Raw genomic sequence first — 57,671 nt, 5'->3', positions numbered from 1 at the left:
TGTTGACGCTGTTGGTGCTTGTCGTTAGTTGATTCAGTCATTGTTATGTCCTTGATAAATTTTAATAATTTGTTCAATATTTAAATGCGCTTTACACATATCAGCTAGGCGTTCTAATTGGCGTTCACGATGCTCATTTATACTAATCGCACTAATTGCACTTTCTGGTTTCACCCACTTTAACAGCTGCTCTGTGGCTGCAGGGCTATCAAACAAGCCATGTAAATAGGTACCAGCAATGGCATTATCGTCACTCACAAAACCATCGGTTTTAAAGTCATTGGGGTGTTTATTAAAGCGAATGAGTGACTTGTAGAGCGCCTTACCTTGACTAATACCTGCATGTATTTCGTAGCCATCACATGCAACCTGTTGCTCATTTAAATTAAGCACTGCGCTCACTCGGCTTAACACTTTTTGCTCACCCAATAGGGTATCAAAATCGCTAAGCGCTAAACCCGCCACTTGCCCCAACGATGACTCCACCCTATTTGGATCACTGATAGTATTGCCCAGCATTTGCATACCACCGCAAATACCCAATACTTTGCCACCATAACGTAGATGGCGCTTAATTTGCTGATCCCAGCCTTCATTTTTTAAAAACGCGAGATCGCTGAGTACATTTTTACTGCCAGGTACAATAATTAAATCAACAGCAGGAATTGCTTGTGTATGGCGCACATAGGTTATATTTATATTCGGGTGTAATCGCAGAGCATCAAAATCGGTATGGTTACTAATATGTGGCACTAACAGTACAGCAATATTTATACTGGCATCGGTCACATTATTATCTATGGCCACAGCATCTTCTGCATCAAGTGCTAAATCGTGCAAGTAAGGTAATACCCCTAATACAGGTTTACCAGTGTACTCCTCGAGCCAATCTAGCCCACCTTGTAATAAACTAATATCACCACGAAAACGGTTAATCACAAAGCCTTTTACCCGTGCTTGCTCAGACTCGCTTAATAACGCCAAAGTCCCGACTAAGTGCGCAAATACTCCTCCTTTATCAATATCGGCAATAATAATAACAGGGCAATCCACTTGCTCGGCGTAACCCATATTTGCAATATCGTTTGCGCGTAAATTAATTTCGGCTGGGCTGCCAGCCCCTTCTACCAGTAATAAATCAAAGCGTTTAGCTAAACGCTTATGCGAGGTTAATACTGCATCCATAGCCACTTTTTTGTAGTCATGGTAAGCATCGGCTTCCATATTGCTGATAGCTCTACCATGAATAATAACTTGTGCGCCGGTATCACTATTGGGTTTGAGTAATATAGGGTTAAAGTCGATTTCAGGTTCAACTTTTGCGGCTATGGCTTGTAATGCTTGGGCTCTGCCAATTTCGCCACCATCGTGCGTTACGGCACTATTGAGCGCCATATTTTGTGGTTTAAACGGTGCAACATTAACCCCTTGGTTAGCAAACACTCTGCAAAGTGCTGCCACTAAGGTGCTTTTACCCGCATCGGAGGTGGTACCTTGTACCATTAATGTTTTCATTATTTACCCACCAGCTGGCGCTTACGAAAATACAAGATACTTAAAAAGAATAGACTACCAATGGCCGCCGTGATCACCCCTATTGGCAGCTCTTGGTTAGCGAGTAATGAACGTGCCAGTACATCGACCCATACCATAAATATACCCCCGACTAATCCGGTCATTAACAATCCAACACTACTGCCTTGAGAGATAAAAAAGCGCACTATGTGCGGCACCATTAAGCCAACAAAGCCAATTCCGCCACACATAGCAACCAACACGGCAGTGATCAATGAGCTTAAAATAAGCATTAAAACTCGAAAGCGATGCACCCGAACACCAAGCGTTATTGCGCTTTCATCACCTAACAACATGGCATTAAGTTGACGTCTAAAACCTAACATAATGACTGTACATGTAATGATGACCAAGGCAGGTAATAGCAGTGACGGCCATTGCGCCCTAGCAAAACTTCCCAAAGTCCAAAATAAAATAGCCGCGACGGCCTGCGGATCGCTCCAATAAAGTAACAAACTGGTAAAGGCGCTAAATAAAAATGATAAGGCCACCCCAGCCAATAACATCGACTCAACTTGGGCGTTGCGTTGACTGCCAGCAATTAAAATTAATAACCCCATTGCTACTAAACTGCCAATTAAGGCTGCTGCTGATAGCGCAATGCCTGCGCCTATTCCAACAAAAGCCATTAATACTACGACTCCTAATGATGCTCCCGACGAAATACCAAACAAATAAGGGTCAGCCAATGGATTACGAGTAACTGTTTGTAATATCAATCCAGCAATCGCTAAACCGCTGCCGGCCAAAAAAGCCAGTAACGTACGTGGCATTCTTAATTCAATAATAATGCGGCTGGTAAATGAGGCCTCGCTTGAAAAAGTTAAGCTATGGTATACATCTGCGAGCGAGGTAGGGGCAGCACCAAAGCTCAATGCCACAAATAAACTAAATACAGCGCATAACAGTGCAATAATTAACGCCACACCATGGTTAGACATAATCGTCATGTTATTGGTATCCATAATAATAGGTAATATGGGGAATAGACTCACCATTGGACGCCGTTTGAGGGTGAGTACTAACTTGCGCGCAAACACCAAAAACCTCATCAAGCATTTGCTCGGTAATCACCTTATTAGGCTTTCCCGCGCTAGCGATTTCTCCGTTTTTAATAACCACTAATTCATCGCACATAGCTGCCGCTAAATTTAAATCATGAAATGAAGCAAACACAGTAATGCCCAAAGATTTAGCCAGCTCCATTAATTGAATTTGATATTTAACGTCAAGGTGGCTTGTGGGTTCATCCATAATGAGTAGCTGTGGTTGCTGCACAATCGCTCTGGCAATAAGCGCTCGTTGCTTTTCACCGCCAGATAGTGAGTCAAATGACTGATTGCTATGAGATTCAAGCCCAACACGACTAATAGCCTGCGCTATTTTTTGTTTATCTGCTTGGGTGGTCGAGCTAAATAGCGTTTTATGCGGAGTAAGCCCTAGAGCTACAACATCGAATAACGAGAGATTAAATTGCGACGGTGTTTCTTGTAGCACTACCGCAACTTGCTTGGCATAGTCTTCGCTTTTTAGCTGCCAAATATCGGTATCGTTAAATTTAATGTCGCCTGCTGATGGCTGATTAAATCGATATAAGCACCGCAGTAAACTCGACTTTCCTGCCCCATTAGGGCCAATTAAACCAATAAATTTACCACGCTCAATGCTCACATTAATGTGCTTAAGAATTAATGTATTGTTCACTCGCCAAGAAACGTTGTTAACGGTTAAAAGCGGTAAGTTTAAAGAGGTGTGAGTGTGCAAAAAATTATCCTAGGCAGGGAAACACCCACACTCAGTACTAATACGTACCAAAAAGAAAATGAGTTAACCCGCTCGTTATATGAAGTTTTAAGGCATTTGTATTTGACTTACAGTAAAACTGATCACAATTACGGGAATAGTTGAGGAGTCCCACCTCATTCCAAATGCTTGGCTATTATGCGCAGATACGTAAATAATTTAAAGCAAAAAAACCGCACTCAACTGAGTGCGGTTAAAAGGGAGTGTTTTAACTAAGGTTTAGTTAAAACTTATATTCCATACCTAAACCTAGGTAATCTTGGTCAACGTTGTTGTCCATATCAAAGCTTGAGTAAAAACCAAATATTTTAAGGTTTTTGTTTAGCTTATGGTCAACACCTACCGATATCGCGCTTTTATCATCGCTGTCATCAAAATCCATTGTTTGGTATTGCATCTTGAAAGTGTTGCTACCCATAAGGTAAGCTGCATTCACTAAGTAACCGTCAGCCTCAGCGCTGCCATCTACTTTTTCTTGTGTTTGGTACATAGCGCCAACTCTAAAATCTTCAATTTTACCTTGAACTGTTGCACGCACTACATCGTAACCATTGACTTCGCTATCAGCAGCAATGGCAGCATATACTGCGCTCTTTTTAAGTGCTGAGTCACCGTAGGTCACTGCCATTGAATAACCGTTATCTGCATCTACATCGTCTTCGGCAATAAATGTAGCAAGTACTTTAAAGCCTTCGTAGCTTTTAGATGTATAAGTGATCGAATCACCTAAGCGGTTTTCACCTTTAAAAACATTTTTAATATCGCCTTCAAGGTCATTAAATAAATCTAACTTACCTTGTGATTGTTTAAGCGCTGTATCGTTACGACCCACAACAACTTGACCATAGGCACCTTTTAAACCTACGTACTGGTTACGTGCAGAAATATTGTCGTCATTATCACCTTTCGAGTCAGCATCAGATACATCAACTTGAAACTCAAACTTATAAACTGCTTCTAATCCATCAGTAATCTTTTCAGATCCTTTTAGGCCAAAGCGAGATGCATTACTTTTAATTTCAGTGAAAGACCCTTCACCATCATCAGATGATTGAACGGTTACATTTGCTTTACCGTAAATATCTACCTCTGCAAGTGCATTAAAAGATAAACCACTAAGTAGGGCTAAGCATAAGCTCGATTTTGCAAATTTCATGTTATTTCCTCGATAATCACAAGAGACTAATTTTTAAAACAGCGGCAGTGTGTCACTACTAAATGACAAAAATATTACAAAGGACACATTTTTGTCTTTTTAAGTTAATAAAACTGCATTAAATCTGAAATCAAAATAACATGTAAAATAAACTGCCTACTGACTACCTACTTTGTTTCAATAAACTCGGTGTCATTCGCGACAGCAAATTAACCAAGGTTTCTATCAACTCTTTCTGTTCGTTATCTCTATGATAGGCAACAAATACATCTCTTGAAGTATTTTCTACCCCTTTAACATGAAAAAGTTCGCCTTTTTCTAAATGATCTTTAACTAATACCTGTGGAATAAAAGCACTGCCGCCACATTGCAGTATTAAATCAAGCGCAATTCGTCCTGTACTGGTTCTAAAATAAGGCGGTGTTTTACCGGTAAACTGACGCGCATGCCAAAGAGAAAACGTGGTTCCCCAATCAACATACACATATTGATTATCAAAAAAGTTATCACTGGTTGCCGTATCGTAACCACTCACTGGAATAATAGGCAGTTCACAAATACGTTCAACCACAAGTTCATCAACTTTAGGGGGATCAAACAAAATGGCTAAATCAAGTGTGCGCTCCAACAATAAGCGAGTACTTTCTTGTTGCGCCTTCACTTCTGCCACCAGTGATACACCAGGCATAGCCGATACAATATTTGTAATACCAAACTGTAAAAATGCATCCCAAATATTAGGCGTACCTGCTAAACTAATTTGCTTATGCATATTATCTGCAAGTGCAACATCCACTTTGGCTCTTTGCATCCCGGTAATAATCATTTGCGCATGCGGTAACAAGCGCTCACCTGGTGCGGTGAGTTGAATATTATTACGCTGACGAATAAATAAATTTACGCCTAAGCCCTGCTCTAATTGGCGAATTCTAAAACTCACCGCAGACTGCGTTATGTATAGGTTTTCTGCCGCTTTACCAAAATGGCGAGTACGCACCACTTCAACAAATGTTTTTAATAAATCTATGTCCAATTTTTTATCCTCACGATAAAAATTTTTTGTTTAAAAAAATAGCGATTATGTCCCATACTCCAGCTAATAATTGGTATGAGGGTACAGCTATGAGCAATGATATTTCACTACTTCGTCAAGCATTCGTAAGTCAACGTCAATTTTATGATGACCAAAACTTTCCACGCGGATTTAGCCGCAGCGGACACTTTACCCTGTTAGAGGCAAGTATTTTAGAACAGCACGGTGTTGTTTTAAAAAGCCTGTATAACAAAACAGTTGAGCCACAAAACGAACATCAGCAACAATTTGTAAATGCTGTCAGTGGCATAATAGAGCCAAGTAATCCAATTGAGCGAGCATGGGTTAAATATTTAAAGTTAACAACCTGCAAAACAAAATTCCATACATTATTTGGACGCTCAAAAATTTCAGGGCCAACACCAATAAGCCAAGATTATTATTCTGAGGCAGACAATCTATAAGTCACTACAATAGTTGCTTTTTGGCGTTTTAGCAGTTACAACTTGTATAAGCAAACACTTTTGCAAAATTTAAACAAGGCTGTTACGTGACGCACAGAATACTTATTGTTGAAGACACTCCGACTATTGCGCGAGTGCAAAAGCATATCGCGCAAAAAGTCGGCTACGAGGTTGATATTGCTCAATCCTTGGCTGAGACTAAAGAGCTTATAAGTAAGCACCATTATTTTTGCGCAGTGGTCGACTTTATATTACCTGACGCGTCACAAGGTGAAGCGGTTCCATGTACCATTGCAGCAGATATTCCTACCATAGTGATGACAGGCAATATCGATAAGCATACCCGTGATACCGTTGAAAAATACCCCATTATTGATTACATCATTAAAGGCAATAAACAAGCCTATGAGTATTTAGAGAAGCAGCTTTACCGCCTACCCCGTAATAAGCATGTAAAAGTATTGGTTGTTGATGACTCTGCGTCAACACGCCAATACATATGTAGTTTATTAACACGTCACAAATATCAAATATTACAAGCAGCCGATGGCCTAGAGGCGCTTAAAGAGCTTGAAAGCACCCCCGATATTTCTGTGATTATTACCGACAAAGAAATGCCTAATATGGGCGGTATTGAGCTATGTAATGAAATTAGACGCATTTATAGTAATGACGAAAAAGCCATAATTGGTATTTCAGGTATCACTTCGTCTAATTTATCTGCCTTATTTTTAAAAAATGGAGCAAATGACTATTTATACAAACCATTTAACAGTGAAGAATTTTACTGCCGGTTAAGCCAAAACGTCGATATGCTAGAGCATATCGAAACTATAAAACGACAAGCCAATACAGATTACTTAACTAAACTCCCTAATCGTCGTTACTTTTTTGAAGAGGCTAACAAGTCATTAAAGCAGTTTAAAAAAGCAAAAGCACCAGCCATGTTAGCTATGCTTGATATTGACCATTTTAAAGCTATTAATGATACCTATGGCCATGATGCCGGAGATGAAGTGCTTAAAGGGCTGGCTGTATGCTTTAATAAATATTTTGAAAACCAATTGGTTGCCCGTTTAGGCGGAGAAGAATTTGCGGTATTTTTTACTGAACTGACCGAGCAAGAAGCACTAAAACGACTAGAAAGTTTTCGATTATTTATTGAGCTTAATAGCCATGAGTTTAGCCAAGCACAAATCAAGTTTACGCTGTCGATAGGCTTCAGCCACAGTGAAACCTATCAAATTGACGAACTATTAAAACAAGCCGACTTAAAGCTCTACAAAGCCAAAGAGTCGGGGCGTAATAAAGTGGTTTAGTTTAACTAAACCACACCTGAGGCGACAATGGCTGCTTTTCTGCGTTTACGCGACTGATGATATGAATCCCAACTAAAAATAGCCAGTGCACTCCAAATACACGCAAAGGTAATTACACGCTCAGCATCAAACACTTCACCATAAAACACCACGGCTAAAATAAACATTAAGCTAGGCCCTATGTACTGAAAAAAACCAAGCGTAGTGTATTGCAATCGCTTAGCCGCGCCGGTAAAACACAGCAATGGCAGTGTAGTCACTATACCTGCACTTACTAATAGCGCATTAGTTAGCCAATCATTCGCTGGTAAATTAGACGTTTCAGTCGGCACCATTAACCACCAATAGGTCAGTGCCACCGGTAATAATATTAATGCCTCAATTAAAATCCCAGGCAGGGCATCAACCTGTAGTTTTTTACGTAATAGGCCATATAACGCAAAAGAAGTCGCTAACGAAAATGCCACAACCGGAAATGAACCAAAACTAATTAACTGTAATAAAACACCTGTAAAAGCCAAGGCAACAGCAGCTCCTTGCAACTTACGTAACCGCTCGTTTAAAAACACCATACCAAGTAATACATTTAACAAAGGATTGATATAGTAGCCTAAGCTGGCATCTAGCATGTGGTTGTTATTAATAGCCCATATAAACAACCCCCAGTTAAACCCCAATAAGGTCGAGGTAACAACTAGCATCAGAATTAGTTTAGGTTGGATTAAAATGCGTTTAATTTTATTCCAGTAGTTGAGCACACTCACCACCAAAATAAGAAACATCACTGACCAAATAACACGATGCATTAAAATTTCAAATGCTGATACATGGTGGATCATCTTAAAATAAATGGGTGCTAGGCCCCACATAAAAAAGGCGAGACAGGCAAAAATGGCGCCCTTTCGCTGCTCGGTATCAATCGACATAGTAACCACTTGATGATTTAAAAGGCCGTAAGTTTAACCCCCTCTCACTTTTTAGCCAACTAAATACGTGCCCGTTCCAAACGCTATTTGTACCGACTGCTCGTTATGTAACTCCATTCGGCACACGCACACTTTATTTCCTGAGCGAATAAGTGTGGCGCTGGCAATAAATACCTCCCCTTTACCTGGGCGTAAATAATCAGTACGTAAATCTATAGTGCCCAGTGTGGCTAACTTTTTATGCACACTAGGTAAGTCGGCATCGTCTAGTTTTCCTATTACACTTGCTGCAGCAAGCATTCCGCCTACATTGTCGAGCACCGCAGAAATCACTCCACCGTGAAGAATCTTTTGCGCCGGATTACCAATTAATACGTCTTGCCAAGGAAATGATATTTTAGCTTGTTCAGTACTAAGTGACTCTACTGCTATTTTTAAAAACTGGTTAAAGGGCATGTTATTAACAAACAGCGCCCCTACTTGATCGATCAACATTTCTTTATTCATTATTATTCTCTATGTTTTCAGTGGTACGATGAGTAAAGCACAGCTTGAGGCTATTGTAACCCCCTGCAGATTTTAGTTTATCACTACAGATGTGTGTACCAAGTAATGAAAGCTAAAGACATCCTGATAAAAAACCACTAAAATAGCGCCGATGAATACACTAACTCCTTCTCCTAATACGCTTGTGCGTAAACCCGAAACTGTACTCAAACAAGTGTTTGGTTACAGTGAATTTCGCGACGGTCAAAGTGCAGTAATTGATGCCGCCATTAATGGCCAAGATTCATTAGTATTACTGCCCACCGGTGGTGGTAAATCGGTGTGTTACCAAATACCCGCGTTGGTATTAGAGGGAGTCACCATTGTTATTTCTCCACTGATCTCTTTAATGCAAGATCAAGTCACCCAGTTACAAGCACTGGGAGTTAAGGCCGCTTATGTCAATAACAGCCTAGCTCGCGAAGAACAACAATTAGTGTATCAGCAATTGCATCAAGGGCTGATAAAGCTACTTTATGTAGCTCCTGAAAAAGTGCTACAACGCGACTTTTTAGAGCGGCTCTCTCATTTGAATGTTAGCTTGTTTGCTATTGATGAAGCACACTGTGTTTCTCATTGGGGTCACGATTTTAGACCGCATTATTTTCGTTTAAATGAGCTTAAACAACGCTTTGCACATGTGCCTATGATGGCACTCACTGCCACTGCCGATAAAGCGACTCGCTTTGATATTGTTGAGCAACTCAAGCTACAACAGCCCTACATACATACCGGCAGTTTTGATCGCCCTAATATTCGTTACACCATAGAAGAAAAATTTAAACCTATGGTGCAATTACTGCGTTATTTAAAAGAGCAAAAAAATCAAAGTGGTATTATTTATTGCACCAGTCGTAAACGTGTTGATGATATAGCTGAAAAGCTTGCTGATGCAGGCCTTAATGCTGCCGCTTACCATGCGGGAATGAGTAACGAGCAACGTCAGTTTGTGCAAACCGGGTTTGCCCGTGACGATATTCAAATTGTGGTTGCCACCGTTGCCTTTGGTATGGGAATTAACAAGCCTAACGTACGCTTTGTTCTGCATTACGACATTCCAAAAAGTATTGAAGCTTATTACCAAGAAACAGGCCGAGCTGGACGAGATGGGCTTGCTGCAGAGGCCATCATGTATTTTGACCCTGCCGATATAGGTCGGGTTAGACGCTTTTTTGAAGATATTGACGATGAACAGCGCCGCCGCGTAGAAAAGCAGCGCTTTAATGCCATGGCCAGCTTTGCCGAAGCACAAACGTGTCGCCGTCAAATATTATTGAACTACTTTAGTGAGTACCAACGCGAGCCCTGTGGTAACTGTGACATTTGCTTAAATCCACCTAAAAGTTTTGATGGCACATTGGTCGCACAGCAAGCACTTTCGTGTGTGTATCGCGCACAGCAACGATTTGGGTTAGGTTACATTGTAGAATTATTACGTGGCGCGAATACTAGCCGCATTCGTGATAACAACCACCATGAACTCAGCACCTATGGCATAGGTAAAGATAAAAGCAGTGAGTTTTGGCTCAGTATTTTACGCCAACTTATTCATCAAGGGCTATTAAGCCAAGATATAACCCAAGGCGCTTCATTGCGTTTAACTGAAGCTGCACGCGCTATTTTAAAAGGTGAATATGCACTGCAATTGGCCGAGCCTCGCTTACAAGCTAAACACGTTTATCAGGATAAGTTAGCGCAGTTTAATTACGATAAAAAACTATTCGCTCGCCTGCGTGCATTGCGTAAAGAGTTAGCCGATGCCGATGATGTGCCGCCTTATGTAGTCTTTAACGATAAAACGCTAGCCGAAATGGCGCAGCTTATGCCCACTAACGACAGTGAATTTTTAAAAGTGTCGGGGGTTGGTTTTACTAAATTAAACAAGTATGGCGGTGAGTTTTTAACCGCAATTCGACATTACCTAGCAACGCAATAAGCCCCTTATGACCGAACTTGAATACGATCACACACATCAATGTATTATTGTTAAACCGACAGAGCTGCCGCACGATGAAGACTTTGAATTGTGGGGAACGTTATTTTTGCACAGCGATGAAATTAGCATTAATGAGTATGCCGCTGGGGCAGATCGTCATCAACTGCGTTTTAACTATGCTAACCACACGTTTAATTTAAATTTTGAGCATTATAGCCAAAGTGTGTGGATTAATGGTGAAGGGCAAGATGCCGACAACCTATTGGCAGCGTTAACATTTTATTTAACTTAAATGCATAGCTAATACCTTATAATCGCTATAAAAATAAAACTAAATCTGTCTTTTACTTACATATCAATAACAATGATGTAAGCTAAGAGTAAGTGTTTTATTTTGCAAAATAGCGCTAAAGAGGGTCAATGTTAAATAGAAAATGGATTGCACGTAGTTGTTTTAGCCTTTCTATTTCGAGTATGTTTATGCTCAGCGTTTGTGCGCAAGAAGCGCCACTAGCCCAAAGCTGCCCTAGTGACGACTCATCACAAGCTCATGAAAATAATTTGCGTCGTCAAATTACATCTCAAACTCCAACACTCACAGCACAAAGTAACACTAAAATTGCCTCCATCACTTTGCAACAGCTTAATGTATTTAATACTGAACTAGAGGCTGAAAACAATGCATTATTTCGTTTCGCCAATCGGGCACACATACAAACCGAGCCTGAGGTAATTAAGAGTATTTTACTGTTTAAGTCAGGCGATACCTTTAATCCAAAAGCACTGGCCGAATCTGAGCGGTTACTGAGAAAACAAAGTTATTTATATGATGCACAAATTATTGCTGACGAAAATTGTGATGGAAATATTGATGTAACAGTAATTACTCGAGACTTATGGACTTTACTGCCCGAACTTAGTTTTAGCCGTAGTGGTGGTGAAAATAAATCAAGTATTGGTTTTCGCGAATCTAACTTATTTGGTTGGGGCAAACGGTTATCTTTTGCACGTAAAACAAACAGTGACCGAAATGGTTATTTATTTGTTTACGATGATCCTAATATCTTATCAACTCGCTACCGAGGGCGTTTAGAGTATGCCGACAACAGCGACGGCAAAAGTCATTTAGTTGAACTAACCTACCCGTTTTATGCCATCCATACGCCCTATAGTTATGGCGCCCTGAGTTACTCAACCCAACGAGAAGAAGCCTTATACATCAGAGGTGAAAAGTTTAGTGAGTTTGAACAAAAAACCGACCTAAACCAGGTATTTTTTGGCCATTCTAAAGCCCTTAGTCATAACTGGACCCAGCGCTTGAGCCTTGGTTATATTGATGAGCAACACACTTTCAAAGCGATTGATTCTACCACTACAGCAGTGGCTGAAAACAGAAGCTTAAGTTACCCCTACATCAGCGGCCATTGGTTTGAAGATAACTTTATAAAAGTACGTAACTTTGACAGTATTTATCGTACTGAGGATTTAAATTTAGGTTGGAATATCAAAGCCACCCTGGGCTACTCCGATGAATCAATAAGTAACGACGATAGCCGCGCTGTGTACTCGTTTAATTTTAACAAAGCCCATTTTAGCACTAACCATACCCTTTGGCGTTTTCATGCAGATATTCAAGGCTATTGGAATAACGAGAAAAAACAGCTCGAAAACTTGCTCACTACTAGCCAAATTCAATATTATTTAAATACCAGTATTGATCAATCTTGGTATGTAAAAGCAAGGCTGCAATACGCAAAAAACCTCACTAATGATAAACAGCTCACCCTAGGGGGCGAAACTGGACTTCGTGGCTATCCTATGGAATTTCAACATGGGGATCGGAGTTTTTTAGTCAGTTTAGAAAAGCGCTATTACTGGGAATATGACTTACTACAGCTGTTTAAAGTGGGAGGGGCGGCCTTTTTAGATATTGGTCGAGCTTGGTATAACAACGACTTGAACACTCAGTATCAAGTTGAGAACACCCCAGTGCTAAAAAATGTGGGCTTAGGTTTGCGCCTTGCGCCAAGTCGCGCCAATGCGGGTACCATGATCCACCTTGATATAGCCGCGCCGCTAAATAAATATGATGATGTTGACTCGGTACAATGGCTGCTCAGCGTCAAAAATTCTTTTTAAAATCACTACTGCGCGCCTACGTTAAACGTTACACTTTGCGCCTATCATTATTGTGAGAATACATTTTGGAATTAATCACCCTTTTAAAGCTTTTGGGCACACAATATAAACTTATCGTGACCGTGATTGCCCTTTTGAGCTTTCCGCTACTATTAAAAGTAACTAAAAAATTACTCGAAAAAGCTATCAGAGGTAAAATAGATTTACACCGAAAGTACCGTGCAGAGCTACTACTAAAAATAATACTCGCCTTTGTGATGCTGTGTTTAGTATTAGTTTTTTGGGGAATAGAACTGCGTGGTTTACTGGTATTAGGCTCTTCTTTATTTGCCATGCTAGGCGTTGCATTATTTGCGGCGTGGTCATTACTGAGTAACTTAACCGCGTTTTTACTGATGTTTATTCAAAATGACTGCCGTGTAGGCTATTGGGTAAGAATTGTGGATGGAGCCAACGCCATTGAAGGGCGTATTATTGAAATGGGGCTGATGAATGTCTTACTCGAACACGTTGATGGCCACAGAGTGATTTACCCTAATAACTTATTTGTTACCCGCCCGGTGTTAGTGCTTAATACGGAGCCTAAACCAACAAAAGCGCCTAAAATTAAACGCATTATTGGCCCTAAACCGCGTAGCTAAACAACACCTATTAAAAAACCGCGTTAGCTTAAAACTAAGGCGGTTTTTTATATCGACAGATAGAGTCATACCAATTCACTTAATTGAGCAAATTGGTATTAATTGTTTAGTTCAGCCGTTTTCAGCTCATCATCTAAATCATTTATCTCATCAATAAACGTTTCTAACTGCTGCTCTACCAAGCTATTTGCATGTGCAAAATAAGCAATATGGAATACGGCATCGCCTTCATTTACCAGTGGCATGGTTTGCTGGCCAATAATAATACCGCTTCGAGGAGCAAGGAGTTCAAGTTCTGAATCGCCAAGCGGACTGCTAATATAAGCAAGCACTTGACCTTTCATTACTCGCTCACCTAACGATACTTGCGCTCTTACTATGCCGTCTACTTCTGCACGTACCCAACTAGTGGAACTTGCAATTACAGGATCAGGCAGTTTTTTAGGACGTTTACCACGTATCATTTTTAAATGTCGCATAACATAATCAACCCCTTGCACGCCTGCAGCAATCGCTATAGGGTCAAAGCGCAGTGCTTCACCCGCCTCATAAGTAATAACAGGTATACCTAAATTAGCGGCTTCACTGCGTAATGAACCATTACGTAATGACGCATCTATAACCGCAGGCGTACCAAAGGCTTTAGCCATTTGCGCTGTTGCTTCATCGGCTAAATTAGCGCGAATTTGCGGTAAGTTAGTACGGTGAATCGCCCCCGTATGCAAATCAATAATATGCGTACAATGCACAGCTACTTGGTTAAAAAACATATACGCCATACGACCTGCTAATGAACCACGCTCAGACCCCGGAAAACTTCGGTTCATATCACGGCGATCGGGCAGATAACGCGATTTATGAATAAAACCAAATACATTCACAATCGGGACCGCTATTAATGTACCACGCAGCTGATTAGGGTCGATTTTAGCCAGTAACTGGCGCACAACCTCAACCCCATTTAGTTCGTCGCCGTGTATAGCCGCACACACCATCAATACAGGGCCTTCCATTACACCGTTAACCACTTCAATAGGAATATTAAGCGGTGAATGGGTGTAAAGCTTTGCAGCTTCTAGCGCGAGTGTTTTACGTTCACCTACACCAATACTTTCACCTAATAGGGTGAAAGGTCGGTTAATTTTAACCTTTGCCACGAGTTGCCGTTCCTTTACTTGCAGCATTTTTCTCGATGAAATCAATCACCATGCCCGCAATATCTTTACCTGTTGCCACTTCAATCCCTTCAAGACCTGGCGATGAATTTACTTCCATAACCAAAGGACCACGAGATGAGCGAAGTAAGTCAACGCCAGCAACGTTTAAGCCCATTGCTTTTGCCGCTGCTACCGCTGTTTTACGCTCTTCTGGCGTAATACGCACCAGTGTAGCGCTACCACCACGGTGAAGGTTTGAGCGGAACTCGCCTTCCTGTGCTTGGCGTTTCATTGCAGCAATCACTTTATCTCCGAGTACAAAGCAACGAATATCCGCACCACCCGCTTCTTTAATATATTCTTGTACCATGATATTGGCTTTTAAACCCATAAACGCTTCAATAACACTTTCAGCCGCTTTACGTGTTTCAGCAAGTACCACACCAATACCTTGAGTACCCTCAAGTAGCTTAATAACGACCGGTGCGCCACCTACCATTTCGAGTAAGTCTTTTACGTCATCTGGCTTGCTAGCAAAGCCTGTTACCGGCATGCCTACGCCTTTGCGTGATAATAATTGTAGAGAACGTAATTTATCGCGCGAACGAGAAATAGCCACAGACTCATTGACCGGATAAACACCCATCATTTCAAACTGGCGTAATACAGAACAGCCATAAAAAGTAACTGATGCGCCAATACGCGGAACAATGGCATCAAAATCTTTTAGGTTTTCGCCGCGGTAATGGATTTCAGGTTGATCTGAGTTTATATTCATATAACAACGTAGCGCGTTAATCACTTTTACTTCATGACCACGTTGCTCAGCCGCTTCAATTAAACGACGCGTTGAATATAAATTTTTGTTGCGAGATAAAATACCAATTTTCATAGTTAAAACCTTAACTAAATTATGTTGAGCAAGCACATATAAGTATGTTGCTACTCAACGAATTCTTATAATAAATGTGATAAAGCCGGATCAACGACTATACGATTTTCCATAGCTGTGCGCCCTAATAACATTCTAAACTTCATTGACGCACGACTTGTTAATGTAATTTCTATTGGCCAACTAAATTCGCCAGCATGTAGTGTAGTTTCAATAAAGTAACGCAGTTCTTTTTGGCCACTAGAGCTGGTAACGTACTTCATTTTTTTAACTTTGGCATTGCAGGTAATTTGCGTTTGCTCGTCTTCTTGCAATGGTTGGGCTATAAATTTAACCCATTTTTCGCCTTCCACTTCATATTCTTCAATATTAATTGCATGAATACAGGAAGTACGTGCACCGGTATCTATTTTTGCTTTAATTTGCTCGATGCCCAGCTCGGGTAAACTCAACCACTCACGCCAACCAACTGTTATTTTTGTCGTCATAAATGTGCCCTTAGTAAAAAAAGTGTTTTATACGCTACAGCAAATAAAACACCAACAAAATAAATTCATCTACTCGATAAGCCGATTTGATTGACCTTTTAAGCTAACTCGTTTAACAATGCAGTTCTTACGTATGCATTTAACCATAGGCTAAAACATAAGTTTTTGTTGCTAAACTCAGTTTAACATATACAAAGTAAAGCTAAATTTTAATTATTTAACTAGGGTCTGTGGACCTTTACGAATTAATATTTGTTCAAACTAGGGGCAATTTAATCGCGGCGCGAGGTTTGTAACCTAGTGGGCTAAGTAAAAATCGAGCAAAGCTTCCGCGTCCTGCTCACGCCCCTTACCTACATCCATGTAGGCAACAAAGAGTTAATTGCCCCTAGGCAGAACCCTTCGGGCAGCGCTTATTTGGCATTGATGCTGTGTTATCACCTATTTATGGGGAATAACCACACTCTGCCTTGCCTAAATATCAAATAGATTGCTGAAAATTTAACCTTGAAAGATAAACAGATCCTAAATACATTACAGTTAACTGTATTAAAAACATACTATCGATGAGAAATTATTATGATTAATGGCTTACTTCATGCACTTATTCTTGATGAAAAAGGCGGTGCACGCCCCATAGAAAACAGCAAGCAATTACACCAATGGCAACCTACTGATGGAAAACTGTGGGTGCATATGGACTACAGCCAAACAGATGCGGTGGATTGGTTAAAAAACTGCGGGCTGTTAAACGACTATGAACTGGAATCACTCACTGCTGATGAACCGCGTCCACGAATAACGCCAACAACTAATGGCCATATGTTATTTTTACGCGGGATCAACTTAAACCCAGCACAAAGCCCTGAAGACATGGTATCTATTCGGTTATTTATAAATAACGATGTGGTGATCACCACGCGTAAGCGCCGATTATTATCAGTGCAAGATATTCTAGCCTCGTTGAATAATAATGAGGGGCCATGCAGTATTTCTGAATTGGTGTGTACATTAGCGCACAAGCTCACTTCACGTATGCAAACAGTAATTGATGAGCTAGATGAAAGCTTAGATGATTTTGAAGAGGAAATTGATGAGCCCAGTAAAAAGTTTGATAACCAAGGCTTGTCGCAACTTCGCCGTCAAACCATCGCGCTAAAACGTTACTTAAAACCACAAAAAGAAGCACTCAGTAGCATGGTTAATAATCATTACCCATGGCTTTTTGACGATGATAAAGCCAAGTTAAATGAAACCACCAATTTACTTATTCGCTATTTAGAAGAGCTCGATAGTTCAATAGAGCGCGCACTTGTTATCCAACAAACCATTACAAATCAGGTCTCTGAGCAATTAAATCAGCGGATGTATGTAATGTCGGTGGTGGCTGCTTTATTTTTACCGCTGGGCTTTCTAACGGGATTATTGGGGGTCAATGTCGGCGGTATACCTGGAACAGAAAGCCCTTATGCATTCACTGCATTTGTGGTGTTTTTAATTGTTTTGACTGGTGGGATTGGTATTTACTTTAAAAATAAAAAGTGGCTGTAATTACAATACAGCTCCAACAAGGCACAAAAAAGGCGAACATGATTGTTCGCCTTTTGCATTGGTAACCCTTACTCTTGAAAGTAAGTGCCCCAACCATCGTATTCAACATCGCATTCAACAGCAAGTTGCGCGAGTTTATCAACGTCTTCCATTATCACGTCGACATCTAATTCGGCTTCAACAACAATGTCAAAACTCCAAATTTTTTCACCGTCTTCAAGCTCAAGTTCTGCTGGCTCTTCTACATCGTAACCTAGTTTAAACGCAGCCAATGCCGCTTGTTCTAACTTAGTAAAGTCTTCACATACAAAGTGGTGTTCTACTTCATAAAGAATTTCTGGATCAGACCCATCTTCAAGTAGTGAAGTTACGATGTCTTCACTTATTTCACGCCAGTTTTCCATTATTTCTCTCTCACTTGAGCATCTAATTCTGTTATTTTAGCAGCCATAATACTGTGCACACTTTTAGCATGTTCACGGGCACTGATACTGTTATCAAGTGCTATGGGGGCTAACATTTCAATGTAAATTGTACCATTATCCCAGCGATTTAGTTTAATGGTTTTATCGGTTGTGTTCATACATACTGGCACAACAGGCACCTCTGCACTCATTGCGGTATGAAATGCACCGGTTTTAAAGGGGAGTAAACCACGACCATAACTACGCGTCCCCTCAGGGAACATCCACACCGATAAGCCTTTTTGTTTTATTTTAGCCGCTGCTTTTGAGATTGTGCCAGCAGCTTTTGAACGATTTGATCGGTCGATTAAAATATTACCCGACAACCAATAAAGCTGACCAAAAAATGGGATCCATTTAAGACTTTTTTTGCCAACGCTCACACAATTTTTTGGTACCATAGCTGGAATAGTAAATAAATCGTAGCTATTTTGATGATTCGCTACATACACAGCAGGCCCCACCTTAAGCGCATCAGGATGATATTTTAGTTCTAATTTAACCCCAAGCATTTTAGCCATTGAGCCAAACCAACTTGCAATAACGTGCACATTACTAGGATGAAATGGTCTAAAAATTGATAACAACAAACCAAAAAAACAACTTAATAATATAAACAACAGCATTATTAAAATACGTATAACAGCTAGCAAGTGCGCCTCTCCAATATAACCACAATCATATATTGCTTTATTATAACGTTATTTTGTTGCGCAGACGAGAAAATAGCGCACAAGCGTGCGCTGAAATAAAACAGTCATAAAAAAACGGCTTACCTGAGTAAGCCGTTTTCTAATTTTATCTAATTTGATCTCAAGATTAACTTGGCTCTGCGTCTGAGCTTGGCTCATCAACTTGCTGCGGCGTCAACTCTACCACGGCTTCATCAACGCGCTGTAAACCACGAGGTAACTTGTTCCCTCTGCGGCCTCGCTCGCCATGGTAATGCTCAAGGTCGCTTGGTTTAAGGGTCAGCTTACGCTTACCTGCATGCAGCGTTACACTGCTGCCTTGCGGCACAACAGCTAATACTTTTACAAACTCTTCGCGGGCTTGTACTTTCGCACCCGGAATAGAAATAATTTTATTACCCTTACCTTTACCTAACTTAGGTAGGTCACGCAGTGGGAATAACAACATCCGCCCTTCGTTAGAAATCGCCATACAGTAGTCAGTAGCCACGTCGTTAACGCGAATTGGCGAAAGTAACACACCACCTTTTGGCACACTCACTAACGCTTTACCATTTTTGTTTTTGCTGACTAAATCTTTAAAGTCAGTAATAAAGCCATAACCGGCATCAGAAGCCATTAGCAATACTTGAGCGTCTTCACCCATAACTACGTGCTCAAAGCTTGCGCCTGAGGTTAGATTAAAGCGCCCTGTCATAGGCTCGCCTTGGCTTCTTGCAGAAGGAAGGCTGTGGGCATCGGTCGCAAATGCACGTCCAGCTGAATCTAAAAATACCGCAGGCTGATTACTTTTACCTCGCGCTGATGCTCTATAACCATCACCAGCTCGGTAATTTAATCCTTCTACATCTAAGTCATGACCCTTACCAACCCGTGCCCAACCTTTATCAGATAAAACAACAGTCACAGACTCTGAAGGGATTAAATCTTTTTCGCTCAGAGCTTTGGCTTCCACACGCTCAATAACAGGTGAGCGACGATCGTCGCCATACATTTCTGCGGCTTCTTGAATTTCTTTTTTAAGCAACGTCGACATGCGACGGTCTGAGCCCAATGTTTGCTCTAATTTGTCACGCTCTTTTGCCAATTCGTCTTGCTCACCACGAATTTTAAACTCTTCAAGTTTTGCCAAATGGCGAAGTTTTAATTCTAAAATGGCTTCTGCTTGAATATCGGTTAAATCAAAGCGCTCCATCAATATTGGTTTGGGCTTATCTTCAGAGCGGATAATTTCTATAACTTCATCAATATTTAAAAAGGCAGCCAGTAAACCTTCTAAAATATGTAATCGAGCCAGTACTTTATCAAGTCGATATTGCAAGCGACGACGTACTGTTTCGCGTCTAAAGGTTAACCATTCAGTTAAAATACTACGTAAATCTTTAACCTGTGGACGGCCATCTAAGCCCAGCATGTTTAAGTTTACGCGGTAATTTTTTTCAAGATCGGTGGTGGCAAATAAGTGCGCCATTAATGGCTCAGCTTTAATTCGGTTTGAACGCGGAACAATTACAATACGGGTTGGATTTTCGTGATCAGACTCATCACGTAAGTCAGCCACCATTGGTAACTTTTTAGCGTTCATTTGCGCTGCAATTTGCTCAAGTACTTTTGCACCCGAACATTGGTGCGGTAACGCAGTAATAACGATATCGCCCTGCTCTTCACAATACACAGCGCGCATTTTAATTGAGCCACGACCGGTTTTATAAATTTTGTGAATATCAGCTTTAGGCGTAATTATTTCAGCATCAGTTGGATAATCAGGCGCATGCACTAAATCCAATAACTCTTCGAGTTCTGTTTTTGGTTTATCAAGTAATAAACAACAGGCACTGGCTACTTCACGCACATTATGCGGCGGTATATCGGTTGCCATACCCACAGCAATACCGGTGACACCATTAAGTAATATATGCGGTAAGCGCGATGGCAATACTAATGGTTCATCCATGGTGCCGTCGAAGTTTGGCGTCCAATCAACAGTCCCTTGGCCTAACTCTTTAAGTAATACTTCAGAGAATTTAGATAAACGCGCTTCGGTATAACGCATTGCCGCAAATGACTTAGGATCATCAGCTGCACCCCAGTTACCTTGACCATCCACCAAGGGATAGCGATAAGAGAACGGCTGCGCCATAAGTACCATGGCTTCATAACAGGCACTATCACCATGAGGATGGTATTTACCTAATACGTCACCCACGGTACGGGCTGATTTTTTGTATTTTGCATTTGCCGATAATCCCAACTCACTCATCGCATAAATAATACGACGTTGCACTGGTTTTAGGCCGTCACCAACGTGCGGTAAGGCACGATCCATGATCACGTACATTGAATAATTTAAATAAGCGTCTTCGGTAAAACGCCCCATTGTTTGTTGTTCAATTCCTTGCATTAGCAAGGTATCTGTATCACTCATTAAAGCTTACCTAGTTTTTCTTATAGCTTACGCGGTAAATTACGTTTGCGTAATCATCGCTTACCAATAGACTGCCATCATTTAATTGTGCAAATGCAACAGGGCGTCCAAATGTCGTTTCGTCTTGCATAAAGCCGGTGATCAGTGGCGTATACTTTGTTACCTTGGCATTTTCTATAGTTGCCACTGCCACTTTATAACCGACCTTTTTAGAGCGGTTCCATGAACCGTGCTCAGCTACAAATAACTGTTGTTTATAGCTATCAGGAAACTGCTTGCCGGTATAAAAATGAATACCTAATGGCGCAACATGCGCACCTAATGCCAATGCAGGATGAGTGTAGTCAGCAATGTTTTTGCCTTCACCAAACTCCGGATCAACAATAACGCCGCCATGCACGTATGGAAAACCAAAATGTTCTTCTTCTTTAGTGATGCGGTTTAGCTCATCGGGTGGAATATCATCCCCCATCATGTCGCGGCCATTATCGCTAAACCATAGCATTTGCGTGCTAGGGTGAAAGTCAAAGCCTACAGTATTGCGCACACCTTTGGCTAAAGTGGTTATTTCTTTGGTGTCGGTGTTTAACGAAAAAATACGACCAAACCGAGGATCTTCTTCGCAAATATTACAGGGAACACCCACCGGAATAATCAGCTCGCCGTTTGGCGCAAAGCGTAAAAACTTCCAGCCATGGTGGCGCTCTGACGGTAAATCGCTATAAAACACTTCATACTCAGGGTTTTTGAGGTGTTTATCGATATTTTTAAAACGAATAATACGGTGCACTTCACCGACATATAAGTCACCGTCTTTAATCGCTAAACCCGAGGGCATATTCAGTCCCTCTGCAATCACTATTTTTTTATCTGCAACGCCGTCGCTGTTATGATCAATCAATGCATACACATTACCCGCATTACGCGAACCTGCATACACTACACCTCGGCTTGATACTGCAATTTGCCGAGCATTTTCAACATCATCAGCAAATAAGCTGATTTCAAACCCTGGGGCAGCCGTCAGCTTGTCGAGAATATTTTTCGCCATCACTGGCGATGACATAAAGCAGAGTAACAACAGTGTGCTAAATAGTCTTTTCATTTGCCTCTCCTGTAGCCCAAAGGCTTATTAAACTTGTGCTTTGTTACCGTGATCTTCAAGCCATTGGCGGCGATCTGATGAACGCTTTTTAGCAAGTAACATATCCATCATTTCCATTGTTTGTTCTTCTTCATCAAGTGTTAGCTGCACTAAACGACGGGTATTTGGATCCATGGTTGTTTCACGCAATTGTAGCGGGTTCATTTCACCCAAGCCTTTAAAGCGTTGCACGTTTACCTTACCGCGTTTTTTCTCTGCTTCTATACGCGCTAAAATGCCCGTTTTTTCATCTTCATCAAGCGCGTAATAAACATCTTTACCAATATCAATTCTAAACAGCGGTGGCATAGCAACATACACATGCCCAGTTTTTACCAATTGTGGGAAGTGGCGCACAAATAAGGCACACAATAAAGTGGCAATGTGCAGTCCATCCGAGTCAGCATCCGCTAATATACATATTTTATTGTAACGCAGCCCTGATAAATCACTTGAATCGGGGTCAATACCCAATGCCACTGAAATATCATGCACTTCTTGAGAGGCCAAAATTTGCCCTGATTCTACTTCCCAAGTATTTAAAATTTTACCTCTTAGTGGCATGATTGCTTGGAACTCACGATCTCGCGCTTGTTTAGCTGAGCCACCCGCTGAATCACCCTCTACTAAAAACAATTCCGTGCGGTCATTATCAGCAGCACTACAATCGGTCAGTTTGCCTGGTAATGCAGGGCCTGAAGTAACACGTTTACGAACTACTTTTTTAGCCGCGCGTAAGCGACGCTGTGCATTTGAAATACACAATTCAGAAAGTAACTCTGCAGTGTCAGTGTGCTCATTTAGCCATAAGCTAAAAGCATCTTTTACAACACCCGATACAAACGCAGCACATGAACGTGATGAGAGTTTTTCTTTGGTTTGCCCTGCAAATTGTGGGTCTTGCATTTTTACCGACAATACATAACTACAACGTTCCCAAATATCATCTGGGGTGAGCTTTACACCACGTGGTAATAAGTTTCTAAATTCACAAAATTCACGCATCGCCTCTAAAAGCCCTTGGCGCAGGCCATTTACGTGGGTGCCACCTTGTGCGGTAGGAATTAAGTTTACATAACTTTCGGCTGTTGACTCACCGCCTTCAGGCATCCATACAACGGCCCAATCAGCGCCTTCAATAGAACTTGAAAACTCACCTACAAATGGGTCTTTAGGCAGTATTTCATAGCCTTTAACTGCTTCTACTAAGTAATCTTTTAAGCCGGTTTCATAAAACCACTCTTGGGTTTCTTTCGTTTGTTTATTTACAAACTTAATACGCAAACCTGGGCATAGTACCGCTTTGGCTTTTAATAAATGGTTAAGCTTAGTCAGTGAAAAGTTAGCAGAATCAAAATAGCTGGTATCTGGCCAAAAGCGCACGGTAGTACCGGTATTGCGTTTACCCACTGAGCCAATAACATTTAAATCTTCAACTTTATCGCCATGCTCAAAAGCCATTCTAAATTGCTGTGCGTCACGGCGAACCGTTACTTCCACGCGGGTAGATAGCGCATTAACGACCGAGATACCTACCCCATGCAAACCACCAGAGAACTGGTAATTTTTATTTGAAAATTTACCACCTGCGTGTAATTTGGTGAATATTAGTTCAACCCCAGGAATACCTTCTTCAGGGTGAATATCTATCGGCATCCCCCGACCATCATCGCTCACTTCAAGTGAGTTATCTTCATGCAAAATGACATCAATACGCGTCGCATGCCCGGCCATTGCTTCATCAACACTGTTATCAATAACCTCTTGACCTAAGTGATTGGGGCGCGATGTGTCTGTATACATGCCTGGGCGGCGTTTTACCGGCTCTAATCCATTAAGTACTTCAATGGCTTCGGCGTTATAATTTTGTTGAGTCATAGTTTTTATCTTTATATACGCTAATATCTGATTTTAAGAAAATCGACAATGCTTGAAAAAGCTCGCTCAAAGCCATTAAAGCTATGATCGCCGCCAAATTCAATTAACTGTTTACATTGTGAGTAATACTTTATTGCGTGCTGAAAATTTAACACTTCATCCCCTGTTTGCTGTAATAAATACAACAGCTCAGGGTGTTTTAACTCTGTCACCGTTAATGCTTTTAACGCATCTATATGACGAGATTGTAATTGGTAATTATAATCTTGATACGGATTATAATTAGGCCCAAGTATAGGCTCTAATAATGTATATGGGGCAACGGCAGGATTAATTACCACCGCAGGAATTTGATAACGCTGCGATAAATACGTGGCAAAAAAGCCACCTAAGGAGCTGCCCAATAATACGGTATTCGGTGTTAATAGTTGTTCAAGCGCTATAATCGCCTCTATAGGTTCATGATTTAAGCGTGGCACACAATAATCAACATCATAGTGTGCCATAAGCTCACGAAAGCGCACAGCTTTATATGATTTTTCAGAGCTATTAAAACCGTGAATATAGATTACTCGTTTAACCATACCACGTCCGTGCGTATATGCACCTTTTGTTGCTCAGCATTTAAGTGCAGCATACGATAAGCCGCCCCTTTATCTTCTTGCTGCCAAGTAGCACTGTGCTTTGTAAACTGCACGGAACTGGCCGGTGTCGCGTAAATATCAAGCTCTCTAAATTGCTGTTGGTAGTCATTGTGAACATGCCCATGAAACAGCGCATCAACGCGGCCATTATTAACTAATAAATTTAATAGCTGCGGCCCATTTTCTAGCATGTGTTTGTCTAGGTAGCCATTAATAGGCAATGGGTTGTGATGACAAAATGCAATATGACGATTATCTGAATCGACTAAACACGCCATAATTTCCTCTAAATGCGAGGGCGTCACCCACCCAGCAGGGGTATTTCCTTTAGAATTAATTAATATCAGTTCAAACCCTTGCGCCACAATATGTTTAGCGCGTTGTATTTGCCCGCCACTAATTAAATTGAGCTGTTCAATTTCATCATGATTACCAGGCACCCAAAATACGGGGCAATCAAGGTCACTATTATGAATCAGTTCAGCAAATAATAAATAGGAATCAAAGCTGTGATCTTGGGTTAAATCGCCACCAAATATCAAGGCATCAGGCTGCTGTTTTGCTATATCTGTAAGTGCCCTAGTAAAATGTTCTGCGGTGTTAACCCCAAAATACTCGCCCTGCTTATCGCTAAAAAGGTGACAATCCGTTATATGGGCTATACGAAGCTGGGCTTGCTCAAAATAATACGTATCATCAAACCAAGCCATTATTTACATCCCAATTAAGTGTTGATTGACCTCGCTCTACACAGGCAACCAACCAATCACATAAAAAAGCATTCAACTGATACTTTTCATCTTTTTGATGCATCTTAGGATTAGGGTAGCCATAGGAAGGTTTGATTCGTTGGTGGTAATCATGATGGACAATTTCGGCTACTTTAGCATCATTATATAAGCGCACTGTTAAATACAAAGGCGAAATACCACTTACCATTCCTGATAACTGTTTAATAGATACATCAAGGGTGTACTTGGCAATGTCATCTATGTTGATGGCAAATTTACTGTGGCCCAGTTTGATTTCTCTAACACTGCCAATCGCTCGTTCACTAGGTAGTAATTTTAAAAGGCGTACGTAATTATGCTCACAAAGTGTTAAATACTTTGGAAGGCTTTGAATGTATCGATTAGTCGTTAAAAGTGCTGTCAAAATACCGCCATTACTATTAAAAAATTAAAAACTATGCCCACTTCTTACGTATTCTGTCGCGATTTAGTGCTAACCATTGCAAGCAAATTACCGTAGCCGCATTATCTATCTCGCCACGATTGAGTCGCTCAAGTGCTTCGTCTAAGTGCATAATATGGGTTTTAATATCTTCACCTTCGGTGTCTAAGCCGTATATACCAGTAGTCATTTGGCTTAAATCGGCGTGAGCTAAATATAAATATAAACGCTCTGTAGTACCGCCGGGGCTTGAAAGGTAAGACAACATAAACTCAAGTTCTGTTAAATTAAGCCCGGCTTCTTCAAACGCTTCTTTTTTAACAACCGACTCGTAATCTTCACTGCCATCGGTCATGCCCGCTATACATTCTAACAGCCAAGGCGTGTGTTTGCTTTTAATTGCGCCAATTCGAATTTGTTCAATTAGCAGCACTTGCTCAGTTACTGGGTCATAAGGTAAAACTGCGACCGCATCTCCGCGTTCAAGAATTTCTCGACGAATTACCTCAGACTCTCCACCCGCAAATAAGGCATGCTTAAATTGATAAAGGTTTATTTTAAAAAAACCATCATACAAATTTTCAATTGGTTTTAATCTCACATCGTCATGGGTAAATTTAATACGACTTTTATTCGCCATCTATTCTTTCCTTTTTGAGGGTGCAAATACATCAACGTCATTTAGGTATATATTCTGTTACACTTGAGAACGTTGTTTTACTAATTTTTTTTTTAGTTATTAAGTAAAACAGGTTAACATGCTACTAGTACAAAAATTGTCTAAGGACCGAACATCACATGAAAAAGAACATCCTTGCAGCACTGGTTAGTTTATCATGCGCATTGGGCTCAACCGTAGCCAATGCTGAAGATTTACTTCAAGTTTTTGAAATCGCAACAGCCAACGATCCTACCGTTTTAAAAGCAAAAGCCCAAGCTGATGCTCAATCATACCAAAGCGATCGCGCTATGAGCGCACTATTACCGCAAATTGGCTTGACTATGAGTTACACAAAGTCTGACTCAACTTCCTTCAGACAATCTGAGGATTTATCTTCTCTTGATAAAATTAATGCTGAAAACGACGAGTTTTCTCGTGGTATTAGCTTAAGCCAAACGTTATTTGATTTAGGCGCATGGAATTCATTAGGTATAGCCGACAAACAAGCACTTCAAGCTAGTGGCCAGTACGATTTTGCTAAACAAAATTTAATAGTACGTGTGGCTGAAGGCTATTTTAACGTATTAAGCGCTATTGATAACCTTGAATTTGTACAAGCTGAAAAACGTGCCATTGAGCGCCAACTTGAACAAACTAAACAACGTTACGCTGTAGGTTTAACGGCTATTACCGATGTACATGAAGCACAAGCACAATTTGATAACTCAGTAGCGCAAGAGATCATTGCTAATAATGCGGTAGAAACAGCCCGTGAGCAGCTACGTGAGATCACTGGTAAGTACCACGCAAAGCTGGATATGTTAAACACCGAAACATTTTCTACTGTTAAGCCAAGTACGCCTGCAACGGATTTAGTTAAAATAGCGAAAGACAAAAACTTAAATCTGCAAGTATCAAAAATAACGGTTGATATCGCTAAAGAGCAAATTGAACTTGCTAAAGCAGGGCATTATCCAAAACTAACTTTAAATGCTAGTTACGGCGACTCATTAACAGATAGTGAGTTAAATGGCGACCAGCCTCGTTCAGATTCAACATCTGTTGGACTTAACTTTAGCGTACCACTTTACTCTGGTGGCGCAACGGTTGCTGCAACAGATCAAGCACGTGCATTTTACGTTGCTGCGAGCCAAGATTTTGAAACGGATTATCGCGCAGTAACTCGCTCTGTTATTACTTCTTATAACCAAGTGGTATCTGATATTGCGACCTATAAAGCGCTTGAACAAGCGGTTATTTCAGCACAAAGCGCATTAAAAGCCACGGAAGCGGGTTTTGAAGTGGGTACACGTACCATTGTTGATGTGCTCGTCAGTACGCAAAATTTATACAACGCAAAGCGTAATCTTGCTGATGTGCGTTATCGCTATGTTGTGTCAACGCTTCGTCTAAAACAAGCAACAGGCACATTAAGCCGCGAAGACTTAGTGGGTATAAACCAAGGTTTAAATACCGTTAACTAAACACACGACTTCATTATAAATAATTACTAAAGCCAGCTTTTTGCTGGCTTTTTGTATTTTTTAACACATAGCGTTAAACTAGGGTCTGTTGACCTTTCAAGGTTAAATTTGCAGCAGCCTGTTTGGTATTTAGGCAAGGCAGAGCCTATGTGGTGTGGTTATTCCCCATAAATAGGCGATAACGCAGCATCAATGCCAAACAGGCGCTGCCCGAAGGGTTCTGCCTAGGGGCAATTAACTCTTTGTTGCTCGGTTTTTACTTAGTCCACTAGGTTACAAACCTCGCGCCGCGATTAAACCGCCCCTAGTTTGAACAAATATTAATCCGCAAAGGTCAACAGACCCTTGCCTTTTATTTTTAGAGAAATTTTTGTGGTCAACTCATCCCCTTTTAAAGCCTCTTTTTTAGGTCCTCGTTATTGGCTAACTTGGATTGGTGTCTTATTTTTATATCTCATTTCATGGTTACCGCAAAAAATACAATTAGCTATGGGTAAGCAGCTAGGACGCTTGGTTTATAAATATATGAAGCGCAGAAGGCATATTGCTGAAGTTAATATTAAACACTGTTTCCCCACGATGAGCGAAGCCGAGCAACAACAGCTGGTACTTAAAAATATGGAAAATACCGGTATTGCTATGGTTGAAACCGGTATGGCTTGGTGGTGGCCACAATGGCGGGTCAAAAAAGTATTGGGATCAATAAAAGGGCTTGAGCACTTTGAGCGCGTACAACAATCAGGAAAAGGCGTTTTATTACTTGTTCCACATATACTTCACCTTGAAATGACAAGTCGTGTAATGGGTTTGAAGTGCCAAGGTATTGGCTTTTACCGCCCACATAATAATCCGCTTATGGAATACTTTACCACCAATGGGCGTCTTCGCTCTAATGAATACATGGTTGGAAAAAAAGACGTAAAAGGATTATTAAAATCATTAAAAAATAAAAAACTGTGTTATTACTTACCCGATCAGGATTATGGCCGTAACCGCTGTGAGTTTGTGCCTTTTTACGCAGTACCCGATACAGCAACCACCACTGGTACACTAATGTTTGCAGGTAGTAAAAACTGCGAAACAATGAGCTTAATTGCTTATAGGGATAACAACGGAAAGTACCACTTAGAAATCGTGCCTGAGCTTGAAAACTTCCCGAGCGGCGATGATAAAGCCGATGTAACACGTGTTAATCAGCGCATGGAACAATCAATAAATGCCGCCCCTGAACAATATATGTGGCTACATAGACGCTTTAAAACACGACCCGATAAAGACGCCCCCTCTTTTTATTAAAGATGGGTTATTAAAATAACAAAGATGAGTGACAGCCATGTGGTTTTGGATTAGATATATACTTTTAGCTTTATTGTTAATTGGTGCAGCCATTTATTTTTTACTAAATGGTACGTCGTCACTTAATTATCAACAAACCACCAACGCTGCTGCTGAAGGGTTATCACGGTTTTATGCATCAATTCGAGATAGAATTACTGTCAATAAAGACAATCACAAATTTGTCATTGAACTCGAAAAACCCGATCTTAGCCTCGACAGAGCGCTAAACCAGCGTTCTTTTGTAGTAGAGCCTATGCCTTTAAATTGGAGTGGAGAAGTAGGCCCGCGTCGCTTTCAACGTGACTCAACCTTGCGTACTGTACTGACCCAATATGCTAATAACGAAGGTATTACTTTAATGTGGTACTTAAACAAAGATTACGTAATAAAAGATCACTTTCGTATAGATAGCAGTTTTAACTCCGCTTTATACCGCGTTAGCCGCTCTATTAATGATGACTTTTCAAATGAAGTGTATGCGTTTTTCTGCCCTAAACAACGTGCAGCGGTGATTACCGAGCTACCGTCTGAATTTGTACGCTCAAACTGTTTAAAGCTAAGCAATTAACTACATTCGGTTTAATTTTGTTGATATGCGCTCAAATATTGCTGAGCGCATAACATTAAATTGCTCAATCTAGCCTAAATATTGCCTTCCAAACCGTGCTAACATTATTGATATTTTCACTAAACTCTTCTCGTTTAACGCAGCGACCTTGCTGGTCTAAGCTCAACACATGATAGCGTGAGCGATAGTCTATATACGCTTGAATAAGCTGCTGTTTTTGAATATAGCTGATACAGCCAATTTTAGCCGCATCAGTTAAAATTCTCACATTGTCAGAATTATCGCATAAGTGGGTAAACTCATGGGCATGTTTTAATACCAAGTATTGCGTTATAAACTCAATATCGGTCATGGCACCTACATCTTGTTTTAAGTCAAATTGCTGCGCATTGCCTTTAGCCAAATGGGCACGCATTTTTTCGCGCATTTTAATCACGTCTGCCTTTAAAGTATCTTCATCACGTTGTTGGCACAATATCTCGGCGCGAATTTGTGCAAACCGTGTTACTAATTCAGCTTGGCCTAAAATCAGCCTGGCTCTAACCAGGGCTTGATGCTCCCATGTCCATGCTTGCGTTTGCTGATAATGATTAAAGCTTTCTAGGTTAATAGCTAATAGCCCTGATGCACCTTCTGGACGCAGACGAGTATCTAACTCATATAAAATACCTGAGGCGGTACGGGTATTAAATAAATGCATTAATCGTTGTGCGAGTTTTAAATAAAACTGCCTTGAGTCAATCGCTTTATCACCATTGGTGTAGCTTGTACCATCATGGTTGTGCACAAAGACTAAATCGAGATCAGAGTCATAACCCACCTCAAAACCGCCAGTTTTACCATACGCAATAACCGCAAACCCCTTGTTTTCATCATCGGTGTTAGGTGGCATACCAAAGCGTTTTACGCAGTGGTACCACGCAATATTTACAGCCTGATCGACTATAGCTTCAGCCAATGCTGTTAAGTGATCGCTTACTTTCATTACATCAATAACGCCCGTCGCATCAGCTGCGGCAATGCGTAATTGATGGGTTTGCTTAAACTGACGCAGCGCTTCCATTTGCTGCTCTAAATCGTCATGTTCAATGCGTAAAAAATACTGCCTTATTTCATCTTTATACGCAGTTAATGGGGTTGGCTTGTAAAGCACAGCTGGGTCGATAAGTTCATCGAGCAAAATGGGGTATAATGAAATATGCTCGCCAATCCATTTACTGTGGCAACAAAGTAAAACCAATTGTTTTAGCGTTCCTGGATTTTCATACAGCAACTCTAGATAAGCGGTGCGCGAAATAATTTTATTTAATATTTGGCATACCGTTGCAAAGGCGCTAGCACTGGCATTAAAGTCGTTTAACTGTTTAAGTAATGCTGGCATTAATTTATCAAGAATATCGCGCCCACGATTGCCGACTTTAGCTTTAGAAACTCGTTGTTTAAAGTCGTGTAATGGTGTTTGCCATTCATCTCTGAGCTCATTTAAAAAGCTAACATCGCCGTGATCCCAAGCACTAATAAACGCCCCTTCACAGGTATCAAGTGGTTCAGTTTCTTCGCCTATAACCTGTGTAAATTCATTATGTATTTGGCTCATCACATGTTCTATTTTCACAAGCGTTGCAGCAAAATCGGCCTGAGCGAGCAACACATTGAGTCGCTGTTGATTTAGCTCATCATCGGGCAGTGTTTGTGTTTGTTGATCATCAAATATTTGTAGGTATTGCTCTACTTTGCGTAAGTATAAGTAATTGCTTTTTAAATCTTTAGCTTCAAGCTCATCAATAACTTGGCTTAGTGTTAACTCTTTTAAGGCCATTAATAAAGATTGCGTTTGTAAGTTTGCCTCTCTGCCACCTCGCACCATTTGCAAAGCCTGAACAATAAACTCCACTTCGCGAATGCCACCACCACCTAACTTAATATTATTGGTTAAGCGCTTACGACGCACCTCTTGGGCAATCATAAGCTTCATTTTTCTTAGCGACTCAATAACCGAAAAATCAATATAACGGCGATACACAAAAGGCTTTAATAACGTATTAAACTCCTGCCAATAAATGTTAGGCGTGCCAATTAAGCGCCCTTTTAACATAGCGTAGCGCTCCCAATCACGCCCTTGCTCTTGGTAGTAATCTTCAATGGCATTAAAGCTCATTACCAACGGACCACTTTCCCCAAATGGTCGCAAACGCATATCTACACGAAAAACTTGGCCATCAACCGTACATTGATTAAGTGCTGTAATTAGCTTTTGGGCAACTTTAGTATAAAAGACAGGTGCTTCAAGCGAGCGACGCCCACCTTGGGTTTTAACATTGCGAGGATATGCAAAAATAAGATCGATATCAGATGAGTAATTGAGTTCTTGTCCACCTAGTTTACCCATTCCTAATACCATTAACGGTAACGGGTTGTTGTGCTCATCTAACGGCTCACCATTGGTTTTAGCGACATTTTTATAAGCCCATTGATTAGCACTGTCGATCAGTTTATCAGCAAGTTCACTAATATATTCAATACTATTTTCAATTGGGTTTTTGCAGCATAAATCTAAAAAAGCCACCTTTAACCAGTATTTTTCTCGGTATTGGCGCAGTAACTTATGGCACTCACTCTCTTCTATTTTAGTTATATCTAGCTGTGCAAAAGGGTCTAAAATTTCTCTATTTTTAATTTCGTGCTCACACAGTAACCAAGACAGTAGCGCAGGTTGAGAGCTTAAGCTGCGCCAAGCAAAATCACTTAACGCCAATAGCCGTATTATCTGCTGCTGGTTTTGTTGCTCTGGGAACAGCGCGGCAAAGCGTGTTTCACCGAGTTTTTGTAATTCAATAGGAAGCTGCGTGTCGTTACTCATCAATACCCTCTTTTATCTCACCAATAACCATACTAGAATGGTTAAAAACCTATCAAGGTAAATCTATTTAGGAACACCATGTCATATTTGTCATTATCTAACACTAGTTTAGTTGCGATTGCTATTAGTTTTGTGGTTATTTGTGTCATCATCATCAGTTTAAGAATTGTTACTCAAATAAAAGCAAAACAAGCACTTAAAGAAGAGTTGGCGCAGCATGATAACTTTGCAATGGGGATTAGTTTTGCCTCTGAAATATCTGTTGTTATAGCCACCATGGCGTTTTTATTTGATGAAATTAGTATTAGCACCGCACAATCAAATCCATTAAAAGTGATTTTGTTAATTGTGCTGCTCTTTTCATTTATAAAAATGGGGCATTTAATCCATCGTAAATGGATATTACGCCGCTTTAATGAGGAAGCCGCAATACTAAAGCAAAACGTCTGTGCTGCGCTGGTTGACTCGGGGATGCTTATTGCCAATTGTATTTTAGCGCTGGGTTTATATACATGGACACATACTCAGGGGTTTAGTAATTTATTAATTGCCTCAGTAAGCTTTTTTGTGTTGCAAGGAATGTTTGCTTTGGACAGTAAAATACGTGAATACCGCTTTGCTGAAGCAAATCAGGGCGCCTCATTGCAAAGTAATTTTGGCTTAGAAAATACCTCTATTGGTATTCGCTATGCGGGTAAGTCAATTGGATTAGCACTTGCGGCGTATGCTGGTTTATCTAGTGCGGCATTTCAAAATGGTAAAATGGTAGAAAACTTATTTACCTTGGTAATGCATTGCGGTGTGATGTGGCTGTTACTATACTGCCTAACGTATATTATAAAAATTATTTCAATGCCTAATATCGACACCGCACTTGAGGTTGATCATCAAGATAATATTGGTATTGCGTGTATTGAATTTGCTGTATTTTGTGCTATTGGTTACTTACTTATAAGTATGTTTTCAATTTAGTACCAAACTGGTTAAATTAAGCCGTTACTAAACGTCCCTATTTAATAGTCTGGTAAATTAACAGGGACTTTAGGCATATGGAAATAAAAACAGCGAGTTATCTCTTAATTGATATAGGCAACGAATTTAGCCATTCATTAAACACTATATAAATACAAATGTTCCAGCTAAAAAAGACATCGTTATCACTGGGGCTAATACCCAAAAACTGGTTAAAATGATGTTTGATGAACTCGTTAAAGGTTATTGCTATTGCGATATTGAAAACGAAATAAGCATTTCTGAGCTGGCCAGCTATCTACACGAACACCACAATATTCTGAGGGTACTGTTTAACCAAACAGACTACTTGCTCGCCGATGATACACAGCGCTTTATTTATAACTCACGGCATGAAAAACGCTATATGGTTATTCAAACAGATCAAGGCTATGAAATTAAGCCCATAAAAGATGAATGCCATTCAAACCATTTATCGTGTGATACAGACACAGCTCAAACTGCACAAGAGTTAACAGCGCTTTTAACTCCCGAATATGAAAAATAAATAATTGCACCCAAGCCTTTGCTTACTTACCATAGAGGGATATAACTTCTTATGTAAAAAAGTGATTTGCCATGCGAGTGCCCCATATTTATCAATCATCACCGATTGCTCTCAACACCCCTTTAAATCTTGACGATGACGCTGCAGGCCATGTAGGTCGTGTGCTACGTATGAAAGTGGGCGAACAGGTTTCTATGTTTAATGGTGAAGGGGGTGAATTTCTCAGTGAAATTATTGAAGTGAGTAAAAAAACCGTGGTTGTTATGCCCCTCGAATTTAATCCTCATGACGTTGAATCGCCATTAAAGATTCATTTAGGCCAGTGTGTATCTCGTGGTGATAAAATGGATTTTACCATTCAAAAGTCGGTTGAATTAGGGATCACTGAAATAACACCTATTTTTAGCCAGCGATGCGGCGTAAAACTCAGCGGCGACCGCCTAGAAAAAAAACACCAGCAATGGCAAAAAATAGCCATTGCTGCTGCAGAGCAGTCCGGGCGCAACTTTGTACCAACCATTAATCCTCCCGTAGATTTAAAACACTGGCTTGAACAGCAAACCGATGCAATTAAATTAACCTTACACCCGCGCGCCGAGCACAGCATTAAAACCATTACTGTTCCTGATGGTGGCGTGCGATTTTTAGTGGGCCCTGAAGGGGGATTTACCGATGATGAAATGGCGCAAACTAAACAACAAGAATTTGTAGATATTCGCTTAGGTCCGCGAGTACTTCGCACAGAAACAGCAGCGTTAACCGTTTTAAGTGCACTGCAATTACAATTTGGCGATTTAGCTAATTGAAATAACTAAAAGCACCCACATATCAAGATTACAGTTGTAAAAAACACATAAATTAAGGCACAGCGCATGGCAATTAAGTTAGGTATTATTTCAGATCCTATTAGTGGATTTAATATTAAAAAAGACACCGGTTTTGCAATGATGATGCAAGCACAAACCCGTGGCTACGAAATTTACTACATGGAAATGGATGATTTATCGCTGCGTCAAGGCAATGCCTACGCCACTGCAGCCAAAGCTCAAGTTTTTGATAACGCTCAAAAGTGGTACCAACTTGAAGAAAAAGAAACCATAGCGCTGGCTGATTTAGACGTTATTTTAATGCGTAAAGATCCGCCTTTTGATACTGAATATATTTACGCAACGTATATTTTAGAGCGTGCAGAGCAAGCAGGCACATTAGTGATTAATAAACCACAAAGCTTGCGCGACGCCAATGAAAAACTCTTTACAGCTTGGTTTAGTGAACACACGCCAGATACATTAGTAACGCGCAGCCAAAAACAAATCCGTGAGTTTTTAGCCCAGCATAAAGATATTATTTTAAAACCGCTTGATGGCATGGGTGGCGCCTCTATTTTTAGAGTAAAAGCCGATGATGCTAATATAGGCGTAATATGCGAAACCTTAACCGAGCATGGTAGCCGCTTTGCCATGGCGCAAAATTATATCCCAGAGATCACTCAAGGCGATAAGCGCGTATTGGTTGTTGATGGTGAAGTGATTCCTTATTGCTTAGCGCGTATTCCACAAAATGGCGAAACACGCGGTAATTTAGCCGCAGGCGGTCGTGGCGAAGCACGCCCAATTAGCGAATCAGATCTTAAGATTGCAAAGGCGGTCGCCCCTACTTTGAAAGAAAAAGGCTTAATATTTGTAGGTTTAGATATTATTGGTGATAAGTTAACTGAGATTAACGTAACAGCGCCAACCTGCGTAAAAGAAATTGAAGCCGCTTACGATATTTCAATTACCGGCATTTTATTTGACGCCATAGAGAAAAAGCTTAATAAATAAATTATCACTGAACCAGCTCTAAGATATAAAGCGATGACGCTTATTGTGTCATCGCTGAAAACTCGAATAAATTTTTAGTGTTAAAACATGGGACTATGCCATACTCAAGATTCAATAACTAAAAGGGTAAAACTTATGCAGTCATTAGAAAATCACTTTTTAATCGCAATGCCATCAATGCAAGACCCTTTTTTTAAACGTGCCGTCACTTATATTTGTGAACACAACGAAGAAGGCGCTATGGGATTGGTGATCAATCAGCCGATTGATGTCACCGTAGGTGAGTTACTCGACAAAATTGATATTGATAACGATAAATCTCAACATGCCGCGCAAGTGACTGTGTTTGCTGGCGGGCCGGTAAAAACAGACCGTGGCTTTGTGCTACATTCACCTAAACCTGGGTACTCGGCAAGCCAAAAGTTGAGCAGTGATATTATGATCACCACCTCAAAAGATGTGTTAGCCACGTTAACCACAGCCCAAGCACCCGAACAATTTATTATTACTTTAGGCTACTCCGGTTGGGAACAAGGTCAATTAGAGCAAGAGCTACTAGATAATAGCTGGCTGATCATTAAAGCCGATCCTAAGATAATTTTTGATACTCCAGTAGAAAAACGCTGGGAAATGGCAGTCTCTATGCTTGGTTTTGATATTGGCCAATTAAGCCCCGAAGCTGGACATGCTTAGGGTCTGTTGACCTTTGCGGATTAAAATTTGTTCAAACTAGGGGCGGTTTAATCGCGGCGCGAAGTTTGTAACCTAGTGGGCTAAGTAAAAACCGAGCAACAAAGAGTAAATCGCCCCTAGGCAGAACCCTTCGGGCAGCGCCTGTTTGGCATTGATGCTGCGTTATCGCCTATTTATGGGGAATAACCACACCACAAAGGCTCTGCCTTGCCCAAATACCAAACAGACTGCTGCAAATTCAACCTTGAAAGGTTAACAGACCCTAATAACATAAAAGATAAACATGACTAAAAAAACAGTAAAGCCGCAAGGTGAGCGTACAGTTATGGGATTTGACTTTGGTACCAAGAGTATTGGTATAGCTATTGGTCAAGAGCTCACAGGCAGCGCTACCAGCTTAAAAGCGGTGAAAGCCCAAGATGGCATCCCTAATTGGGATGACATTGCTGTACAAGTAAAAGAATGGCAACCCGATTTAATGGTTGTCGGGTTACCGCTAAACATGGATGGCACCTCGCAAGAGGTTACCTTTAAAGCTAAAAAGTTTGCTAATCGTTTGCACAACCATTACGGCATTGCAGTTCATACTCAAGATGAGCGCTTAACGACTGCAGATGCAAAAGCACGATTGTTTGAACGTGGTGGCTATAAAAATTTAGGTAAAGGTAACGTAGATAATATGTCTGCGGTGATCATTCTAGAGAGTTTTTTTGAAGCCAGTTATGGTGAATAAAGCACTTAACCCACATAAAAAAAGCGCCTAAGGCGCTTTTTTTGTATCTAGGTCATATGCCTTTGTCATCAAGGCCATCAATGGTCACACCTTGCAAAAAGCCTGCGCCTTGCTGCTCGTTATTACGTAGTTTAATCATCAAGCGTAAGTCATTTGGCGAATCCGCATGATGCAGCGCATCGGCATAATTAATACGTTGCTGCCTGTAAAGCTCAAACAGCGCTTGGTCAAAGGTTTGCATGCCCATCTCTGTTGATTTAGCCATGGTTTCTTTAATGCCACCAATATTACCGTTTTTAATTAGCTCACTGACCATTGGCGTATTAAGTAATACCTCAATGGCAGCAACACGCCCTTCCCCATCAGAGGTCGGAATAAGTTGCTGAGCAATGATAGCGCGTAAATTTAATGCTAAGTCATATTTAAGCTTATCGTGCTTTTCTTTTGGTACCAAATGCATAATGCGGTCAATCGCTTGGTTAGCATTGTTAGCATGCAGGGTGGCAACACATAAATGACCCGTTTCTGCAAAGCTCAACGCATATTCCATGGTTTCTTGCGAACGAATTTCACCAATTAAAATAACATCAGGCGCTTGGCGCAAAGAGCTTTTAAGTGCTGATTCAAAGCTTTCAGTATCTAAACCCACTTCACGTTGGGTAATAATACTTTTTTGATGCTCATGCACAAATTCAATCGGATCTTCTATGGTTAAAATATGTCCACGTTGATTGCGATTTCTATACCCAATAAGTGCCGCCAAAGACGTTGATTTACCGGTTCCCGTACCACCCACAAATAACACGAGTCCGCGCTTTGACATAATCACATCGGTCAATGCAGAAGGTAATCCAAGCTCTTTAACGTCGGGAATTTTAGTGACGATTCGGCGAATAACCATGCCCGCTCTGTCGCGTTGCCAAAAAGCCGAAATACGAAAGCGCCCTTCGCTAGTTGCAACCGCAAAGTTACATTCTTTAGTGTTATGAAACTCTGCTTTTTGTTTTTCACTCATCGCTGATTCGACTAATTCCAGCGCTTGCTCATCTGTTAATTTATCGTCATTAAGAGGAGTTAACTCGCCGTTAATTTTAGCGCTAATAGGAAGTTGGCTCGATACAAATAAATCAGAGCCTTTTTTGTCGATCATTATTTGTAAAAAGTGATTTAAAGATAAAGTCATAATAATTCCTTAAGCGCTAAACTGTGTCTTATCTTGCGCTTTTGTATATGCCGCTGAATGAGTGATAATGCCACGGTTAACTAGGCTTGTTAAACATTGATCCATGGTTTGCATGCCTTGCGACGCACCGGTTTGAATTGATGAGTACATTTGTGCAATTTTATCTTCACGGATTAAGTTACGAATAGCAGGCGTTGCCAACATAATTTCATGTGCAGCCACTCGCCCTCCCCCTACTTTTTTTATCAGTGTTTGCGAAATAACTGCACGTAATGACTCAGAGAGCATAGAGCGGATCATATCTTTTTCTTCGCCAGGGAATACATCAATAATACGGTCAATGGTTTTAGGTGCAGAGGTCGTATGCAAAGTACCAAACACCAAGTGACCCGTTTCCGCAGCGGTCATAGCAAGGCGAATAGTTTCTAAGTCTCGTAGCTCACCAACCAAAATAACATCAGGGTCTTCACGAAGTGCGCTGCGTAGTGCATTAGAAAAGCTATGTGTATCACGATGAACTTCCCGCTGATTAATTAAGCTGAGTTTATTATCATGAACAAATTCGATAGGATCTTCAATAGTCAGCACATGATGATGCTTAGTTTGGTTAATGTAATCGACCATCGCCGCAAGCGTGGTCGACTTACCTGAACCTGTAGGGCCTGTGACTAACACTAGGCCTCGTGGGTTATCTGAAATTTGTTTAAATATTTCAGGTGCGCCTAAATCTTCAAGAGTGAGTACGTCACTCGGGATAGTACGAAACACAGCAGCAGGGCCACGATTAGAGTTAAAGGCATTTACACGAAAACGTGCTAAATTAGGGACTTCAAAAGAAAAATCCACTTCGAGATTTTGCTCATAGTCCTTACGCTGGTTATCGTTCATAATGTCATAAACCAGACTGCTGACTTCTTTATCTCCAAGTGCTGGTATATTAATACGTCGCACATCGCCATCAACACGTATCATAGGTGATACCCCTGATGATAAGTGCAAATCTGATGCTTTATGTTGCACACTAAATGCCAATAATTCGGTGATATCCATTTATGACTCCACAACTAACTGATAAATATATGGTTACAATAGCAGAACGACTCACATCCGCCTACGCTAGAATTGCAGAGGCAGCGCACAAAGCACAACGTAATAGTAACGATATTACGTTACTTGCAGTATCTAAAACCAAACCCGCTACTGATATTATGGCAGCTTATGATCAAGGGCAACGTCAATTTGGTGAATCTTATGTTCAAGAGGCTGTAGATAAAATAGCGCAACTAAACACATTTAGCGATATTGTTTGGCATTTCATTGGCCCTATTCAGTCAAATAAAAGTGCTTTAGTCGCTGCCAATTTTGCTTGGGTGCAAAGTGTAGACAGACTTAAAATAGCCAAGCGCTTAAACAGTCAACGCCCTGAGACAATGCCGCCACTGAATGTACTTATTCAAGTCAATATTAGCGAAGAAGAAGCAAAGTCTGGTTGTCACCCCAATGAAATCACTGAGCTGGCGCAATATATAGACCAATGTGCCCATTTACAGTTGCGCGGACTGATGGCTATTCCCGCTAAAAGTGACGATGCAAACACGCAAATTCAATATTTTGAGCAATTACAAACTTGCTTTGATAAACTACAGACCCAATATCCTCATATAGATACGTTGTCGATGGGGATGAGTAACGATGTAGAAGCTGCCATAGCGGCAGGTTCAACCATGGTGAGGATCGGCACAGATATTTTTGGAACACGAACTTAAAAGGTGATAACAGACATATGTCAGATAAAAAAATCGCATTTATAGGCACAGGTAATATGAGCTACGCCATCATTGGTGGCATGGTAAAAAACGGCTTTAACGCAAATAATATTATTGCGACTAACCGCAACCAAGAAAAACTAGCTAAGGTAGCTGCCGATTTCAAAGTGCAAACCACCAGTGACAATAACGAAGCTATGCGCGATGCCGATGTCATTGTTTTGTCTGTTAAACCACAAATGATGGGCGATTTATGTCAATCATTTCAAGATTCAGGTGTCGACTTTAGCGATAAATTATTTATCTCAGTCGCGGCAGGGTTAACCGTTAAGCGCTTACGTGAAATGCTTGGTCAAGATGTAAAAATGGTACGTTGTATGCCAAATACGCCATCATTACTTGGCCGTGGTGTATCTGGCTTATATGGTGCAGGCGAAACCCAAAGCGAGCATGAGTTTGTACAGCAAGTATTTGAATGTACCGGTATTGTTGTATGGGTAGAGCAAGAATCACAAATTAACGATGTGATAGCTGTTACCGGCTCTTCACCGGCTTACTTTTTCTTATTTATGGAAGCCATTGAAGAAAAAGCCAAAGCGCTTGGGTTTAGTGATGAAGACGCACGCCGCTTAGTGCAGCAAACCGCCCTTGGCGCAGCTGAAATGGCACTTAGCCAAACTGATATTAGCATTTCACAATTACGTTCAAATGTGACATCAAAAGGCGGTACCACGCATGCAGCTGTTGAGCATTTAAAAGCACAAGGTTTAACTAAAACCGTAGGCGATGCAATGGATGCGTGTATTGCGCGTGCAGTGCAAATGGAACAAGAACTTTAAAACCATTTTTTATTGAAGGTTATACTATGAATGCCATGCAATTTTTAATTAGCACCTTGTTTGATCTATTTTTAATGGTGGTACTACTGCGTTTTTGGCTACAGTGGGCAAAAGCCGACTTTTACAATCCGATGAGCCAATTTGTGGTGAAAGCCACTTCGTTTGCAGTTAACCCGCTGCGAAAAATCGTTCCGGGGCTAGGCGGGCTTGATTTAGCCTCTTTGTTGCTGGCATTTATAGTGGCTGCGGCAAAAATAAGTACCCTAATGTGGCTTATTTATAGCTCTTGGGCTATTCAACCTGTGCTTATACAGGCGCTAATAACTGTTTTAAAAGAAGGTTTAAATTTAGTCTTTTGGGTGTTAATTATCCGCGCTATTTTAAGCTGGGTAAGCCAAGGCTATAACCCAATTGAAGCGGTATTCCATCAGCTTACTGAGCCAATGTTAAAGCCTATCCGTAAAGTTTTACCGCCACTAGGAGGCTTAGATTTATCGGTACTGGTACTAATCATCGGCATTCAGTTTTTACAAATGCTGCTAATGGACCTTTTAGCTTAAGCATAACGTAATATAAAAGAGGCCTAGTGCCTCTTTTTACATACTCAGGAGTTAACTATGCAACGTTTAATGAAGTTTTGTTTTATTGCTTGTCTCGCTTTAGCATTTAATGCGCACAGCGCACAAGAACAAGGCGCTCAATATAAAGAACTAGGCCCTTGGCAAGTTCATTATATAGCCTTTCCATCAACGTTTATTCAGCCACAAATAGCCAAAACGTACGGCCTAGAACGCAGTGGCTATAAAGGCATTGTTAATATTTCTATCTTAAAAAATGATGCTAATAAAACAGCGCAAAAAGCGACATTACAAGGCACCGCTAAAAACTTATTAGGTAACAAGCAAACCCTTAACTTTAAAGAAGTGGTTGAAGGCGATTCTGTTTATTACCTAGCACAAGTAGATTACACCAACGAAGAGATTTTACGTTTTGAAATTGAAATCCAACAAGGTAACCAGTTCCAAACATTAAAATTTCAGCAAAAATTTTACGTAGATTAAATATGACCAACACCTTAGTACTTGCAACCGGCAATCCCGGCAAAGTAAATGAGCTGGCTAACATGCTCAGCTCGCTTAACATTAATGTAGTACCACAAAGCGACTTTAATGTCAGTGACGTGGCCGAAACAGGCACCACGTTTGTAGAAAACGCGATAATTAAAGCGCGTCATGCAGCTAAAATAACTGGATTACCGGCTATTGCTGATGATTCGGGATTAGAAGTTGATAGCTTAAATGGCGCACCCGGTGTTTACTCAGCTCGCTTTGCCGGAGCGGGTGCCAGTGATCAAGATAATATCGATAAATTACTGGCTGATTTAGGCGATAACCCTAACCGACGCGCTCGTTTTTGGTGTGTGTTAGTACTGATGCGTCACGCCGACGACCCCACCCCACTTATTTGCAGTGCTAGCTGGGAGGGCGAAATTACCCTTAGCCAACACGGTGAAGGTGGCTTTGGCTACGATCCTATCTTTTTTGTGCCATCAGAAAACTGTACCAGTGCAGAGCTGACAAAAGCGCAAAAAAATGCCCTAAGTCATCGTGGGCAAGCACTTAAAATGTTACTGCAAGAGCTACAACACAAAGGCGGCCTGTGAACCTTCCTCCACTGAGTTTATATGTGCATGTGCCATGGTGCGTGCAAAAATGCCCTTATTGCGATTTTAATAGCCACGGGCAAAAAGGTGACATCCCTGAAACTGAGTATGTACAGCATTTAATCGACGATTTAAAAGCTGATTTACACTTAGTACAAGGGCGTAAGATTCACAGTATTTTTATTGGCGGCGGTACACCAAGTCTATTAACCGGCGCGGCATACACCCGTTTACTCAAGGAAGTAGATAGCCTAATTGGCTTAAGCGATAACTGTGAAATTACCCTTGAAGCAAATCCCGGCACAGTCGAAACTGGCCGTTTCAAAGATTATGTAAAAGCAGGCATTAACCGTATCTCTATCGGTGTGCAAAGCATGCAGAACGATAAGTTAAAAGCTCTAGGTCGAATTCATGGTGCCGATGAAGCCAGTTATGCAGCACAACAAGCCAATGAAGCGGGGTTAAATAGCTTTAATCTTGATTTAATGCATGGCTTACCAGGGCAGTCTCTTGATGATGCACTGAGTGATTTAAAACAAATTATTGCGCTCAATCCACCGCATATTTCTTGGTATCAGCTCACGATTGAGCCCAATACGCAATTTGCTTCAAAACCGCCGACTTTGCCACAAGATGAAACCTTATGGGATATTCAAGAGCAAGGCCAAGCATTATTAGCACAAGCTGGCTATCAGCAATATGAAATATCAGGGTATGCAAAACCTGGCTATCAATGCCAACATAACTTGAATTATTGGCGGTTTGGCGATTATCTTGGCATTGGCTGCGGCGCTCATGGTAAGGTCACTGATGCGAAAACGGGGGTGATAACACGCACTGAAAAGGTAAAACACCCTCGGGGCTACATGGATATTATTAAACCCTACCTGTACAAAAGCTGGCAAGTAGAGCAAGACGACTTAGCGTTTGAATTTTTTATGAATCGCTTTCGTTTAATAGAGCCATGCCCTATAAATGATTTTAATGCGCTGACGCAGCAACCACTGCAAAGCCAACAGCATGCACTAGATAAAGCCATTAATGCCGGTTTACTAACAAAAACAGACAGCCACTGGCACGTTACACTCCAAGGCCAACGTTTTTTAAATGATCTACTTGCGTTATTTGTTTAGTGACAATAATAGGTTTCTAACAACAAAAGGGAAACGAATGCGTAAACTTACTTTAATTGCTGCCACCATCAGCGTGGCACTGCTTGCCGGTTGCCAACAAGCAACACAACAATCAACGTCTGCACCGGCGGTTCAAGCTCAACCTGTACAAAGTGAAATTGATAAAGCGAATGCTTTTTTTGAAGACACTTTTAATCGTGATGTAATGAGTAGCCCAGTTTATCAAACCTATATGGGCATCAAAAAAGATTACGATAAATGGGATGACAACAGCGAAGAAAAAGCGCTAAAAGACTTGGCACAAACTAAAGCCGATTTAGTCACGCTCAACAACATTGACCGTGCGCAATTAGATACAGCTACTCAAGTAAGTTATGATTTAAAAAAACAAGATTTAGAAGCCAGCATTGCTGATTTCAAATGGCGTTACCATAACTACCCAGTAAACCAAATGTTTGGTACACATTCTATGGTGCCGGCTTTTTTAATTAACCAGCATCAAATTAGCAACGTAAAAGAAGCCAACGATTACATTGCCCGTTTAAACGGGGTTCCGGGTGTATTCGATCAACTGATTACCGACTTAGAAATTCGCGCCGATAAAAACATCATCGCCCCTAAATTTGTATTTCCACACGTGATTGATTCAAGCAAAAACATCATTAAAGGTGCGCCGTTTGAACAAGGTGAAGATTCAACTCTTTTGGCTGACTTTAAACGTAAAGTAAATGCATTAGAAATCGACCAAGCTGAAAAAGATGCACTTATTAGTAAAGCGACTGATGCATTAAAATCGGCAGTTAAACCTGCTTACTCTAAGTTAATCAACTACATTGCACAGTTAGAAAAACGTGCTGATGACCGTGACGGTGCTTGGAAATTCCCTGATGGCGAAGCGTTTTACAATAACGCACTGAAACGCACCACCACCACAGACCTTACAGCAAAAGAAATTCATGCCATTGGCCTTGCCGAGGTGTCACGTATTCATGATGAAATGCGTGCCATTAAAGATAAAGTCGGCTTTGAGGGCGACTTAAACGCCTTTATGCAGTTTATGAAAACAGACAAGCAATTTTATTTAGCTAACACTGAAGCCGGTAAAGCGCAGTACCTAAGCGAAGCTAAAGGCTTAATTGATAACATGAAAACACGCTTAGATGAGCTGTTTATTGTAAAACCAAAAGCCGACATGATTGTAAAACGTGTTGAAGCATTCCGTGAAAAAGCGGCAGGTAAAGCGTTTTATCAGCAACCTGCGCCAGATGGTTCTCGCCCAGGTATTTACTACGCCAACCTATACGACATGGAAGCAATGCCTACTTACCAAATGGAAGCCTTGGCTTATCATGAGGGGATTCCGGGTCACCATATGCAAATTGCCATTTCACAAGAACTTGAAGGGGTACCTAAGTTCCGTAAATTTGGTGGTTACACAGCCTACATTGAAGGCTGGGGGTTATACTCAGAATTACTACCAAAAGAAATGGGCCTTTACGAAGACCCATATTCAGACTTTGGTCGCTTAGCCATGGAATTATGGCGTGCATGTCGTTTAGTGGTTGATACCGGTATTCACGCAATGAAGTGGACTCGTCAAGAAGGTATTGATTACTACGTTAACAACACTCCTAACGCGACTTCTGACGGTGTGAAAATGGTTGAGCGTCACATTGTAATGCCATCTCAAGCAACGGCTTACAAAGTAGGTATGCTGAAAATTTTAGAACTACGTGAAGATGCTAAAATGCAACTTGGCGATAAGTTTGATATCCGCCAGTTCCACGATGTAGTGCTTAAAAATGGCCCTGTACCATTAAACGTACTAGAAAACTTCGTTAATGAGTGGATTGCCAGCAAACAAGCTTAATTTTTAAGTATTTACTTAAAGGTATAAAAGGTCGCAATTGCGGCCTTTTGTTTTATAAAGCAAAAAATTAAGCTAGGATAAAGTTGGAACTCAAGGAGAACAGAATGGATCTAAGCATACAGCTACTCAATGCGCGTATTAAACAACAGCAGTTTGATGAACTAGATAACGATTTTAAAAAGCTCACTGAGGCACAGCAAGTAATACAGCTTAATTACCTGTTTGAAAGTGCGCTACGCATGAGTATTAAATACGATTTTATGCAAAACATCGCCATGCGTATTTTAACCACCAATACGCCACCAGCGCCGTTTATTGAAAAACTAACCAGTTTAGATGCGCTGAGCTTTTTTACGCCTGCACTTAAATTAAATAAGGGGTTTATTAGTACAGACGACACTGGCAATAACGCCCTGCATAATGTATTTAAACAAGCAATGCCCACACAACTGCCTTTTAATTATGTTCGCTCGTTGATGTTATTTGAATCTAATGAAGAGTTACTACATGCGTTAGCACATACAAATAAGCAAGGGCTCACTCCGGTTGCCAGTTACATTGCCTATGCACATAAGCCAAACTTCCCGATAAAACATGAATTTTCGGCCTTGCTCGCATTAATGGAAATAGAGCAAAAACAAAACCCTGCAGCAAAATTACAAATACTTGAGGCATTAAAAAATAACCCCCCAAGCGAGATAACCTTGCTACTAAGCGCCGCTTATTTACAGCGCTCTACTGAACAAGTGGCGCTCTAATCTGATAAGTAATATTCTACGCTGGTAACAACACGTACGTTTTTAATTTGCGGCGTGTTTGAATCCCGATCGCTAATGCTAAACTGCCCTTGGCGAGCTGTTTTAATTTTACCTAAGCGTGAATTTGAATCTTTAGCAAACTTATCTGCCACTTCACGAGCTTTTTCTGTGGCTTCTTGCACCATGGCTGGTTTTATATCGTTAAGCCCAGTAAAAATATACTCAATACGGGTTTGATAGTTGTCTTGCACAATAGCTATATTTTGTTTAGCTAACTGACTCACTTTGCTCAGTGCGTTTTTAACTTTATCAGGAGCATTTGAATACACAATAATATTTGAGCTAATAACATACCTAAACTTTTGATTATCATTCGCGTATTCACGGGCTTGCTTATCTATAATAGATTGAGTACCTGTCGATATTTCTTGATCATCAAAGCCGTGTAACTTTAAAAAAGCAATCACCGCATCATTTTTTTGCTCAACTCGCTCAACAAGCTTTTCAAGATTGTTGTCGGCATCGTTAAACTGTAAAGGCCAAATAACGGTATCTGCCACAACTTCTCGTTCAGCTAACCCTTTTACCTGCACCGTGCGCTCCATCCCTTTAATATCAAGCGCAGCCCCTTTTACAATAAAACCCAATGCAATTAGGCCAATGCTTAAACACGCCGCTGCCATAACAACGCTTAAATTCGATATTTTATTCACCTTAATCTCCTTGATTAGGGTCTGTTGACCTTTGCGGATTAAAACTTGTTCAAACTAGGGGCGATTTAATCGCGGCGCGAGGTTTGTAACCTAGTGGGCTAAGTAAAAACCGAGCAACAAAGAGTAAATCGCCCCTAGGCAGAACCCTTCGGGCAGCGCCTGTTTGGCATTGATGCTGCGTTATCGCCTATTTATGGGGAATAACCACACCACATAGGCTCTGCCTTGCCTAAATACCAAACAGACTGCTGCAAGTTTAACCTTGAAAGGTCAACAGACCCTAATATCAATAATAAGCACGTTCACGCTCGAAAAAACATAATAAACAGGTTACATTGAAAGGGTATAGATAGCAAAACTTAATCAGCCAAGGAAACGCAATGAGTCTAAAACGTATTAGCCAGTTTTTTAATCCAAGCTCAGTCGCTGTTATTGGGGCATCAAACACCCCTACTCGGGCTGGTAATGTGGTAATGCGTAATTTATTACAAGGCGGGTTTAAAGGGCCCATCATGCCCGTTACCCCCAATCATACTGCAGTGCATGGCGTATTAGCTTACCCAAGTATTGAGGCTCTCCCCAAAGTACCTGATTTAGCCGTTATTTGTACCAATAAAAACACCTTAATGAAAATTATTGAGCAGCTAGGTACGCTGGGGTGTCATAGCGCTATTATTATTGCTGATGGCCTAACAAGCGCACAAAAACAAGAACTTAAAGATAATGCTGTGAAGCATAAGGTAACGCTGCTTGGCTCAAATTGCTTAGGGTTACTTATTCCGCATATAGGTTTAAACGCGAGTTTTTCGCACACTGTTGCCACGCCAGGTAAACTGGCTTTTGTGTCACAATCAGCGGCTGTTTGTTCAACGATTCTTGATTGGGCTAAAAATAAAGAAATTGGCTTTTCATACTTTATATCTATGGGAGATTGTTTAGATATTGAGTTTGACGAAATACTCGACTTTTTAGGCCGCGATGCTAAAACCAAAGCTATCCTACTTTACATAGATAACATTAATGATATTCGCAGCTTTATTTCTGCCGCGCGTGCGGCGGCATTTTCTAAGCCCGTTATTGCTATTAAAACGGGCAGAACCAGTGCAGGCGCTCTTGCTGCTGAAATACACACCGGCGGAAAACAAAGCTCAGATGCAGTATATGATGCCATGTTTCAACGCGCAGGGATGTTAAGAGTAAATGATTTGCGCGAGCTTTTTGCCGCCACTCAAACCTTAGCAATGCACCCCAAATTATTGCAAGTAGAGCAGCTAACTATATTAACTAATGGCGGCGGCCCTGGAGTGATGGCCGTTGATGAACTTATTCAAAGCTCAGGTAAACTTGCTCAGCTTAGTGATAAAACGCGCGAAGCACTCAATAAAGTGATCCCACATTCAGACACAACATCCAACCCTGTCGATATATTTGGCGATTCTGCGCCAGTGCGTTACAAACACGCATTAGAAATACTGCTTAATGCTAAAGAAGTTAAAAACTTACTGATCATTCATACTCCATCGGCATTGGCCCCGAGTGAAAATTACGCTCAGGTTATTGTTGAGGCACTAAACAAATTACCAAAAATGGCACGCCCGTATGTGATCACTAATTTCATGGGAGAAGATGCCGCCTTCGCAGCCAGACGCATCTGCGCAAATAACGCCATCCCGACCTATCGTACCCCAGAAGGCGCAGTAGGTGCCTTTATGCACTTAGTGAGCTATCGTCGTAACCAAAAACATTTAACCCAAACGCCAGAATCAAACACCGATGATGCGACTATTAATAAAGCAGCAGCGAAAGCAGCTATTAAAGAGTTTTTAAATGATGAGCAACATTACTTATCAACCCATCAAGCGAGTCAAATTTTAAGTAGCTACGGTATAGACTGTATCCAAACTGAAGTAGCCTACACCCCTACTGAGGCAAAAGAGCAAGCAATAGAGCTAGGTTTTCCGGTCGCATTAAAGTTGATGAGCCCCAGCATTCCCTCTAAGTCTGAAGTCGGTGGCGTAGTACTCAACCTCAATGATGCGCAAGAGGTAGAACAAACGGCATTTGCCATGCTGTTAAGAATAAAAAACACCTACCCTGATGCTATTATTGATGGCTTTTCGTTACAAAAAATGGCGCCTAGAGCAGGTGCCAATGAGCTGCGCATAGCCATTAAAACAGAGCCTAATTTTGGGCCAGTTATTTTATTAGGTGAAGCTGGCACAGGGCTTGAGTACGCTCAAGCGGCGGTGGCCTTGCCACCACTGAATATGAACCTAGCTAAATATTTAATTGCCGCCGCCCATGATAAGGGAGTCCTTAAAGATCGCATTCTGCCAGAAAAAGTAGATAAATATCGTTTATGTGCGCTACTGACCCGAATTTCTCAACTCGTTGTTGATCAACCTGATATCACCTCATTAGAGCTTAATCCTATTTTAGCCAGTAATGGGCAGTTTTTAGTCCTTGATGCCACCATGAACCTAAATCAGTATCAGGTTCAGGCGCACCGAAAACGTTTATCAATCCGCCCTTATCCTATTGAGTTGGTTGAAACGGTGACCCTAAAAAATAAGACCTTAGCAACGCTCAGACCAATCAAACCAGAAGATGAGCAAGCACATCAAGAGTTTGACCGCTCCTTAAGCAAAGAAGATAGGTACAAGCGCTTTTTTGGTGAATTGCCACAATTTAACCATGATCAACTCGCTAAAATGACGCAAATTGATTACGACCGCGAAATGGCATTTATTGTTACCCAAACACAAGACGAGCAACAACACACATTAGGGGTTTCGCGAGTGATTATGGATCCCGATAATTTACAAGCAGAGTTTGCCATTGTGGTACGTTCTGATTGCCAAGGGCTTGGGTTAGGGCGTATTTTAATGAACGCGGCTATTTCTCACTGCAGACGCCAAGGCGTGAAAACGGTTGAAGGTATCACACTGCCAGAAAATACCGGCATGATTGAGTTAGCTCGTAAACTCGGATTTAAAATAAGTCGTGATTTTGAAGAAGGCAGTATCAATATGCTGCTCACATTATAATAGGTACTATGCGTAAACTAAGACAAACCATAAACCAAGTATTTGAAGCGTCAGGTAAGTATCAGCGAGCGGGACACATTTTAGATATCATACTGATCAGTATCATTATGATTAATGTGGTGGCGATTGTACTTGAGTCGGTGCGCAGCATCGCAACCGAGTACTATAGCGAGTTTTTAATCTTGGAGCTGGTATCAGTGGCTATATTTAGTGCTGAATACCTAATACGTGCTTGGACCTGTGTCGATCGCGTAAAGTACGCCTCCATGAATTGCTCAAACACACAAAAACGGATTCGATATATTTTATCACCTCTGGCAATTATCGATTTAATTGCCATTTTGCCTAGTTTATTAATGTTTTTCTTTGCTATCGATTTGCGTTTTTTACGGGTACTGCGGTTGTTGCGGGTATTTAAGCTCACTCGTTATTCACGAGCAATGCAATTGTTATTGCAGGCGTTTATTGATGAGTCGAGTTCATTACTGGCGGCATTTTTTATTATGTCTGTGTTACTTATTTTAGCCTCTTGCGGTATTTATTTATTAGAGCACGACATTCAACCAGACAAGTTCGGCTCTATTCCTGCTGCCATGTGGTGGGCAATGGCAACCCTTACCACGGTTGGTTATGGTGATGTTGTGCCTATAACGCCTATTGGTAAACTATTTGGTGGCGTAATCACGTTGGTGAGTATGGGGATGGTTGCCATACCAACCGGTTTATTAGCGTCGAGTTTCTCAGAGCAAATACGCAAACGTCGCCAGCTCTTTGAAGATGCCACCCACGAGAAAATAACCGATGGTAAGCTCACTGATGAGCAGATGCATCACCTTGAGGAGTTACGCTACAAACTAGGGCTAAGTAAGCTAGAGGCCAATAAAGCAATAAAAGCGGAGCTAAATAAACGCAGCTCACACTTATTTTGCCGTCACTGTGGTAAACGTCCTTAATAAAATAATGTATTAAGCGGCGCTTTAAGCTTGTGAGAATACAGGATGCCAATCGTGCTCAATAAGCTCAAGCACCTGCTCTTTAGGCACCGCTTTACTAAACAAGTAACCTTGAAAGTAGCTACAACCTTGCGCTTTTAAAAAAGCCAACTGATGTGCGCTTTCAACCCCTTCAGCAATGCACTCTTTACTTAAACTGCTTGCTAAAGCTAGTGTAGATTGAATAATCGCTTCGTTATCCGAATCAATACCAATATCTTGCACAAAGCTACGATCTATTTTTAATACATCAATCGGAAAGCGCTTCAAATAAGTTAACGAGGCATACCCTGTTCCAAAATCATCCATGTACAACTTACAGCCTAGTTGCTTTAGTAAGTCCATATTTTTAAGCGCATGTTCTGAGTCTCGCATTAAAATAGACTCTGTTATTTCAAATACAATAGCCTCGGGCGGCAGTGCTGCATTGTTTAGTGCTTGGCGAATTTCAGGGACGAGTCCGATAAATTCAAAATCCAGTGCTGAGAGGTTAATTGATAGGTATAGATCAGGACACACTTTACGCCAACGAGCTAACTGCACCAAAGCACGCTTAAATGTTTGTAGCATTATTTTAGTGATTAAACCTATATTTTCAGCTACGTTTGCAAACTCTTGTGTACTCGCTAACTGATTATCAGGCCAGCGTAGTAACACCTCAAAGCCCACTGTTTTTTGCGTAGACGCATTAATAATGGGTTGATAATAATTACAAAATTCATGTTCATGATAAGCTTTGATCAACTGTGATTCTAAATGCATCGCCTTTTCAACACGTTGATTCATTTCTTGTTTGTAAAACTTATAACACCCTTCCAAGCCATCTTTAGCATAATAAAGCGCCACATTTGATGCTTTCAACAGTGCTTTATAATGCGCGGCATCATCAGGGAAAATAGCCACACCAATACTTAGGTGCACATTGACGCTTTGCTGATTCATAACAATGTCTTTACTCACGCAATCCATTAGTTTGGTGCATATAAGTAATACTTCTTCTATTTGCTGAATATCTTCAACTAGAATTACAAATTCATCACCGCCTAAACGCGCGACGCTATCACAAGGGCGTAATGCTGTTTTCAAGCGGTTTGCCACCAGCTTTATTATCTCATCGGCGTTTTCTGTGCCAAATGAATCATTAAAATACTTAAACCGTTTTATATTAACGTGTAACAAAGCCACTTTACACTGATGGCGGCGCGCCTGATCGATGGCATGTATAGCTCTGTCGTTAAACAAGGTTCTATTTGGCAGCCCTGTAAGTGAATCGTAATTAGCTAGTATGTGCAGTTCGCTCTCAGCTAACTTTTGTGCATGAATATCCGTTAAAATAATCACGAAACTACTCAGCCTTTGGCTTTCATCAGCTACGGCGCTTATTTTAACCAGTACATGGCGTTGCTCTTTGTTTGCCAGAACGACAGTGTCTTCACATGAAAAATGTTCGCCCACTTCAAGCTTTTGCATAATTCGTAAATAATCAAAATAGCTACTGCGGGACATTCCCAAATTAAGCGCACGGGTTGAACGAGGCTCTGCTGATAAGCCAAAAGCGCTTTGCAGCGATTTATTTGAGGCACGTATATTAAAGTTTTTATCTAAGATAAACACCCAATCTCGGGTTTGTTCAAACGCGGCGGTAAATAACCGTGCATGCTCTTCAAACACCCTTTCACGTGTCATATTGGTATACGTACCGGCTACTTTTTGCGGCGTTTTTTTGTCCCATTCAACCACCTTGCCAAAGTCTTTGTACCAGCGCCAATGACCTTTGGCGTGGCGTAATCGGTAGGTACAATTAAAATACCCTTTATCTGTTGATAAAAATTCTAACCACTCCAACCTAAAAATAGCACGCTCTTGAGGGTGAATTTTTTCTAGGTAGTCATCTAAACTCACCGAGTCATCTTCGTAGCCTAATTCGTTGACTAATCTAGGCTGATAAATATTTAACTGGCTCGCCTGCCAATCCCATACCCCGGACTCACTTCCCTCTAGTGCAAGCTTTAAACGCGCTTCACTGTCTTGGCTTTCTTTGTGTGCTGCCAATAAGATACGCTGTATTTTGTTGCGCCTCATTACCCATACAGTCACTATGGTGATCAATAAAATGGCATAAAGCGCTAAAAAGTATGGAGCACGCCATAGCGGATATTTCACTTTAATATTTAACGTTGCTGGCGCAGTATAGTCGCCGGTCAATGGATCTTTTGCCCAGACTTTTAACTGGTAACTGCCTGGGTTTAATTTAGGAAACACCACCCGATTATTTCGGGTATAACTTTTTTTACCTTTATCGAGCTGATATTCATAAATAATGCGCTCTTGGAAGCTGAATGACATCGCTGAAAATGCAATCTCAAGCCCGATATCATCATGGTTTAAAGTGATATTTTTTAATGGCTGCTGTAAATTTATAGACAAGTCCCGAGACATTAAGTTGATGCGCGTGATATTGACCTGATCTAATAAACCTTGGCTATTTTTATTGTCTTTAGGATCAAAGTAGGTAAAACCTTTGAGGCTACCGAAGGCAATTCGACCATCCGCTAACTTAGCCATAGCGCCATTATTAAACTCAGCAGAGAGCACCCCATCTGATGTTGTAAATTGCTGAAAATGAATTGTTTCAGGATTTAGTCGCCATATTCCTTTATGGCTACTCATCCAAATCATTCCCTCTTCATCAAGAACCATATCGTACAACAAGGTGCCTAGTTTATTTTTATCTAAATCAATTGTGTGCACTAACTCATAGGTCGTTGCATCTATACCAATCAGCCCAAAATTAGATAACGATAGCCAAAGTATGCCTTGCCCATCTACCACGTAGGAAAGAATACTAACGGCTACATTTTCATGGTGTTTAGGCACTTTATAAATGGTGTTTAAACTTAAATCATTGGGGTTAAATTGATATAAAACGCCACCACTAAAAAATAATGGCTTCTCGGGTTGGTGCGGTAATGGGGGTAAAAAGCCATGCGCTAAAAAAGGGTCAAATTGTGCTAATTCGCCTTTTAAGTGAACTAATTGTCGGCTATCAATATTATATTTAAACATACCATGATCTGGGTGTACAAAATACAAATCCCCGTTTGGTAGCAATGTCAGGCCATGCATCCAATCATTTAAAAAAACCTGATTGGTAGGACTGTTAGTTTTTGGTTGGGTAAGTTGCTGAGTTTGCGGGTCAAAAATGAATAATCCTCGGTTTGAGTGCAGCCAGAGTTTATCTTTGTAAGGCATAATTTTGAAAATAGTAAACTCTGTGGTCAGTAAATCGACTTTATAATCTTTTAAATACACCTTTGAGCGATTACTTTTTAAATCAACCGCAGTTAAACCATTGTGTGTGCCTAACCATAGCTTTTCTTGGAACTCCTTAATTGACCATACCGAATGATGTGATAAACCATCCCCAATCAGTGCATTTCCCTCTACATTATAAAACTTGTAATTGTCGCCCGATAAATAAAACGCACCATCGGTTTTAGTGGCTAGCCACATTCCGCCCGATTTATCTTTCACCATATCAATAATACTGTTATCGGCGAGGGTGTACTTACTCTGTTGGATACGTTTATTTTTTACCACTTTTTTAGTAGTTAAATTAAAACAAAGCAGGCCTTTATCTGTTGCTAAATCGAGCACTCCTTGCTGATTATCAATATCCCAAACATTCAAATCGGCCAGTAATTTTTGGCTTGTAAATGATTGTTCGCGGTTGTTAAACATTACCTCTAAATTACTAATATCAACAGCGTATAAGCCCTTAACCGCACCTACAAGCAACTGATTGTTATTACCTAGCGCAAATGATTTCACATTATTTTGATAAATATGTACATCCGTTTCACTCAAGTGCTCGAGTGGCCTTACCTGCTGTGTTGCGATGTTAAAAACATACGCACCGTCTGTGCTACCTATAAAAATATAACCGTTATAATGAAACAAAGTACGCACAAACGCATTTTCAAATTGCTCAGGAAGTGTAAATAAGGAGGTAATAGAGCCGTTGTCTATATCGAGTTTTGCAAACTCTCGGCCTTGTCCAATCCATAAGGTTTTATCATCGGTGGCTAACATAGTAAAAACGGACTGCTGTAGTATTTGCTCTTCTGTGACAGGTTTTTCTATGTATTGTTGGTAGGTATCCGTTTTCGGATCGTATCTGAACAAGCCTGCTAATAAGGAGGCAATCCAGATATGCCCTTGCTGATCTTGATATATGCGATCAATGTTCGCCTCTTCTAACTCACCATTAGGGCCATTGATTGTAATAACTTGATAGCCATCGTAACGGTTAAGGCCCCCTTCAGTAGAGAGCCATAAATACCCATTGTTATCGATCAGCATGGTATTAACGTAACTTTGAGATAAGCCTTCGCTTGGGGATAATCGTTTTACTTGCGCTGTTACTTCAACGCTTATGAGCATAAACAGCACAAATATGGCTGTGATAAACCCATTAATACTCATACCCATGCTTGCCCTATTACTAATTTATGTTTTATTGATATTTCAATGCGGTAATATTTCGGTGCTTATAAGCATCAAATAGCGTTAATAATGCAGGAGTATATGTTAACACTTGGTTAAAACCAAGTGCTTGATAAAAATCAGTAAGGCGTTGATAAGCAAAGGTGTAAACAGGTTCTGTTTGCGCATTTAAAAGGGCAACTAATAACTGGGTTGCCACCCCCTTTGAACGATAAGAAGGAGCCACGAACACCGTTGATAAAAATAAAAATGTGGGCTTATTCTGTAACCGGCAGGCGGCAATAATCGTATTATTATCGTAAGCGACCCAGACCTGATCCTGTTTATTAGCACGGCCGCGGACGTTATATAACGTATAAAACTTATTAACTAAGGGCGTTTTAATTGATTCTAATTGTTTAATTACAAGCATAGTAGGCAAACCCTAGCTAAGCATAATGGCCAAATACTGCTCAAATTTTTGTTTTAAAACACCTTGCTCTGCAACAGGACGACTATGCAGAGTGTCGTACACTTGCTCACGCGTTTTTTTACCGCGCTTAATTTGATAAGCCCAAAATGAGGCCTCGTAATCTAACTGAATTTGATACTTTTGCTCTCGCGGCAAGTTACACAGATTAAAACTCATATTCACTCCAATTATTAGGGGCTATAAACTTATTGTTGCCTGCATGAATACAGGTAAATGGCGTGAGCAGCATACGGAGGCTTTGCTCGGCTTTTACTAGCCCACTAGGTTAAACAACTCGCTCGAGCGCCCCTAGTTTGAACAAATTTCCATCCGCAAAGGTCAACAGCCCCTCGCTCAATAAAACATAGATTATACGTTTAAGCTTATAAAAAACTAACTCTATAACTAATAAAAATAAGCGACTGTAAATAATTCAACGTAATCAATAATTGTTGGTGGTAACTTTTGCAAGATTACTAATGCAAACTGTGCAAAAGACAAGCAATTTGTTACTATGGCTGCTTATTATCTTGCCGCAATTAATTGGAAATACTGACGTGCTTAAACGCTTTAACGGATTGCTGGTATTACTGTGCTTAGTTTTTAGTAATATGTCTTTTGCGCACAGTTATAGCTACACATTTAATCGCCCGCAAAACACTCAACAAGCAAACTATACCATTGAGCTATTACAATTGGCCTATACAGATATGGGCTTTAAACTAAATATTGTCGATTTTAATCGTCAAAATGCACTATTTGCAGCAGATAATGGCATGTTAGATGGGCAGCTTGCTCGCGATATCAGTATTGAAAGTGCCTATAAAAATTTAATTCGAGTTAACTATCCACTCTTTAAATTTAACCTTGAACTTTATAAACGCTGTGAGCCCAGCTCCACTAAAACCATAGATAGCGTTGCTATTATTTCCAGTTACCCTGTACAACAGCGATATTTAGACAGTATTGATTTTCAAGGTAAGGTAATTGAAGTTAAAAATAATAATACGCAGCTTAACTTACTG

Annotated in this window: 53 protein-coding genes and 1 pseudogene (2 of these 54 cut by a window edge); 27 read left to right on the top strand and 27 right to left on the bottom strand. The window is 40.8% G+C overall.

Features of this window, described 5'->3' with window-relative positions; translation table 11 throughout:
- The 6 genes from cobO to MTN97_RS04545 all read right to left on the bottom strand — a co-directional run.
- Window positions 1-41, bottom strand: partial view of a cob(I)yrinic acid a,c-diamide adenosyltransferase gene (gene cobO, locus MTN97_RS04570; RefSeq protein WP_248473784.1) — the 5' portion only. The gene continues 559 nt to the left of window position 1, outside the view; only the first 41 of its 600 coding nucleotides appear in the window; its start codon is at window positions 39-41; the stop codon falls past the left edge of the window.
- Window positions 34-1,515, bottom strand: coding sequence for a cobyric acid synthase (locus MTN97_RS04565; RefSeq protein WP_248473783.1), 1,482 nt, complete (start codon window positions 1,513-1,515; stop codon window positions 34-36). Before MTN97_RS04565 ends, cobO begins: the two co-directional genes overlap by 8 nt.
- Window positions 1,515-2,525 carry an iron ABC transporter permease gene (locus tag MTN97_RS04560; protein WP_248473810.1) on the bottom strand — a complete coding sequence of 337 codons (1,011 nt, stop codon included), beginning with the start codon at window positions 2,523-2,525 and terminating at the stop codon, window positions 1,515-1,517. Before MTN97_RS04560 ends, MTN97_RS04565 begins: the two co-directional genes overlap by 1 nt.
- Window position 2,526: 1 nt before the next feature.
- Window positions 2,527-3,339: an ABC transporter ATP-binding protein gene (locus tag MTN97_RS04555; protein WP_036980149.1), complete on the bottom strand. Its 813-nt coding sequence runs from the start codon at window positions 3,337-3,339 to the stop codon at window positions 2,527-2,529.
- Window positions 3,340-3,601: 262 nt separating this feature from the next.
- Window positions 3,602-4,534 (bottom strand): porin, encoded by a 933-nt coding sequence (locus tag MTN97_RS04550; RefSeq protein WP_036980150.1) that lies wholly within the window; start codon window positions 4,532-4,534, stop codon window positions 3,602-3,604.
- 163 nt (window positions 4,535-4,697) lie between these two features.
- On the bottom strand, window positions 4,698-5,567 hold the full coding sequence (locus tag MTN97_RS04545; RefSeq protein ID WP_214552242.1) for a LysR family transcriptional regulator: 870 nt from the start codon (window positions 5,565-5,567) through the stop codon (window positions 4,698-4,700).
- An 89-nt stretch (window positions 5,568-5,656) separates the two neighbouring features.
- Here MTN97_RS04545 and MTN97_RS04540 point away from each other — a divergent pair, with 89 nt between their 5' ends.
- Complete coding sequence (locus tag MTN97_RS04540; RefSeq protein ID WP_008110628.1) at window positions 5,657-6,031, top strand: DUF413 domain-containing protein; 375 nt, start codon at window positions 5,657-5,659, stop codon at window positions 6,029-6,031.
- Between the two features lie 86 nt (window positions 6,032-6,117).
- Window positions 6,118-7,350, top strand: a complete 1,233-nt coding sequence (locus MTN97_RS04535; protein ID WP_248473782.1) for a response regulator — start codon at window positions 6,118-6,120, stop codon at window positions 7,348-7,350.
- A 5-nt stretch (window positions 7,351-7,355) separates the two neighbouring features.
- Here the strand turns inward: MTN97_RS04535 and rarD are convergent, their stop codons facing one another.
- Both rarD and MTN97_RS04525 read right to left on the bottom strand, forming a co-directional pair.
- Window positions 7,356-8,276, bottom strand: a complete 921-nt coding sequence (gene rarD / locus MTN97_RS04530) for an EamA family transporter RarD (RefSeq protein WP_248473781.1) — start codon at window positions 8,274-8,276, stop codon at window positions 7,356-7,358.
- Between the two features lie 51 nt (window positions 8,277-8,327).
- Window positions 8,328-8,783 carry a thioesterase family protein gene (locus MTN97_RS04525; RefSeq protein ID WP_028835656.1) on the bottom strand — a complete coding sequence of 152 codons (456 nt, stop codon included), beginning with the start codon at window positions 8,781-8,783 and terminating at the stop codon, window positions 8,328-8,330.
- A 151-nt stretch (window positions 8,784-8,934) separates the two neighbouring features.
- On the opposite strand from MTN97_RS04525, the gene recQ reads away from it, so the two are divergent.
- The 4 genes from recQ to MTN97_RS04505 all read left to right on the top strand — a co-directional run bounded on the left by recQ (window position 8,935) and on the right by MTN97_RS04505 (window position 13,538).
- Entirely contained in the window at window positions 8,935-10,758 is a 1,824-nt protein-coding gene (recQ, locus tag MTN97_RS04520) for a DNA helicase RecQ (protein ID WP_248473780.1), read from the top strand.
- Between the two features lie 7 nt (window positions 10,759-10,765).
- Complete coding sequence (locus MTN97_RS04515; RefSeq protein ID WP_013465829.1) at window positions 10,766-11,050, top strand: DUF3630 family protein; 285 nt, start codon at window positions 10,766-10,768, stop codon at window positions 11,048-11,050.
- 128 nt (window positions 11,051-11,178) lie between these two features.
- Window positions 11,179-12,897, top strand: coding sequence for a hypothetical protein (locus tag MTN97_RS04510; protein WP_248473779.1), 1,719 nt, complete (start codon window positions 11,179-11,181; stop codon window positions 12,895-12,897).
- Window positions 12,898-12,962: 65 nt separating this feature from the next.
- Window positions 12,963-13,538, top strand: a complete 576-nt coding sequence (locus MTN97_RS04505; protein WP_036980154.1) for a mechanosensitive ion channel domain-containing protein — start codon at window positions 12,963-12,965, stop codon at window positions 13,536-13,538.
- Between the two features lie 98 nt (window positions 13,539-13,636).
- Here the strand turns inward: MTN97_RS04505 and MTN97_RS04500 are convergent, their stop codons facing one another.
- The 3 genes from MTN97_RS04500 to MTN97_RS04490 all read right to left on the bottom strand — a co-directional run bounded on the left by MTN97_RS04500 (window position 13,637) and on the right by MTN97_RS04490 (window position 16,075).
- Window positions 13,637-14,695: a succinylglutamate desuccinylase/aspartoacylase family protein gene (locus MTN97_RS04500; protein ID WP_008110612.1), complete on the bottom strand. Its 1,059-nt coding sequence runs from the start codon at window positions 14,693-14,695 to the stop codon at window positions 13,637-13,639.
- Window positions 14,682-15,587 (bottom strand): 30S ribosomal protein S6--L-glutamate ligase, encoded by a 906-nt coding sequence (gene rimK, locus MTN97_RS04495; protein ID WP_008110610.1) that lies wholly within the window; start codon window positions 15,585-15,587, stop codon window positions 14,682-14,684. The genes MTN97_RS04500 and rimK overlap by 14 nt, the downstream gene beginning before the upstream one ends.
- A gap of 65 nt (window positions 15,588-15,652) precedes the next feature.
- Window positions 15,653-16,075 (bottom strand): ATP-dependent zinc protease, encoded by a 423-nt coding sequence (locus MTN97_RS04490; RefSeq protein WP_008110607.1) that lies wholly within the window; start codon window positions 16,073-16,075, stop codon window positions 15,653-15,655.
- 579 nt (window positions 16,076-16,654) lie between these two features.
- Here MTN97_RS04490 and MTN97_RS04485 point away from each other — a divergent pair.
- On the top strand, window positions 16,655-17,626 hold the full coding sequence (locus MTN97_RS04485; protein ID WP_069439870.1) for a zinc transporter ZntB: 972 nt from the start codon (window positions 16,655-16,657) through the stop codon (window positions 17,624-17,626).
- A 68-nt stretch (window positions 17,627-17,694) separates the two neighbouring features.
- On the opposite strand, the gene rraB is transcribed toward MTN97_RS04485, so the two are convergent.
- The 9 genes from rraB to MTN97_RS04440 all read right to left on the bottom strand — a co-directional run bounded on the left by rraB (window position 17,695) and on the right by MTN97_RS04440 (window position 26,686).
- Window positions 17,695-18,030, bottom strand: a complete 336-nt coding sequence (rraB, locus tag MTN97_RS04480; RefSeq protein ID WP_008110603.1) for a ribonuclease E inhibitor RraB — start codon at window positions 18,028-18,030, stop codon at window positions 17,695-17,697.
- Window positions 18,030-18,743, bottom strand: coding sequence for a 1-acylglycerol-3-phosphate O-acyltransferase (locus MTN97_RS04475; RefSeq protein ID WP_036980160.1), 714 nt, complete (start codon window positions 18,741-18,743; stop codon window positions 18,030-18,032). Before MTN97_RS04475 ends, rraB begins: the two co-directional genes overlap by 1 nt.
- Before the next feature lie 166 nt (window positions 18,744-18,909).
- The gene (parC, locus tag MTN97_RS04470) at window positions 18,910-21,207 is read right to left on the bottom strand and encodes a DNA topoisomerase IV subunit A (RefSeq protein WP_248473778.1); all 2,298 of its coding nucleotides are present in this window, start codon (window positions 21,205-21,207) and stop codon (window positions 18,910-18,912) included.
- 10 nt (window positions 21,208-21,217) lie between these two features.
- Window positions 21,218-22,312: a PQQ-dependent sugar dehydrogenase gene (locus MTN97_RS04465; RefSeq protein WP_248473777.1), complete on the bottom strand. Its 1,095-nt coding sequence runs from the start codon at window positions 22,310-22,312 to the stop codon at window positions 21,218-21,220.
- A gap of 27 nt (window positions 22,313-22,339) precedes the next feature.
- A complete protein-coding gene (parE, locus tag MTN97_RS04460; protein WP_013465836.1) occupies window positions 22,340-24,229 on the bottom strand; it encodes a DNA topoisomerase IV subunit B in 1,890 nt (629 codons plus the stop codon).
- A 20-nt stretch (window positions 24,230-24,249) separates the two neighbouring features.
- Window positions 24,250-24,813, bottom strand: a complete 564-nt coding sequence (locus MTN97_RS04455) for a YqiA/YcfP family alpha/beta fold hydrolase (RefSeq protein WP_248473776.1) — start codon at window positions 24,811-24,813, stop codon at window positions 24,250-24,252.
- Entirely contained in the window at window positions 24,798-25,583 is a 786-nt protein-coding gene (locus MTN97_RS04450; protein WP_248473775.1) for a metallophosphoesterase, read from the bottom strand. The genes MTN97_RS04455 and MTN97_RS04450 overlap by 16 nt, the downstream gene beginning before the upstream one ends.
- Entirely contained in the window at window positions 25,570-26,028 is a 459-nt protein-coding gene (locus tag MTN97_RS04445) for a DUF1249 domain-containing protein (protein ID WP_248473774.1), read from the bottom strand. Before MTN97_RS04445 ends, MTN97_RS04450 begins: the two co-directional genes overlap by 14 nt.
- A 31-nt stretch (window positions 26,029-26,059) precedes the next feature.
- Window positions 26,060-26,686: an NUDIX domain-containing protein gene (locus MTN97_RS04440; protein ID WP_248473773.1), complete on the bottom strand. Its 627-nt coding sequence runs from the start codon at window positions 26,684-26,686 to the stop codon at window positions 26,060-26,062.
- Between the two features lie 158 nt (window positions 26,687-26,844).
- Here MTN97_RS04440 and tolC point away from each other — a divergent pair, with 158 nt between their 5' ends.
- The 3 genes from tolC (at window position 26,845) to MTN97_RS04420 (ending at window position 30,097) form a co-directional block, all read left to right on the top strand.
- A complete protein-coding gene (gene tolC / locus MTN97_RS04435; RefSeq protein WP_248473772.1) occupies window positions 26,845-28,191 on the top strand; it encodes an outer membrane channel protein TolC in 1,347 nt (448 codons plus the stop codon).
- 372 nt (window positions 28,192-28,563) lie between these two features.
- Window positions 28,564-29,487, top strand: coding sequence for an LpxL/LpxP family Kdo(2)-lipid IV(A) lauroyl/palmitoleoyl acyltransferase (lpxL, locus tag MTN97_RS04425; protein ID WP_248473771.1), 924 nt, complete (start codon window positions 28,564-28,566; stop codon window positions 29,485-29,487).
- Between the two features lie 37 nt (window positions 29,488-29,524).
- On the top strand, window positions 29,525-30,097 hold the full coding sequence (locus MTN97_RS04420) for a toxin co-regulated pilus biosynthesis Q family protein (RefSeq protein ID WP_248473770.1): 573 nt from the start codon (window positions 29,525-29,527) through the stop codon (window positions 30,095-30,097).
- Between the two features lie 64 nt (window positions 30,098-30,161).
- Here the strand turns inward: MTN97_RS04420 and glnE are convergent, their stop codons facing one another.
- Entirely contained in the window at window positions 30,162-32,957 is a 2,796-nt protein-coding gene (glnE, locus tag MTN97_RS04415; RefSeq protein ID WP_248473769.1) for a bifunctional [glutamate--ammonia ligase]-adenylyl-L-tyrosine phosphorylase/[glutamate--ammonia-ligase] adenylyltransferase, read from the bottom strand.
- Window positions 32,958-33,035: 78 nt separating this feature from the next.
- Between glnE and MTN97_RS04410 the strand changes: the two genes are divergently transcribed.
- The 6 genes and pseudogenes from MTN97_RS04410 to ruvX all read left to right on the top strand — a co-directional run bounded on the left by MTN97_RS04410 (window position 33,036) and on the right by ruvX (window position 37,725).
- The gene (locus MTN97_RS04410) at window positions 33,036-33,929 is read left to right on the top strand and encodes a hypothetical protein (protein WP_036980180.1); all 894 of its coding nucleotides are present in this window, start codon (window positions 33,036-33,038) and stop codon (window positions 33,927-33,929) included.
- A gap of 77 nt (window positions 33,930-34,006) precedes the next feature.
- A pseudogene (locus tag MTN97_RS04405) lies at window positions 34,007-34,476 on the top strand (hypothetical protein).
- A 71-nt stretch (window positions 34,477-34,547) separates the two neighbouring features.
- Window positions 34,548-35,282: a 16S rRNA (uracil(1498)-N(3))-methyltransferase gene (gene rsmE / locus MTN97_RS04400; RefSeq protein ID WP_069439861.1), complete on the top strand. Its 735-nt coding sequence runs from the start codon at window positions 34,548-34,550 to the stop codon at window positions 35,280-35,282.
- A gap of 66 nt (window positions 35,283-35,348) precedes the next feature.
- Window positions 35,349-36,299 carry a glutathione synthase gene (gene gshB, locus MTN97_RS04395; protein WP_013465847.1) on the top strand — a complete coding sequence of 317 codons (951 nt, stop codon included), beginning with the start codon at window positions 35,349-35,351 and terminating at the stop codon, window positions 36,297-36,299.
- 135 nt (window positions 36,300-36,434) lie between these two features.
- Window positions 36,435-36,992, top strand: coding sequence for a YqgE/AlgH family protein (locus tag MTN97_RS04390; protein WP_013465848.1), 558 nt, complete (start codon window positions 36,435-36,437; stop codon window positions 36,990-36,992).
- Window positions 36,993-37,275: 283 nt separating this feature from the next.
- Window positions 37,276-37,725, top strand: coding sequence for a Holliday junction resolvase RuvX (gene ruvX, locus MTN97_RS04385; protein ID WP_013465849.1), 450 nt, complete (start codon window positions 37,276-37,278; stop codon window positions 37,723-37,725).
- A 52-nt stretch (window positions 37,726-37,777) separates the two neighbouring features.
- On the opposite strand, the gene MTN97_RS04380 is transcribed toward ruvX, so the two are convergent.
- Window positions 37,778-38,908: a PilT/PilU family type 4a pilus ATPase gene (locus MTN97_RS04380; RefSeq protein WP_248473768.1), complete on the bottom strand. Its 1,131-nt coding sequence runs from the start codon at window positions 38,906-38,908 to the stop codon at window positions 37,778-37,780.
- A gap of 9 nt (window positions 38,909-38,917) precedes the next feature.
- Entirely contained in the window at window positions 38,918-39,958 is a 1,041-nt protein-coding gene (locus MTN97_RS04375) for a type IV pilus twitching motility protein PilT (protein ID WP_013465851.1), read from the bottom strand.
- Window positions 39,959-39,960: 2 nt separating this feature from the next.
- Here MTN97_RS04375 and MTN97_RS04370 point away from each other — a divergent pair, with 2 nt between their 5' ends.
- The 8 genes from MTN97_RS04370 (at window position 39,961) to MTN97_RS04335 (ending at window position 46,937) form a co-directional block, all read left to right on the top strand.
- A complete protein-coding gene (locus MTN97_RS04370) occupies window positions 39,961-40,674 on the top strand; it encodes a YggS family pyridoxal phosphate-dependent enzyme (RefSeq protein WP_138627459.1) in 714 nt (237 codons plus the stop codon).
- Between the two features lie 17 nt (window positions 40,675-40,691).
- Window positions 40,692-41,513, top strand: coding sequence for a pyrroline-5-carboxylate reductase (gene proC, locus MTN97_RS04365; protein WP_036980188.1), 822 nt, complete (start codon window positions 40,692-40,694; stop codon window positions 41,511-41,513).
- A 26-nt stretch (window positions 41,514-41,539) separates the two neighbouring features.
- Entirely contained in the window at window positions 41,540-42,073 is a 534-nt protein-coding gene (locus MTN97_RS04360; RefSeq protein ID WP_036980190.1) for a YggT family protein, read from the top strand.
- A gap of 57 nt (window positions 42,074-42,130) precedes the next feature.
- The gene (locus tag MTN97_RS04355; protein WP_248473767.1) at window positions 42,131-42,574 is read left to right on the top strand and encodes a DUF4426 domain-containing protein; all 444 of its coding nucleotides are present in this window, start codon (window positions 42,131-42,133) and stop codon (window positions 42,572-42,574) included.
- A gap of 2 nt (window positions 42,575-42,576) precedes the next feature.
- Window positions 42,577-43,176, top strand: coding sequence for an XTP/dITP diphosphatase (locus tag MTN97_RS04350; protein WP_036980194.1), 600 nt, complete (start codon window positions 42,577-42,579; stop codon window positions 43,174-43,176).
- Window positions 43,173-44,309, top strand: a complete 1,137-nt coding sequence (gene hemW / locus MTN97_RS04345) for a radical SAM family heme chaperone HemW (protein ID WP_069439857.1) — start codon at window positions 43,173-43,175, stop codon at window positions 44,307-44,309. Before MTN97_RS04350 ends, hemW begins: the two co-directional genes overlap by 4 nt.
- A gap of 37 nt (window positions 44,310-44,346) precedes the next feature.
- Window positions 44,347-46,179: a DUF885 family protein gene (locus MTN97_RS04340; protein ID WP_248473766.1), complete on the top strand. Its 1,833-nt coding sequence runs from the start codon at window positions 44,347-44,349 to the stop codon at window positions 46,177-46,179.
- A 104-nt stretch (window positions 46,180-46,283) separates the two neighbouring features.
- Window positions 46,284-46,937 (top strand): hypothetical protein, encoded by a 654-nt coding sequence (locus MTN97_RS04335; RefSeq protein ID WP_214552229.1) that lies wholly within the window; start codon window positions 46,284-46,286, stop codon window positions 46,935-46,937.
- Here MTN97_RS04335 and MTN97_RS04330 read toward each other — a convergent pair.
- Window positions 46,934-47,650: an SIMPL domain-containing protein gene (locus MTN97_RS04330; protein ID WP_069439855.1), complete on the bottom strand. Its 717-nt coding sequence runs from the start codon at window positions 47,648-47,650 to the stop codon at window positions 46,934-46,936. The two genes, MTN97_RS04335 and MTN97_RS04330, sit on opposite strands and share 4 nt — an antisense overlap.
- A 380-nt stretch (window positions 47,651-48,030) precedes the next feature.
- Between MTN97_RS04330 and MTN97_RS04320 the strand changes: the two genes are divergently transcribed.
- On the top strand, window positions 48,031-50,697 hold the full coding sequence (locus tag MTN97_RS04320; RefSeq protein WP_248473765.1) for a bifunctional acetate--CoA ligase family protein/GNAT family N-acetyltransferase: 2,667 nt from the start codon (window positions 48,031-48,033) through the stop codon (window positions 50,695-50,697).
- An 8-nt stretch (window positions 50,698-50,705) separates the two neighbouring features.
- On the top strand, window positions 50,706-51,650 hold the full coding sequence (locus MTN97_RS04315) for an ion transporter (protein ID WP_036980200.1): 945 nt from the start codon (window positions 50,706-50,708) through the stop codon (window positions 51,648-51,650).
- Window positions 51,651-51,674: 24 nt separating this feature from the next.
- On the opposite strand, the gene MTN97_RS04310 is transcribed toward MTN97_RS04315, so the two are convergent.
- Genes MTN97_RS04310 through MTN97_RS04300 form a run of 3 tightly spaced genes read right to left on the bottom strand, consistent with a single transcriptional unit; the run spans window position 51,675 to window position 56,823 of the window.
- A complete protein-coding gene (locus tag MTN97_RS04310; RefSeq protein WP_248473764.1) occupies window positions 51,675-56,180 on the bottom strand; it encodes an EAL domain-containing protein in 4,506 nt (1,501 codons plus the stop codon).
- Between the two features lie 25 nt (window positions 56,181-56,205).
- Window positions 56,206-56,607 (bottom strand): GNAT family N-acetyltransferase, encoded by a 402-nt coding sequence (locus tag MTN97_RS04305; RefSeq protein ID WP_069439852.1) that lies wholly within the window; start codon window positions 56,605-56,607, stop codon window positions 56,206-56,208.
- 12 nt (window positions 56,608-56,619) lie between these two features.
- Complete coding sequence (locus MTN97_RS04300) at window positions 56,620-56,823, bottom strand: DUF3283 family protein (protein ID WP_013465864.1); 204 nt, start codon at window positions 56,821-56,823, stop codon at window positions 56,620-56,622.
- Window positions 56,824-57,257: 434 nt separating this feature from the next.
- On the opposite strand from MTN97_RS04300, the gene MTN97_RS04295 reads away from it, so the two are divergent.
- Window positions 57,258-57,671: the 5' portion of a transporter substrate-binding domain-containing protein gene (locus MTN97_RS04295; RefSeq protein WP_248473809.1), read on the top strand. The gene runs 231 nt beyond the window's last position; only the first 414 of its 645 coding nucleotides appear in the window; it begins with the start codon at window positions 57,258-57,260; its stop codon lies beyond the right edge, outside the window.

Origin of the sequence: Pseudoalteromonas sp. 2CM36K (assembly GCF_023161865.1) — a bacterium.
GTDB classification, from domain to species: domain Bacteria; phylum Pseudomonadota; class Gammaproteobacteria; order Enterobacterales; family Alteromonadaceae; genus Pseudoalteromonas; species Pseudoalteromonas tetraodonis.
This window is presented reverse-complemented; position numbering and strand designations above follow the sequence as displayed.

Bases quoted from the DNA above. Each gene is read 5' to 3' on its own strand.
- MTN97_RS04565 (WP_248473783.1), bottom strand. From the start codon at position 1,515: ATGAAAACATTAATGGTACAAGGTACCACCTCCGATGCGGGTAAAAGC.
- MTN97_RS04560 (WP_248473810.1), bottom strand. From the start codon at position 2,525: ATGACGATTATGTCTAACCATGGTGTGGCGTTAATTATTGCACTGTTA.
- MTN97_RS04550 (WP_036980150.1), bottom strand. From the start codon at position 4,534: ATGAAATTTGCAAAATCGAGCTTATGCTTAGCCCTACTTAGTGGTTTA.
- MTN97_RS04540 (WP_008110628.1), top strand. From the start codon at position 5,657: ATGAGCAATGATATTTCACTACTTCGTCAAGCATTCGTAAGTCAACGT.
- rarD (WP_248473781.1), bottom strand. From the start codon at position 8,276: ATGTCGATTGATACCGAGCAGCGAAAGGGCGCCATTTTTGCCTGTCTC.
- MTN97_RS04525 (WP_028835656.1), bottom strand. From the start codon at position 8,783: ATGAATAAAGAAATGTTGATCGATCAAGTAGGGGCGCTGTTTGTTAAT.
- recQ (WP_248473780.1), top strand. From the start codon at position 8,935: ATGAATACACTAACTCCTTCTCCTAATACGCTTGTGCGTAAACCCGAA.
- MTN97_RS04515 (WP_013465829.1), top strand. From the start codon at position 10,766: ATGACCGAACTTGAATACGATCACACACATCAATGTATTATTGTTAAA.
- MTN97_RS04510 (WP_248473779.1), top strand. From the start codon at position 11,179: ATGTTAAATAGAAAATGGATTGCACGTAGTTGTTTTAGCCTTTCTATT.
- rimK (WP_008110610.1), bottom strand. From the start codon at position 15,587: ATGAAAATTGGTATTTTATCTCGCAACAAAAATTTATATTCAACGCGT.
- MTN97_RS04490 (WP_008110607.1), bottom strand. From the start codon at position 16,075: ATGACGACAAAAATAACAGTTGGTTGGCGTGAGTGGTTGAGTTTACCC.
- MTN97_RS04485 (WP_069439870.1), top strand. From the start codon at position 16,655: ATGATTAATGGCTTACTTCATGCACTTATTCTTGATGAAAAAGGCGGT.
- rraB (WP_008110603.1), bottom strand. From the start codon at position 18,030: ATGGAAAACTGGCGTGAAATAAGTGAAGACATCGTAACTTCACTACTT.
- parC (WP_248473778.1), bottom strand. From the start codon at position 21,207: ATGAGTGATACAGATACCTTGCTAATGCAAGGAATTGAACAACAAACA.
- MTN97_RS04465 (WP_248473777.1), bottom strand. From the start codon at position 22,312: ATGAAAAGACTATTTAGCACACTGTTGTTACTCTGCTTTATGTCATCG.
- parE (WP_013465836.1), bottom strand. From the start codon at position 24,229: ATGACTCAACAAAATTATAACGCCGAAGCCATTGAAGTACTTAATGGA.
- MTN97_RS04455 (WP_248473776.1), bottom strand. From the start codon at position 24,813: ATGGTTAAACGAGTAATCTATATTCACGGTTTTAATAGCTCTGAAAAA.
- MTN97_RS04450 (WP_248473775.1), bottom strand. From the start codon at position 25,583: ATGGCTTGGTTTGATGATACGTATTATTTTGAGCAAGCCCAGCTTCGT.
- MTN97_RS04440 (WP_248473773.1), bottom strand. From the start codon at position 26,686: ATGGCGAATAAAAGTCGTATTAAATTTACCCATGACGATGTGAGATTA.
- tolC (WP_248473772.1), top strand. From the start codon at position 26,845: ATGAAAAAGAACATCCTTGCAGCACTGGTTAGTTTATCATGCGCATTG.
- MTN97_RS04420 (WP_248473770.1), top strand. From the start codon at position 29,525: ATGTGGTTTTGGATTAGATATATACTTTTAGCTTTATTGTTAATTGGT.
- glnE (WP_248473769.1), bottom strand. From the start codon at position 32,957: ATGAGTAACGACACGCAGCTTCCTATTGAATTACAAAAACTCGGTGAA.
- MTN97_RS04410 (WP_036980180.1), top strand. From the start codon at position 33,036: ATGTCATATTTGTCATTATCTAACACTAGTTTAGTTGCGATTGCTATT.
- rsmE (WP_069439861.1), top strand. From the start codon at position 34,548: ATGCGAGTGCCCCATATTTATCAATCATCACCGATTGCTCTCAACACC.
- gshB (WP_013465847.1), top strand. From the start codon at position 35,349: ATGGCAATTAAGTTAGGTATTATTTCAGATCCTATTAGTGGATTTAAT.
- MTN97_RS04390 (WP_013465848.1), top strand. From the start codon at position 36,435: ATGCAGTCATTAGAAAATCACTTTTTAATCGCAATGCCATCAATGCAA.
- ruvX (WP_013465849.1), top strand. From the start codon at position 37,276: ATGACTAAAAAAACAGTAAAGCCGCAAGGTGAGCGTACAGTTATGGGA.
- MTN97_RS04380 (WP_248473768.1), bottom strand. From the start codon at position 38,908: ATGACTTTATCTTTAAATCACTTTTTACAAATAATGATCGACAAAAAA.
- MTN97_RS04375 (WP_013465851.1), bottom strand. From the start codon at position 39,958: ATGGATATCACCGAATTATTGGCATTTAGTGTGCAACATAAAGCATCA.
- MTN97_RS04370 (WP_138627459.1), top strand. From the start codon at position 39,961: ATGACTCCACAACTAACTGATAAATATATGGTTACAATAGCAGAACGA.
- proC (WP_036980188.1), top strand. From the start codon at position 40,692: ATGTCAGATAAAAAAATCGCATTTATAGGCACAGGTAATATGAGCTAC.
- MTN97_RS04360 (WP_036980190.1), top strand. From the start codon at position 41,540: ATGAATGCCATGCAATTTTTAATTAGCACCTTGTTTGATCTATTTTTA.
- MTN97_RS04355 (WP_248473767.1), top strand. From the start codon at position 42,131: ATGCAACGTTTAATGAAGTTTTGTTTTATTGCTTGTCTCGCTTTAGCA.
- MTN97_RS04350 (WP_036980194.1), top strand. From the start codon at position 42,577: ATGACCAACACCTTAGTACTTGCAACCGGCAATCCCGGCAAAGTAAAT.
- MTN97_RS04340 (WP_248473766.1), top strand. From the start codon at position 44,347: ATGCGTAAACTTACTTTAATTGCTGCCACCATCAGCGTGGCACTGCTT.
- MTN97_RS04335 (WP_214552229.1), top strand. From the start codon at position 46,284: ATGGATCTAAGCATACAGCTACTCAATGCGCGTATTAAACAACAGCAG.
- MTN97_RS04320 (WP_248473765.1), top strand. From the start codon at position 48,031: ATGAGTCTAAAACGTATTAGCCAGTTTTTTAATCCAAGCTCAGTCGCT.
- MTN97_RS04315 (WP_036980200.1), top strand. From the start codon at position 50,706: ATGCGTAAACTAAGACAAACCATAAACCAAGTATTTGAAGCGTCAGGT.
- MTN97_RS04310 (WP_248473764.1), bottom strand. From the start codon at position 56,180: ATGGGTATGAGTATTAATGGGTTTATCACAGCCATATTTGTGCTGTTT.
- MTN97_RS04305 (WP_069439852.1), bottom strand. From the start codon at position 56,607: ATGCTTGTAATTAAACAATTAGAATCAATTAAAACGCCCTTAGTTAAT.
- MTN97_RS04300 (WP_013465864.1), bottom strand. From the start codon at position 56,823: ATGAGTTTTAATCTGTGTAACTTGCCGCGAGAGCAAAAGTATCAAATT.